Origin of the sequence: Taibaiella koreensis (genome assembly GCF_003545715.1) — a bacterium.
Classification (GTDB): Bacteria; Bacteroidota; Bacteroidia; order Chitinophagales; family Chitinophagaceae; genus Taibaiella; species Taibaiella koreensis.
Map to the genome: position 1 here is coordinate 461,373 of NZ_QVNU01000004.1, position 57,671 is coordinate 519,043.

General features: G+C 50.6%; 52 protein-coding genes (2 of these 52 cut by a window edge). 25 read left to right on the top strand and 27 right to left on the bottom strand.

Features of this window, described 5'->3' with window-relative positions:
- The 3 genes from zwf to DZK30_RS15715 form a co-directional block, all read left to right on the top strand.
- A protein-coding gene (gene zwf / locus DZK30_RS15705; protein ID WP_118975083.1) for a glucose-6-phosphate dehydrogenase crosses the window boundary here: on the top strand, positions 1-1,350 show its 3' portion. It extends 168 nt beyond the left edge of the window; only the last 1,350 of its 1,518 coding nucleotides appear in the window; its start codon lies beyond the left edge, outside the window; the stop codon is at positions 1,348-1,350.
- Between the two features lie 31 nt (positions 1,351-1,381).
- Entirely contained in the window at positions 1,382-2,098 is a 717-nt protein-coding gene (pgl, locus tag DZK30_RS15710; protein ID WP_118975084.1) for a 6-phosphogluconolactonase, read from the top strand.
- 70 nt (positions 2,099-2,168) lie between these two features.
- A complete protein-coding gene (locus tag DZK30_RS15715; protein WP_118975085.1) occupies positions 2,169-3,146 on the top strand; it encodes an ABC transporter ATP-binding protein in 978 nt (325 codons plus the stop codon).
- Here the strand turns inward: DZK30_RS15715 and DZK30_RS15720 are convergent, their stop codons facing one another.
- Complete coding sequence (locus DZK30_RS15720; RefSeq protein ID WP_118975086.1) at positions 3,147-4,355, bottom strand: DUF763 domain-containing protein; 1,209 nt, start codon at positions 4,353-4,355, stop codon at positions 3,147-3,149.
- A gap of 35 nt (positions 4,356-4,390) precedes the next feature.
- On the opposite strand from DZK30_RS15720, the gene DZK30_RS15725 reads away from it, so the two are divergent.
- The 3 genes from DZK30_RS15725 (at position 4,391) to DZK30_RS15740 (ending at position 8,295) form a co-directional block, all read left to right on the top strand.
- Positions 4,391-6,298: an AAA domain-containing protein gene (locus tag DZK30_RS15725; RefSeq protein ID WP_118975087.1), complete on the top strand. Its 1,908-nt coding sequence runs from the start codon at positions 4,391-4,393 to the stop codon at positions 6,296-6,298.
- A gap of 295 nt (positions 6,299-6,593) precedes the next feature.
- Entirely contained in the window at positions 6,594-7,034 is a 441-nt protein-coding gene (locus DZK30_RS15735) for a hypothetical protein (RefSeq protein WP_162903137.1), read from the top strand.
- Positions 7,035-7,335: 301 nt separating this feature from the next.
- Complete coding sequence (locus DZK30_RS15740) at positions 7,336-8,295, top strand: hypothetical protein (RefSeq protein ID WP_118975090.1); 960 nt, start codon at positions 7,336-7,338, stop codon at positions 8,293-8,295.
- A 531-nt stretch (positions 8,296-8,826) separates the two neighbouring features.
- Here the strand turns inward: DZK30_RS15740 and DZK30_RS15745 are convergent.
- The 5 genes from DZK30_RS15745 to DZK30_RS15765 form a co-directional block, all read right to left on the bottom strand.
- Positions 8,827-9,870 (bottom strand): PorP/SprF family type IX secretion system membrane protein, encoded by a 1,044-nt coding sequence (locus tag DZK30_RS15745; RefSeq protein ID WP_118975091.1) that lies wholly within the window; start codon positions 9,868-9,870, stop codon positions 8,827-8,829.
- Between the two features lie 553 nt (positions 9,871-10,423).
- Positions 10,424-10,669 (bottom strand): hypothetical protein, encoded by a 246-nt coding sequence (locus DZK30_RS15750; protein WP_118975092.1) that lies wholly within the window; start codon positions 10,667-10,669, stop codon positions 10,424-10,426.
- A 114-nt stretch (positions 10,670-10,783) separates the two neighbouring features.
- Positions 10,784-11,137 carry a response regulator transcription factor gene (locus tag DZK30_RS15755; protein WP_118975093.1) on the bottom strand — a complete coding sequence of 118 codons (354 nt, stop codon included), beginning with the start codon at positions 11,135-11,137 and terminating at the stop codon, positions 10,784-10,786.
- Positions 11,138-11,292: 155 nt separating this feature from the next.
- The gene (locus tag DZK30_RS15760; RefSeq protein ID WP_118975094.1) at positions 11,293-11,592 is read right to left on the bottom strand and encodes a YtxH domain-containing protein; all 300 of its coding nucleotides are present in this window, start codon (positions 11,590-11,592) and stop codon (positions 11,293-11,295) included.
- Positions 11,593-11,692: 100 nt separating this feature from the next.
- A complete protein-coding gene (locus tag DZK30_RS15765) occupies positions 11,693-12,340 on the bottom strand; it encodes an SRPBCC family protein (protein ID WP_162903138.1) in 648 nt (215 codons plus the stop codon).
- A gap of 144 nt (positions 12,341-12,484) precedes the next feature.
- Between DZK30_RS15765 and DZK30_RS15770 the strand changes: the two genes are divergently transcribed.
- The gene (locus DZK30_RS15770; protein ID WP_118975096.1) at positions 12,485-12,688 is read left to right on the top strand and encodes a YwbE family protein; all 204 of its coding nucleotides are present in this window, start codon (positions 12,485-12,487) and stop codon (positions 12,686-12,688) included.
- 34 nt (positions 12,689-12,722) lie between these two features.
- A complete protein-coding gene (locus tag DZK30_RS15775; RefSeq protein ID WP_118975097.1) occupies positions 12,723-13,148 on the top strand; it encodes an SET domain-containing protein in 426 nt (141 codons plus the stop codon).
- A gap of 10 nt (positions 13,149-13,158) precedes the next feature.
- Here DZK30_RS15775 and DZK30_RS15780 read toward each other — a convergent pair whose 3' ends face one another.
- The 6 genes from DZK30_RS15780 to DZK30_RS15805 all read right to left on the bottom strand — a co-directional run bounded on the left by DZK30_RS15780 (position 13,159) and on the right by DZK30_RS15805 (position 20,671).
- On the bottom strand, positions 13,159-15,957 hold the full coding sequence (locus DZK30_RS15780) for a hypothetical protein (protein WP_118975098.1): 2,799 nt from the start codon (positions 15,955-15,957) through the stop codon (positions 13,159-13,161).
- Positions 15,958-15,978: 21 nt separating this feature from the next.
- Positions 15,979-17,082: a hypothetical protein gene (locus DZK30_RS15785; protein ID WP_118975099.1), complete on the bottom strand. Its 1,104-nt coding sequence runs from the start codon at positions 17,080-17,082 to the stop codon at positions 15,979-15,981.
- Between the two features lie 11 nt (positions 17,083-17,093).
- Positions 17,094-17,900: a fimbrial biogenesis chaperone gene (locus tag DZK30_RS15790; protein ID WP_118975100.1), complete on the bottom strand. Its 807-nt coding sequence runs from the start codon at positions 17,898-17,900 to the stop codon at positions 17,094-17,096.
- A gap of 90 nt (positions 17,901-17,990) precedes the next feature.
- Positions 17,991-18,527 carry a hypothetical protein gene (locus DZK30_RS15795; RefSeq protein ID WP_162903139.1) on the bottom strand — a complete coding sequence of 179 codons (537 nt, stop codon included), beginning with the start codon at positions 18,525-18,527 and terminating at the stop codon, positions 17,991-17,993.
- Positions 18,528-18,824: 297 nt separating this feature from the next.
- Entirely contained in the window at positions 18,825-19,430 is a 606-nt protein-coding gene (locus tag DZK30_RS15800) for a hypothetical protein (RefSeq protein ID WP_118975102.1), read from the bottom strand.
- A gap of 338 nt (positions 19,431-19,768) precedes the next feature.
- Positions 19,769-20,671, bottom strand: coding sequence for an AraC family transcriptional regulator (locus DZK30_RS15805; RefSeq protein ID WP_118975103.1), 903 nt, complete (start codon positions 20,669-20,671; stop codon positions 19,769-19,771).
- Positions 20,672-20,900: 229 nt separating this feature from the next.
- On the opposite strand from DZK30_RS15805, the gene pgi reads away from it, so the two are divergent.
- Both pgi and DZK30_RS25895 read left to right on the top strand, forming a co-directional pair.
- Entirely contained in the window at positions 20,901-22,550 is a 1,650-nt protein-coding gene (gene pgi, locus DZK30_RS15810) for a glucose-6-phosphate isomerase (RefSeq protein WP_205529465.1), read from the top strand.
- 107 nt (positions 22,551-22,657) lie between these two features.
- Entirely contained in the window at positions 22,658-23,017 is a 360-nt protein-coding gene (locus DZK30_RS25895; RefSeq protein WP_162903140.1) for a hypothetical protein, read from the top strand.
- On the opposite strand, the gene DZK30_RS15815 is transcribed toward DZK30_RS25895, so the two are convergent.
- A complete protein-coding gene (locus DZK30_RS15815) occupies positions 23,014-23,286 on the bottom strand; it encodes a hypothetical protein (RefSeq protein ID WP_162903141.1) in 273 nt (90 codons plus the stop codon). The genes DZK30_RS25895 and DZK30_RS15815 overlap by 4 nt on opposite strands.
- Before the next feature lie 102 nt (positions 23,287-23,388).
- Between DZK30_RS15815 and DZK30_RS15820 the strand changes: the two genes are divergently transcribed.
- A complete protein-coding gene (locus tag DZK30_RS15820) occupies positions 23,389-23,769 on the top strand; it encodes a DUF5655 domain-containing protein (RefSeq protein WP_118975264.1) in 381 nt (126 codons plus the stop codon).
- Positions 23,770-23,793: 24 nt separating this feature from the next.
- Here DZK30_RS15820 and DZK30_RS15825 read toward each other — a convergent pair whose 3' ends face one another.
- Positions 23,794-24,693 carry a histone deacetylase family protein gene (locus DZK30_RS15825; RefSeq protein WP_118975105.1) on the bottom strand — a complete coding sequence of 300 codons (900 nt, stop codon included), beginning with the start codon at positions 24,691-24,693 and terminating at the stop codon, positions 23,794-23,796.
- Positions 24,694-24,814: 121 nt separating this feature from the next.
- Here DZK30_RS15825 and DZK30_RS15830 point away from each other — a divergent pair, with 121 nt between their 5' ends.
- Both DZK30_RS15830 and DZK30_RS15835 read left to right on the top strand, forming a co-directional pair.
- On the top strand, positions 24,815-25,972 hold the full coding sequence (locus DZK30_RS15830) for a THUMP domain-containing class I SAM-dependent RNA methyltransferase (RefSeq protein ID WP_118975106.1): 1,158 nt from the start codon (positions 24,815-24,817) through the stop codon (positions 25,970-25,972).
- A gap of 14 nt (positions 25,973-25,986) precedes the next feature.
- Positions 25,987-27,363: a DEAD/DEAH box helicase gene (locus DZK30_RS15835; RefSeq protein WP_240432939.1), complete on the top strand. Its 1,377-nt coding sequence runs from the start codon at positions 25,987-25,989 to the stop codon at positions 27,361-27,363.
- 6 nt (positions 27,364-27,369) lie between these two features.
- Here DZK30_RS15835 and DZK30_RS15840 read toward each other — a convergent pair whose 3' ends face one another.
- A complete protein-coding gene (locus DZK30_RS15840) occupies positions 27,370-27,981 on the bottom strand; it encodes a pseudouridine synthase (RefSeq protein ID WP_118975108.1) in 612 nt (203 codons plus the stop codon).
- 96 nt (positions 27,982-28,077) lie between these two features.
- On the opposite strand from DZK30_RS15840, the gene DZK30_RS15845 reads away from it, so the two are divergent.
- Positions 28,078-28,620, top strand: a complete 543-nt coding sequence (locus tag DZK30_RS15845; protein ID WP_118975109.1) for a DUF1579 family protein — start codon at positions 28,078-28,080, stop codon at positions 28,618-28,620.
- Between the two features lie 136 nt (positions 28,621-28,756).
- On the opposite strand, the gene DZK30_RS15850 is transcribed toward DZK30_RS15845, so the two are convergent.
- From DZK30_RS15850 to DZK30_RS15860, 3 genes are all read right to left on the bottom strand, one after another.
- A complete protein-coding gene (locus DZK30_RS15850) occupies positions 28,757-30,616 on the bottom strand; it encodes a S9 family peptidase (RefSeq protein ID WP_118975110.1) in 1,860 nt (619 codons plus the stop codon).
- Positions 30,617-30,779: 163 nt separating this feature from the next.
- A complete protein-coding gene (locus tag DZK30_RS15855; RefSeq protein WP_118975111.1) occupies positions 30,780-31,031 on the bottom strand; it encodes a hypothetical protein in 252 nt (83 codons plus the stop codon).
- Between the two features lie 25 nt (positions 31,032-31,056).
- Positions 31,057-31,398, bottom strand: coding sequence for a hypothetical protein (locus tag DZK30_RS15860; protein ID WP_118975112.1), 342 nt, complete (start codon positions 31,396-31,398; stop codon positions 31,057-31,059).
- Positions 31,399-31,712: 314 nt separating this feature from the next.
- Here DZK30_RS15860 and DZK30_RS15865 point away from each other — a divergent pair, with 314 nt between their 5' ends.
- The 3 genes from DZK30_RS15865 to DZK30_RS15875 are packed head-to-tail and all read left to right on the top strand — an operon-like array spanning position 31,713 to position 34,740.
- Positions 31,713-32,894, top strand: coding sequence for a sensor histidine kinase (locus DZK30_RS15865; protein WP_118975113.1), 1,182 nt, complete (start codon positions 31,713-31,715; stop codon positions 32,892-32,894).
- 2 nt (positions 32,895-32,896) lie between these two features.
- Positions 32,897-33,994 carry a histidine kinase gene (locus DZK30_RS15870; protein WP_118975114.1) on the top strand — a complete coding sequence of 366 codons (1,098 nt, stop codon included), beginning with the start codon at positions 32,897-32,899 and terminating at the stop codon, positions 33,992-33,994.
- The gene (locus DZK30_RS15875; RefSeq protein WP_118975265.1) at positions 33,955-34,740 is read left to right on the top strand and encodes a LytR/AlgR family response regulator transcription factor; all 786 of its coding nucleotides are present in this window, start codon (positions 33,955-33,957) and stop codon (positions 34,738-34,740) included. Before DZK30_RS15870 ends, DZK30_RS15875 begins: the two co-directional genes overlap by 40 nt.
- Before the next feature lie 581 nt (positions 34,741-35,321).
- Here the strand turns inward: DZK30_RS15875 and DZK30_RS15885 are convergent.
- Positions 35,322-36,989 (bottom strand): L,D-transpeptidase family protein, encoded by a 1,668-nt coding sequence (locus tag DZK30_RS15885; protein WP_118975116.1) that lies wholly within the window; start codon positions 36,987-36,989, stop codon positions 35,322-35,324.
- 235 nt (positions 36,990-37,224) lie between these two features.
- On the opposite strand from DZK30_RS15885, the gene DZK30_RS15890 reads away from it, so the two are divergent.
- Positions 37,225-37,464 (top strand): hypothetical protein, encoded by a 240-nt coding sequence (locus DZK30_RS15890; RefSeq protein ID WP_162903142.1) that lies wholly within the window; start codon positions 37,225-37,227, stop codon positions 37,462-37,464.
- 14 nt (positions 37,465-37,478) lie between these two features.
- On the opposite strand, the gene DZK30_RS15895 is transcribed toward DZK30_RS15890, so the two are convergent.
- Together DZK30_RS15895 and DZK30_RS15900 are read right to left on the bottom strand one after the other, a co-directional pair.
- Positions 37,479-37,724 carry a hypothetical protein gene (locus DZK30_RS15895; RefSeq protein ID WP_162903143.1) on the bottom strand — a complete coding sequence of 82 codons (246 nt, stop codon included), beginning with the start codon at positions 37,722-37,724 and terminating at the stop codon, positions 37,479-37,481.
- A gap of 380 nt (positions 37,725-38,104) precedes the next feature.
- Positions 38,105-40,459 carry a TonB-dependent receptor gene (locus DZK30_RS15900; RefSeq protein ID WP_118975119.1) on the bottom strand — a complete coding sequence of 785 codons (2,355 nt, stop codon included), beginning with the start codon at positions 40,457-40,459 and terminating at the stop codon, positions 38,105-38,107.
- 176 nt (positions 40,460-40,635) lie between these two features.
- Between DZK30_RS15900 and DZK30_RS15905 the strand changes: the two genes are divergently transcribed.
- The 5 genes from DZK30_RS15905 (at position 40,636) to DZK30_RS15925 (ending at position 48,862) form a co-directional block, all read left to right on the top strand.
- Positions 40,636-43,008: a penicillin acylase family protein gene (locus tag DZK30_RS15905; RefSeq protein ID WP_118975120.1), complete on the top strand. Its 2,373-nt coding sequence runs from the start codon at positions 40,636-40,638 to the stop codon at positions 43,006-43,008.
- Between the two features lie 99 nt (positions 43,009-43,107).
- Entirely contained in the window at positions 43,108-44,073 is a 966-nt protein-coding gene (locus tag DZK30_RS15910; protein WP_118975121.1) for a stage II sporulation protein M, read from the top strand.
- A gap of 72 nt (positions 44,074-44,145) precedes the next feature.
- On the top strand, positions 44,146-45,009 hold the full coding sequence (locus tag DZK30_RS15915) for an alpha/beta fold hydrolase (protein ID WP_118975122.1): 864 nt from the start codon (positions 44,146-44,148) through the stop codon (positions 45,007-45,009).
- A 15-nt stretch (positions 45,010-45,024) separates the two neighbouring features.
- Entirely contained in the window at positions 45,025-46,797 is a 1,773-nt protein-coding gene (locus tag DZK30_RS15920; RefSeq protein WP_205529466.1) for a DUF885 domain-containing protein, read from the top strand.
- 391 nt (positions 46,798-47,188) lie between these two features.
- Positions 47,189-48,862, top strand: a complete 1,674-nt coding sequence (locus tag DZK30_RS15925) for a T9SS type A sorting domain-containing protein (protein ID WP_118975123.1) — start codon at positions 47,189-47,191, stop codon at positions 48,860-48,862.
- A 105-nt stretch (positions 48,863-48,967) separates the two neighbouring features.
- Here the strand turns inward: DZK30_RS15925 and guaB are convergent, their stop codons facing one another.
- Together guaB and DZK30_RS15935 are read right to left on the bottom strand one after the other, a co-directional pair.
- Positions 48,968-50,443, bottom strand: coding sequence for an IMP dehydrogenase (guaB, locus tag DZK30_RS15930; protein WP_118975124.1), 1,476 nt, complete (start codon positions 50,441-50,443; stop codon positions 48,968-48,970).
- Positions 50,444-50,564: 121 nt separating this feature from the next.
- Complete coding sequence (locus DZK30_RS15935) at positions 50,565-51,059, bottom strand: DUF1579 domain-containing protein (RefSeq protein ID WP_118975267.1); 495 nt, start codon at positions 51,057-51,059, stop codon at positions 50,565-50,567.
- Between the two features lie 144 nt (positions 51,060-51,203).
- Between DZK30_RS15935 and DZK30_RS15940 the strand changes: the two genes are divergently transcribed.
- Positions 51,204-51,980 (top strand): 3'-5' exonuclease, encoded by a 777-nt coding sequence (locus DZK30_RS15940; protein ID WP_118975125.1) that lies wholly within the window; start codon positions 51,204-51,206, stop codon positions 51,978-51,980.
- A 45-nt stretch (positions 51,981-52,025) separates the two neighbouring features.
- Entirely contained in the window at positions 52,026-52,748 is a 723-nt protein-coding gene (locus DZK30_RS15945) for a polyprenol monophosphomannose synthase (RefSeq protein ID WP_118975126.1), read from the top strand.
- Positions 52,749-52,818: 70 nt separating this feature from the next.
- Here DZK30_RS15945 and DZK30_RS15950 read toward each other — a convergent pair whose 3' ends face one another.
- The 4 genes from DZK30_RS15950 to DZK30_RS15965 all read right to left on the bottom strand — a co-directional run.
- Positions 52,819-53,757 carry a T9SS type A sorting domain-containing protein gene (locus DZK30_RS15950; protein WP_162903144.1) on the bottom strand — a complete coding sequence of 313 codons (939 nt, stop codon included), beginning with the start codon at positions 53,755-53,757 and terminating at the stop codon, positions 52,819-52,821.
- Between the two features lie 98 nt (positions 53,758-53,855).
- Positions 53,856-56,240, bottom strand: coding sequence for an outer membrane beta-barrel protein (locus tag DZK30_RS15955; RefSeq protein WP_118975128.1), 2,385 nt, complete (start codon positions 56,238-56,240; stop codon positions 53,856-53,858).
- A 178-nt stretch (positions 56,241-56,418) separates the two neighbouring features.
- Positions 56,419-57,459, bottom strand: a complete 1,041-nt coding sequence (locus tag DZK30_RS15960) for an NAD(P)-dependent alcohol dehydrogenase (RefSeq protein ID WP_118975129.1) — start codon at positions 57,457-57,459, stop codon at positions 56,419-56,421.
- Between the two features lie 128 nt (positions 57,460-57,587).
- Positions 57,588-57,671 carry the final stretch of a DUF427 domain-containing protein gene (locus DZK30_RS15965; RefSeq protein WP_118975130.1) on the bottom strand. The gene runs 198 nt beyond the window's last position, so only the last 84 of its 282 coding nucleotides appear in the window; its start codon lies beyond the right edge, outside the window; the stop codon is at positions 57,588-57,590.

The following is a 57,671-nucleotide window of genomic DNA, read 5'->3' on the forward strand; positions in this document are numbered from 1 at the left end:
GACTTTGCCGCCACACTACAGGGAAGTGTCGACCAGTTCTCCCGTAGCGGCAAAACGAAGAAGGCCCAATGGGATGCTTTTCGCAAGCACATTTTTTTCCAGGTAGCCGATGCAAAAGATGCAGTAGCTTATAAGCAGTTTGACGATCGTATCGAGCAGCTCAATAACGAATGGCAGGTGAAGGCCAACGTGATCTATTACCTGGCCGTATCCCCTTCTTTTTTCGAAGTAATCGCCACTAATATCCATAAGGCTGGCCTGGCGGCAGAAAAAGACAAAGTGCGTATTGTGCTCGAAAAGCCCTTCGGGCACGATCTGGAGACGGCGCAATCCCTCAACCAGTTGCTGCGGGGTATGTTCAGCGAGCGGCAGATTTATCGCATCGATCATTACCTGGGCAAAGAAACGGTGCAGAACATTATGGCCTTCCGGTTTGCCAACAGCATCCTGGAGCCCATATGGAACCGTAATTATATCGATCATGTGCAGATCTCGGTAACCGAGCAGCTGGGCGTGGAAGAGCGCGGGGATTATTACGACCACTCCGGCGCATTGCGCGATATGATCCAGAACCACCTGTTGCAATTGCTATGCCTGATAGCGATGGAGCCACCTATTAATTTCAATGCCGACGAAGTGCGCGACCGGAAAGTAGGCGTATTGCGTGCCATGCGCACCTTTACACCCGAGGAGGTACGTATGAATACGGTCAGGGGCCAATATTCCGGCGGATGGATGCAAGGCAAAGAAGTGGCCGGCTATCGCGAGGAACCGAAAGTAGATCCCGATTCGAATACAGAGACCTTTGCCGCTATCAAATTTTTCATCGACAACTGGCGCTGGCAGGATGTGCCTTTTTACGTCCGCTCTGGAAAAAGATTGCATCAGTCCGCATCGGTGATCTCGATACAATTCAAAGATGTGCCGCATAAGGTATTTCCTTCAGAGACTATTGAAAGCTGGCAGCAAAACCGGCTGGTGATCAACATTCAGCCGGAAATGAGCATCCGGCTCCAGTTGCAGGCCAAACGTCCCGGCCTCGATATGCTGCTCAATACGGTGGATATGGTATTTGATTACAATGGCACTTATACCACACCTTCTCCCGAAGCTTACGAAACCCTGCTGCTGGATACCATGTTGGGCGATCAGACCTTATTCATGCGCGGCGACCAGGTGGAGGCCGCCTGGGAACTGATCATGCCTATTCTTAGCAACTGGCAGGGCCGCAAGAGTATCAATTTTCCCAACTATGCCGCCGACTCCTGGGGACCCGAGGCCGCAGAGGCACTTATCGCGCGGGACGGATTTCATTGGTTTTCCCTGCCTTCGAAAGCAAAGCAGAAATGAGTATCTTTAGAGCGTAAATCAAACCTAAACCATGACGCTCAATATTTTCGATACCCGACAGGAGGCGCTCGACATGCTTGCCCGGTACTTTGTACAGCTAGCCAACGATGCCATCGAAGAGCGCAACCGCTTTACGGTAGCTTTAGCCGGCGGGCATACCCCGGAAGCTTTGTACGGGCTGCTTGCGGGCGTTTACCGGCAAAAAGTAAGCGACTGGCAGAAGGTTTATTTTTTCTTCGGCGACGAACGCTATGTGCCACATACTGCTCCCGAAAGCAATTACCGTATGGCCCAGGTATCGTTATTGGAACCGCTCTCTATTCCGGGCAACCATGCGTTTCCCGTTAATACGGCTTTGGCGCCGGAAGCCGCCGCCCGGGCCTATCAGCAACAAATGGACGATTTTTTTCTCAGCCATGAGATCCGCTTCGACCTGATATTGCTGGGTCTGGGCGACAATGCCCATACCGCTTCCCTTTTTCCGTATACAGAAGTCCTGAAAGATACACAAGCCGGCGTAAAGGCGGTATGGACCGGCGATGCAAGCGGCTGGCGCATTACCCTCAATGCACCACTCATCAACCAGGCCCGTAATATTGCCTTCCTTGTATTCGGCGCAGAGAAAGCAGCAGCGATGCAGCATACTTTCAACCCGGTTCCCGATAGCGATCAATACCCTGCCCAACTGATCCGGAAAGAACGGATCGCATGGTTTACCGATAAGGATGCCGCCGCCCTGATTCCTTAAGGCCAGGCCCGGCTTTGCTTTTGGACAGCTTCCCGGCTTTTGCTATCTTGCCTTCTTTTCTTATACCCATATGAGACCCCTCTTGCAGGTAGATGGCATTGGCAAGACCATAGCCGGCACCTTCAGTTTACATGATATCCGTTTTACCCAACAACCCAGACAAGTTATTGGTATTGCCGGCGCTACAGGCTCGGGCAAAAGCACCTTGCTGCAGATCATCGGCGGCCTGGAAGAGCCGGACGAGGGCATTGCTTTCTTTGAAGGCGTAAAAATAAAAGGTCCGCTGTACCGGCTGATACCCGGCCAGCCGGGCATTGCCTATCTTTCCCAGCATTACGAGCTGCGCAACCATTACCGTATGGAAGAGCTGCTGGCTTATGCCGATAACCTGCCACCCGGCGAAGCGGAGCACCTGCTGGACCTTTGCCGGGTAAGCCACCTGCTCAAGAGAAAGACCAGCGAGCTATCGGGCGGCGAACAGCAGCGCATTGCCCTGGCCAGGCTGCTGCTTACAGGCCCACGATTGCTGCTGCTGGATGAGCCGTTTTCCAATCTTGACCTCATCCATAAAGGGATACTCAAAGAAGTGCTGCAGGAACTCGGCCGGGAAAAGGGGCTAAGCTATATTGTCGCCTCGCACGATCCCGCCGATCTCTTGCCCTGGGCCGATGAATTGATCATCATGAAAGAGGGAAGGATCGTACAGCAGGGAACGCCGGAGGTGGTATACAGCAAGCCGGAAGAAAGATACACGGCCGCCCTGCTTGGCTCTTATAACCTACTGCAAGAAGCATTAGCGGGGGCTTTATCCGTGGCGCCGGTACCAAAGGGCAAACTACTTTTTCTACGGCCCGAACAGTTGCAACTGTCCGGAGGCAAGGCCAAAGGAGTGCCGGCTACGGTAGTGCAATCGCGGTTCAAAGGCAGCTGGTATGAGATCACGGTGGAAGCAATGGGCCAACAGGTACAGGTATTTTCGGGGAAGCCTGCGACACCGGGTGAGAAAGGCATGCTACAACTACGCGGATCGGTGCATTGGTATCTCTGATCAGAACAGTTCCAGCTGCTGCGCCCTGCTATCAGGCGACTTGGCCCTGCCTTGCACAGTGCGGCCACCATATAGCCAGCTTTGCCGGCGTTCCTCCGCAACCCAATCGTCAAAACGGTCGTTAGGCTCGAATTGCTGTTCCAGCGCGGCGGCTGTCTTACTCAGGCTTTTCAGCGCTTCCTGCCGTTCCGGCTCACCGATTTTCGCCTTGCGAATGCCGGTCTCCAGCAAGGTGATCGTCTCGTCGTATACCTTTTCGGGAACAGGAAAGGGATGGCCATCCTTACCACCGTGGGCAAAGGAGAACCGCGCCGGATCGCGAAAACGGACGGGCGCACCATGGATCACTTCACTTACCAGGGCCAGCGATTGCAGTGTGCGCGGGCCGACACCTTGAAGCAGCAGCAGCGATTCAAAATCCTGCACACCTTGCTCATGAGCCAATGCTAATACGGTACCCAGCCGCTTCATGTCCACGTCTTTCCCACGGACATCATGATGTGCCGGCATGACCAGGCGCCTGATCTCTTCGACCACCTTATCCGGTGTTTCCTGCGTTAGCCCTACGATCGCCGTCTTTGCCTGTGTGGCTTCAATATCTGTAAGATTAAGAATTGTGCCTTGATTGATACCATAGATGCCCTGATGCGGCGCTTCCGTAAAAGATTGCACTGAAGGTGAATGCCAGTGATAACGCCTGGCCAGGCGGTTGCCGGTATTCATACCTTGCTGTACCACGGCCCATTCGCCATCGCCCGTAAGGATAAAGGAATGCAAGTAGAGCTGAAAACCATCCTGGATGGCCGTATTGTCGACTTTGGCCGAGAGCTTGCTGGCCTGTACCAGCTTGTGGGCATCGAGGCCGGTACGCTCTCCGATGGCCGCCAGTTCGGTAGGCGTTTGCAGAGAGTATTTGCCCCGTCCGCCGCAAATATAAATGCCCAGCTCGGCAGAACGCTTATTGAGCGCACCTTTCAGCGCGCCCATTACTGAAGTGGTGATGCCCGAAGAATGCCAATCCATACCCAGCACACAACCCAGCGACTGGAACCAGAAGGGATCGCTTAATCGGCTCAACAAGGCACTTCGCCCATACTCCATCACGATCGCCTCCGATATCGCACCGCCCAAACGGCTCATCCTCACGGCCAGCCATTGCGGCACCTTCCCGTAATGCAGCGGCATATCTGCATAACCACTTTTCGACATACTGCAAGTTACAGAATTGCCGGTTACCTTTGCGTATGGATTATTTCAAAAGGCTTCGCGCCTTGCTGCAGCTGGAACAGGATGAAGACCGGCAGGCTTACCTGAAGCTCACGGCCACCGCTTCTGCTGCTGAGCGGCGTAATAACGGCATTACCTGGTACCCGATAGCCATACGCGATACCGAGCTGGGTCGCGGCGATTACCTTACCGTAGAAGTAGAACGGACCACCCATACCGATATCAGCCACCAGCTGCGCAGCGGTATGCCCGTAGTATTGTTTTCCAACCATGACCCGCAACGGGACCGGGAAGAGGGCACCATCACCTTTCTCAATGGCAACCGCCTCAAAATAGCCTTGCGTACCGACGAGCTCCCCGATTGGAGCCGTAACGGCAAACTGGGTATTGATCTGCTCTTCGACGACAACAGCTACGAGGAGATGGAGCAGGCGCTAAAGCAGGCGGAAGCCCTGGCCGGCAACCCCAAAGAAGGTAAACTGGTACAGGTGCTCACGGGCCAGAAAGCGCCGGCCTGGTCAGAAGACCTGGCCGTAGCACCTAATCAGCGCCTGAATCCGTCTCAGCAGGAAGCCTTGCAGAAAATCCTATCGGCGCAGGACCTGGCCATCGTTCACGGCCCCCCAGGTACGGGCAAGACTACCACACTCGTACAGGCGATCAAAGCGCTGCATGCCCGGGATCAAAAGCAGATCCTGGTCGTGGCGCCCAGCAATGCTGCCGTAGACCTGCTGAGCGAAAAGCTGGCCGATGAAGGGCTGAAAGTGCTGCGTGCCGGTAATCCCGCCCGCATTTCGCCTCGCCTGCTCAGCCTTACGCTCGATAGCCAGGCCGCCGAAGACAGCCGCATGAAAGACATTAAAAAGCTAAAGAAGCAAGCCAATGCCTTTCGCGATATGGCGCATAAATACAAGCGGCAATTCGGAAAGGCCGAGCGGGAGCAGCGGAAAGCCTTATTCGATGAGGCCCGCAAGATCATGAAAGAAGTGGAGCAGACCGAGCAATACATCTACGATAGTCTTATTGCCCGGGCACAGGTGATCACCGCCACGCTGGTAGGCGCCAATCACTATTCGATCCGCAACCTGCGCTATCATACCGTCGTGATCGACGAAGCAGGACAGGCATTGGAGCCTGCCTGCTGGATACCCATACTCAAGGCGGAAAAACTGGTGATGGCCGGTGATCATTTCCAGCTGCCGCCTACCATCAAATCGATAGAAGCCGGAAAGCAGGGACTCAACGAAACCCTGATGGAGCGCTGCGTGCAGCACTATCCCGAAGCGGTGACGATGCTGGAAGAACAGTACCGTATGCACGCCAGCATTATGGGCTATTCGGCCCAGGTGTTTTATGGCGACCGTCTGAAAGCACATGCGTCGGTGGCCGGGCATCTGCTCGAAGGCGATGCTTTGCCCCTGGCCTTTGTCGACACCGCCGGCTGCGGCTTTGAAGAAAAAGCCGAAGGCACGAGCCTGTCCAATCCGGAAGAGGCGGCCTTTACCCTCAAGCACCTGTCGCAGCTCGTGGAGCAATTGCATGCTTACTACCCGGCAGATCAATTTCCATCTATCGCGGTGATCGCCCCTTACCGGCAACAGATTGAGCAATTGCGGGAGCTGCAGCAGCATTATCCTGCGCTGGTATCGCTGGGCGAAAGGCTTTCCGTCAATACGGTGGACAGCTTCCAGGGACAGGAACGCGATATTGTGTATATCAGTATGACCCGCAGCAATACGGACAATGCGATCGGCTTCCTTGCCGACACAAGACGTATGAATGTGGCCATGACCCGGGCCCGCAAAAAGCTGGTAATGATTGGCGACAGCGCTACCCTATCGATCCTGCCGTTCTATGCCGACCTGATTTCCTATGCCGAACAGATCGATGCTTACCAAAGCGCCTGGGCATTTTCAGATCTTTAGCGTTCACACAACGGTGTTTAAAGCGAACTGTTTTTTCCCGCAACGGGGCAGCGTAGCGGAGTACATCAGGAAGATAGAACGAAGTATTTTGTATTGTCCGAAGCGCGTTTATTTTTCTCGCAGCGAGGCGGCGGAGCGGTGCATTGAGACGATAAAGCATTTTGTATTATCCAAAGCGTATACTTTTATTGCCACAAAGAGGCGCAAAGTAAGAACGAATAAGTGGATAAAGATGGCGGATTAATATACGATCCCATGCTATAATGAGCAGCAGTACCAATTAAAATACGATCACATGAATCAACTTATCCCGGATCATCTCTTCTCTTTGATCAAGGAGAAAAACGAAACGGCAGCAACAAGGATAAAAAGCTTTATCAATAAATATTCGCATGGCACCACTACAATAGGTGTAGGCGCTTCCATTGCCAATTATGATCATTCTTTATCTTATATACTTGAGGCTTATCCACCTGATCACGAGGGCGAGGAGTATGGCATTTCCCTGGGCATCGACCTCCAGGAAAAGGATGGTATAATTGAAGGGGATTGCTATATTGCAAAGGAAACAGGACCTTTTATCCTTTCGCCCAAAACATTTATAGTAACGGAAGACACCGATATCGAGTTGCTTCTGATCACGCTGGATGAATGCTACCATGTATTTGAGCTGATTTTAAAAAACTATCTATTCGACGCAGACGATTACAGGTTTCAATATAAGAACAGGTGGTAGCACCGTACAGAGCGAAATATTTCCTGTCTCCAAAATGCATAACACATGAACCTTTCTGAGCATAGCCGCTAATGATAACTATTTAGAACTCGATAATTTTCGTGGAAATTTTTGACGGGCTTCGGCGCCGTTCATCCGGCAAAAATTTTGATCGCAAGTCTGAGTAGTGAGACGTAACCAAGTACTTATATCGATAGTCGCCTTGAGCGTAGTCGAAGGGTGAAAGTCCGGTCTGCCATCGGTTTATCAGCACGTCATTTTTTGATGATTGCAAGAAATGTATAAGACCTCATTATGATTCATGACAGCGGTAAAGGAAAGTGTACTTATTTCTGCTTATATTGCTGAAATGATCACCATACCTGAAGACCTTACCGATTTTTTGTATTGGGTCAAAGAAAGAACAGAAGCATTTTGGAACCCGCCAATAGGCGACCCTGGAATGCATCAATGCGCCGACTGGATCAGAGGCGCAAGGTGGAAGGGCTTGAGCAATGGTGAGATCGATGCGATCGAAATCAAATTTGACATTAAATTCACGCCGGAGCACCGATTGTTTTTAAGCATCCTGCATGCAATCGACAGAAAAGAAAAGATCGAGTATACCGAAACCTTCGATGATGACGCTCCGGTACTCATCGAAGAAAGACCCTTTTTCTACCATTGGCAGGCAGATGACGCGGCGATAAGGGAAGCGCTGGATTGGCCTTCCCGCACCATATGGGAGGACATAATAGGCCCAAATAAGGTGTGGCTCCGGTCCTGGGGCGCCAGACCAGCCGACGAACCAGCGCAAAAAGAAATATTTGACGCATGGTACCGTAGCGCACCGTTATTAATCCCCATTAAAGGACATCGGTTTATCGTAAGCGACATGCGCCTGCAAACAAGGCCCGTATTATCTATCTGGGGCTCTGATACTATTGTTTATGGCTGGGACCTGAGAGGCTACCTGCTCAAAGAGCTGGAAGAACATCTCGACATCAATGTTCCCGTATTTGATGAGGAAGATCAGACCTGGTACACCGAAACCATTACAGAAGTAAAGGCAATCCTGGAAGAAGACTATAGGCGCGGCGCCAAAGAAGATATACCCTATTGGAAAGAAATGATCCTGATCTGGTCATCCGGTTGGTCCAGCTTTTGCATGAACCCTTATGAACAAAGCGGCATACAGCCAATAGTAAAGACCTATGCTCCGGAAGACGATAGTAACGAACAGAAAATATTCAATAGCTACAAAGACAATGGATCTGAATGAAATGGCAAAGCTTCATCCAGCCGGAGCGACCGTGCGGCACAGCGCTATCTTCGATCATCTGCCCCGTCATCAAAATAAAGAGCCATTGTCCGTCGACTTTGTAAAAAAATGGGCTGTACCCTTTTACATGGAAATAGGCTCCGTGGCAGATGATCAATAAAGCGACTGAGATGCTTCGGTTGCTGCGCAAACCTCAGCATGGTATGTTTATGCTTTGGGCCAACGTAACAGTAAAACGCCAGCATACAAAGAAACACGGCACCACTGTACCGCTGCAAGACAAGAAGCCGTATCCGGCAGCACTCATGCTATCATCCTGATCGCAGCTTACGCAGCCCACAAAGAGAATTATTCCGGGCGCTCTATTATTATAGCTCACGAAGCACAAAGACACCATGCCTTGTATTTCTTTGGGCCGTTGTGTCTTTGTGGCAAAAAAAGGGCGCTGCATCGCTGCCGGGAGCTGTTATCCAATAAAAAAAATCCCGCTGTGCTATAGCAACACAGCGGGATAAAGCGGAATAAAAAGCGTTAGAATTTCGGGCAGGCGAAATTGTATTTCTTACGGGTAATTTTATTGATGATACCATTATAGATCACGGAGATCTCGTAAGCGCCCTGACCGCTGGTCATATTCTGCGCGCTGGAGAGCGTTACGTCGTAGCTGAAGCCGATCTTCATCCGGGACCATTCGAAGCCGATATAAGGCGCGACGGCATCGCCATAGCGATACCAGCCACCCAGGTAAAAGATAGTGTTGCGTATATACTCGCTATGACCGGGATTCATTATAAAGCCAACGGCGCCGCCTACCAGGAGCTCCGACGCCGGCCCTTGCTTCTGGTACATGGCGCTCAGGTACATCACGGTATTCTCGTTCATATCAAAAGAGCCGCCAAGGTGTGCCGAATACCGGGAATTGATCTTGAGCGAGGTGCCGCTGTTCAAAAACCGCTCTTCGGGGCGGGTAAAATGATAGTAGGCAAAACCGCCATATAAGGTTGCCTTTTCTGCTACACGGCCTGAGTACATGATACCGGCGTTAAAATCGGGATAAGTAAGGTCGGCATTACCAAAATTCTCAGCTGATACCGCTGCCAGCGGTGCACCCGGCATACTAGGGTTGATCTGGTCGCCGAACACAAGCTTATCAAATTGAATGCTCTTCTGCACCAGGTAACCCTGAACACCGAAAGAAAGCGTATGTTGCTTATCCATGCCGAAGGCCTTGTGATAGGCTACAGACAAGCCCACTGTAGTATTTTGATAGCCGCCCGTGCCCGATCTGTCGTACAGGCCCAGCACGCCGATACCCAAGGCATCTCCCTCAGGCAGCTTTCCCCTCAGTGTAGGAATATCGAAGGCAATGGTGCCACTCACATAAGGCTTATCGGAAACGGTATACCATTGTGTACGAAAATTGGCCGAAGCGCGCCAGTCATTTTGTGTCAATCCCGTTTGTGCCGGGTTCAGTGTCAATGGCGAGGTAAAATACTGGGTGAAATGCACGTCCTGCGCCTGGGCGCCTAAAGCCATGCCGGCAATTACCGCCACATTGAGTAAAAGTTTCTTCATGGTGTTTCAATTTAGATTTAAGATTACCCTCTTTTCAACTACGCAAAAAAGTCTTATATATTTAAATAGACAGCCAAGGAAAGGTATATGTTGGGGTGAATGGAGAACAATTTTAATGGGGGCGCCGAGATGTTTCTGCTGCGGGAGAAAAACGACAAGCCAAATGGCGGATGAACAGCCAAAACTAATGTGAACTCAAGCGATACCGAAGCAGGCCCTGCGCAACGCCACCTTTGAGGAAGATTTCATGGAGCGATGCGGTAATACTTGTCCACCAAGTAGCCAAAAAAAATTCTAAGTAAGTGCTGAAGATATGCCGCTTAAGAAAATTGAACCATATTTTCCGATTGTTTTCGCAGCGCCTCGGCGACGCCGTGAGCCGTTAAACAATACAGTGAAGACATATTTTTTTGCTGTTTGCATAACGGACTGAAGGAAGGAAGGACATCCTATAGTTCGCTGCCCGGCGAAAAACGCGAAGCTTTGCCTTTCATAAAGGATGCCCAGGTTATATGCTGGTAGCTTCGGCATTTGCACGATAGCGTAAGAAAAACTAACCGTTCAGCTGATCCGGTGTGAAGTAGACCGTCTGGCTACGGTTAAGATTAAGCCGCTCCAGGAGCTCCTTATCGTTATTGGGGCTAAATTGAATGTAGTACTTGTACACGACACCATAGCTATCGGTGAGATCGCGCAGGCCGCTATGGCTAAGACGGGAAAATTCTTCTTCGGATAAGCCCAGCAGCGAAGCCATTCTGCGTTCGGTAAACCTGGGACGGTAGGTGGAATTGGCATGCATGGTCGGTTAAATTTTGGTTGGGTCTGTAAAAATACGATCCCCTTGCAGTAATTCATAACGCCTACCCGATTTTGTCACAATTTTAGACCTTTCTTAAGTAAGCACACACTTCCTTCAGGCGGCAAGCTCCCTGATCTCACTGATCAGCGAACGGATATCAAAAGGTTTGGCCAGGAAAAAGTCGGGAGCAAGCTCTGTTGCGATCAGGGACCGGTCCAGTGCCGACATCATCATTACGGGTATATTGCAGGTACAGGGATTCTCCTTAATCTCCCGGCAAATGGAAAGGCCATTCTCACGGCCCAGCAGCACATCCAGCAATACAAGATCAGGCTGCTCCCTGATAACGGTGTCCAGCACTACTTTCCCGGCAGATAGCAATTGTACCGAAAAGCCGTTTAGCTCCAGCAGCTCCTTCAGCATATCGAGAATAGCTTCATTATCGTCCACAACCAATATCTTTTTCATAACAACAGGGTATTAATACCTTTATACTACATATGAGGCTACGCTTCGATCCATAAACTTCTGTTATAAAATGAGATGGCATAGCCCCAAATAAAACAACTGCCCGTGGCCATCCGGGCAGTTGTAACATCAGTTGTATTAAAGAACGTCTGTGATCAGGATTGTGCGCCGTTCTTCACCGAATTGTATTTATCTTTCACGTGATCGCTTATATCTTCTGCGTGTTGCTGCATTTTATCTTTAGCGGTACGGAACCGATCCTTTACCCCATCGGCCAGTCCTTTGGTTTTATCGGCTATAAGGTGACGTGTTTCTTCGCCGGATTGAGGGGCAAATAGCAGGCTGATGATCGCGCCTACGGCGATACCGCCTACCAAAGCCAGCGCCACTGCGGCTGTTGAAGAATGTGAGGTTTTACCTCCTAATCTGCTTGAAATGGCTTTTCTGTAGTTCATGTTGCGTTGTTTTGTGAGTAAACAAGACTGGAGGGCTTTTGGTTGGTCGCTTAATGTTAAAATGGGGTCATTAACCCCTCTTTATACCCTCTCATACTACTCAAAGATTCTCAAAGTGTTGCTTGAAGTTCAGGATATCTCTCTCAATCGCCTGCTCCACCTTGCGGTTGAACAGTTGCATTACCACGTTGCCGGCCATACCCATTGGTGCAATATAAGAGATCACGACCTGCACTTCGGTAGCCTTTTTACCGGCATCATTGAAGGTAACCTTTCCGGCGTTCTGTATGCTGCTGTCGGCCAGGGATTCCCAGGCGATCAGGCTTCCCGGCTCTTCCTTTACAATACGGGCATCCCATTCCAGGCTTACCAGATTGCCGGGCACCTTAACCTTCCATCGCGAATTCCATTCATCATTGGCGACCACCTTTTCCAGATGGGTCATAAAGGCCGGCAGGTTTTCCAGGTTGCGCCAGTAAGCGTACACTTCTTTACGCGGCCTGTTGATAAGCATACTGGCCCTTATGTTCAGGTTCTTTACAGGATTATCGACGCGTGGCTTCTCCAGTGAGCTATAAACGGGACAATGCCCTGTATAGCCACGATACAACAGGTAGCCTGCACCCATGGCGCTCAGGATGCCTACTCTTTTACCCGGGCGGAAAGCCTTGCTGAGCAACAAGCCTCCGGAAAACAGGGACAACAGGCGCTCGGCGAGGGGTACATTCAGTTCTGTATTTCTTTTCAAACGATTGACCGGCATATTCTTAATTCAGGTTTTAGCTTTTGATAGGATAAACAGAAAAAGCGCGGGATTGTTGTTTAAAATAAACCCGATCGCTTTGGAAGATAACGGCCGGGCATTATCTTTGTCGCCGCAGCAAAACCAATAATGGAAGGACAATACAGGAAAGACATCTACCCGGGACTGGAAGTGGGTATCATCCTTAAGAAGGATCAACGGAACGGAAAGATCACCTACGGCACGGTAAAGGATATTCTGACCTCCTCTGCTTTCCATTCGAGGGGCATTAAAGTAAGGCTCACTGACGGCCAGATCGGCCGCGTAGCCGAAATACCGGAAGAAGCGCATTAATCATTTCAAATACGGCCGTTCAGGCTGATTTTCCATGGCATTTTTCGCAAAACATTTGTACATAGCGCCGTCTACGATTTCCGGCGCCGGGCAGGGATTGTTCACCAATACTTTTATTCCCAAAGGCGCCCGCATTATCGAATACACCGGCAAGGTAACCGACTGGGAGCATGCCGATCACCAGGAGGGGCTCAACGCCTATATTTACTTCGTTAATGATGATCATGTGATCGATGCCGCCAAACGCAAAAAATCGCTGGCGCGCTACGCCAACGACGCCCGGGGTATGAAAAAGATCAAAGGGGTCAATAACAATTCGGAATATATCGAAGAAGGCAACCGGGTGTATGTGGATGCGATGAAGAATATAGAGCCAGGATCGGAAATACTGGTAGGCTACGGAAAAGAATACTGGGACGTGCTGAAGAAGAACTACGCCGATGCTGCCGCCGGCCGTTAGGTTAAAGGGGTTATTGCTGTCCAAACTTCTTCACCTCGATCTTTCGTTGGCGCACCTTAAGCCTGAAGTCAACATCACCGGTGATCTGACCCGGATTTACTTCCAGGGCGCCGGCGGCAATGCCCAGGGGTAATACTTCGATCTGCGCCGGCAGATTGCCAATCGTAAGCGTATAAGTTCCTGTGGGTACATACAGCATATAATGGCCCGCATCGTCGGTACGCGTTTCGAAGGTCTTTCCTTCGTTGTTGGTCGCGATAACGGTTTGACCCGCCAGCTCCCTCAAAATGGCATAACTCAGCACCTCATCAAACTCAAAAGTAATATTGCCCGAAAGCGTTCCGGTCTGCCGTAGCGGAATATCCAGGTGCGCCGCTTCCTTATCCTTAAGTGCGATCAGCTGGTCTACGCCATACCAACCCTTCTGCGTAGGAAAATATACTTTATAAGTGCCGGGGGGCAGCTTGTTATATTGGATCCGGCCGGCTCCGGAGGTTGCCAGAAGCGTTTTATCAAAGGCCGCCAGGTAGCCCGTCGCAATGGAATCGCCGGCATCATAAAGGCCATTAGCGTTGTTGTCGTGGAAGACAAACAGCTCGATCGATCCTTTGCGATTGACCGTTTCGCGCCCCGATTGCGGGAGCAATTGAGTAAGTCCGAACTGTACGTTTCGATAGGACGAAGAGGAGGCAAAAGTATTGTATTGCAGCAGGGCAAATAAACGCGTTGTGCTTAGCCCGAAGTCAATGCCTGCAGAATAGAGCACACTGCTGACGTAGAAATCTTTATAATAAGTCAGCCCCGCGTCCACCCTTAGCTTCCGGTCAAAAAAAGTATAGCTGAGCGCAGGGGCCAGGTTCAGCCGCAGGTCGTTATGCCCGCCGTTCTGTTCCTGGAAGGCTTCGGCCAGGTAAAAGCTTCCTTTTTGAATATTGCCGGTGAACCGGAAAAAACGATAGTTATAAGAGAGGTTGCCACGGAACTGCCAGCGTTGCCCCGGCATAAAATTGAGCTGGTATTGCCCCGCATCGAAGCGGAACATGAGGTACTGGCGCGACCGGATGCCGGCATAGCTCCCGCCCAGGCTGAGCCTGCCTGCCTTCATTTCTCCTTCGATGGGATTGGGCCCCAGGTACCAGTTGCCTTGCTCCTGGTAATACTGTGCCGCCAGCGATAGGTTGAGATTGCCGAAGGCGCGGGCAATGTTGAATTCGCCCGTAGTTCCGTTATTGCTGTTCCGGTAGCCGATACCGCTGTTTTGAAAATAGAGCGGATTCAGCTCATTGTACATAAACCCGCCACCCAGGGTGATGCTGCCAAGACGCAGGCTCAACCTTTCGTTGAACGAAAGAGTGCCCCTGCGGGTACCGGGATAGTAACCCGAGGCATACAGGTTGTCGCTGCTGACCGAAAGATTCTTGGTCAGGTTACCATTCATACTGGCGCCTATCGATAAAGACTGCCTGCTTTCGCTATTTTCGCCCGAAGTGGCGCTGTTGGCGATGCCAATCTTGGCTGCCGCAAACAGGAGATCGTTCAGCCGCCAGCTCGCATCATTTACCAGCAGCATACTTTTGGCACTGGTGTACTTGTCTTCATCGTAAGTGATCATGGTATTGTTGCGCATCCGGCCGTATTCCCGTTGATAGCCAGCCCAGGCCGCTCTTCCGAAGCTCGATGCCCCATTGTTACTGACCAGGTTGAACGATTTGTCCAGGTAGCCGGCATAGAGCTTATTGCGACGCAGCGAATCGGTAAAATAGTAGGCTTCGACGCCACGCCCGTTATAGCTCATTTCCCCGTTCTGGATTATGTTTCCCACCGCAATGCCCAGCCGCTGGTATTCAAATCCCAGCCAGGTATCGTTGAGCAGGAACGGCATGGCCGGGTTTTTCCATTTATACAGGTTAAGGCTGAAGGCCACATTTCCCTTACTAAGCGCATAATCGCCGCGGCTCTGCAGGAAATACGATTCATTCTCTGTAAAAGTGTTCTGAGTGCCCACCGTTACATAATTGGCGCCGCGGTCGCTATAACCGTTCAACCGTTTGCTGCCATAGACTTTCCGGCTCTTCACACTTTGCACCGAGGCTGAAGATATGCTGAAATAATCACCGCCGGGATAAACGCCATAGAGGGAAATATCCATGTATTCCAGGCTCACCATACTCCGGCTTACTTTACGCGAAAAATACAAGGTCGTATCGTGAAATGGCGGTACGATTACTTTAATCGACTTATTGGTCTCGTCGTGCAGCTCGGGTGGATAGGCCAGCACAACATTGACTTCCTGTGCGCTGTTGCCGCGGTTGCTCAGCAGCACCGGTACCTGCAGGATTTGTCCGGCAGTCGGCAACTGCAGCTCGGTTTGCGCAAGCGAAGCCCGCATGAGCCGGCTTCCCGTGAGGCGCAGACGCGCTGTTGCTTCCCCCAGTTTGGTACGGCGCTCGTCGAACAACTGTGCGCTATAGGGAATGTCACCTGCCAATGTCGTTGCGCCAATGTATACTTTAGCCGCTACGAACAGGCTCTTCCCCGCTTCTACAATTATGGGCACATCCTGCCGTGTAGCGATACGCGCGCCCTTGCCGCAATAAAGATGCAATATCCCTTTAAAAGGCTGTGTGCTCCTATTGTCGATGGCGATGGTAACATCCTTCAACTCTTCGTTCCGTACTTCCGGTACGCTGTCGGCCAGGCGCAGCACGACACCATTTCCCTTTTGTCCATAAGCCGGCAAGGCCGCCATACTGCCGAGCAGAAGCAGTACGGGCAGCAGCAACAGCTGGTAAGTACGGGATACAAACATGGACTAGAGGAATGCAGGCAGTTAAAGCGGGTTCATGATAAAGGTGATCTGTGTCTCGTAGCTACCGGCCTCCACATTGAGAAAAGCGTCCTGGTTGGCATTGGCCTTGGTGCTGTAATTGAGGTTATAATTGTTGACCACTCCGGCCGATCCCGATCCATTGTTAAGGATGAGGGTACGGGCGGTAGTTGACAGGCTTACCGGCGTATAGCTGCTGACCACAGCGCTGCTGTAGGGAGAAGCAGTCAGCCGTATCTTGGATACAGGGATACCCGATGCCGTACCCGAGCGGGTAAAATAATTGGATAGCGTTTGTACGGTTACCTGGTATTTGCCGTCGCTTGATGATACCTGCAGACTGTTGTTCAGATTACTTTCAACGCCGGCGGCATAGCTCTGTGCATCCTGGCCGAAGCTAAGTGTAACATTGCTGCCGCCATTCTGGAGCAGGATGCCATTGGTGATCTGTGGCATACCCGATTGCGGCAGATGCATCCAACCCGGCCATAGGCCGATCTGGTGGTTATAATCCATCTGGCTTACGAGGTTGCCCGAAGCATTATAAAGCCGGAAGCGCATGACCACGATATAATCGTCGCGATGCAGCGTCAGCAACTGGCGGCTGCCATTCAGGATAAGATCGTAAGACAGCGCAAAATAGTCGCTGGCAACCATTTTATAATTCGACTTTTCCACCAGGGTGATCTCCGAAGCCGAAAGGGGGATAGTAGAAGATACCGCACCGATCTCGTTTATGGAATTGGCATTGCTCCAGGAGTTTTGAGAGGCGCCGGGATTCAACTTGATGGAGAAATATTGTATCGGCCAGTTGGGACCGGGACCGAACTGTGCTACATCGCCGGCGCTGGTCTGCTGCGCTGCAAAGTAAGCTGTAAGCGGCTGCACGGTAAGCTTCCAGTTGGGCGTTACAGCATTGCCGCCGTTAAACTGCACCCGCATATTGTTGGCAAAGGATATGCCGCGTACTAGCAATGCCGTATCGCTGATCGTAAGATAGCTTTGCCCGCCACCTTGTATGGTTTGCGCCTGGATACTTAAAGCAAATCCGGTCGCAAGCAGCAGGCAGCACAGCAGCCGTGTTGGAAAAGAAAGGAAGGCATTCATGAAAGAAAAGATCAATAGTTAAAGTCAAGCTCCGCCAGCTTCAGCTCCTCGTTGGCCCCAAAATTGACAATAGCCGTTGCCGTGTATCTACCTTTATCTATTTCCTGCGGCAGCGCATTTTCAAATAGTCTCTTGTCGCCAGGGAGAGAATAGAACTCCTGGGCCGGTATCTGGTATTTTTTACCGGTCTCTTTATTCAGCAGATCATAATGGATGGTACCATTCAGCCAGGCAGTACCCGTGTTGTCGACATAAAGCTTAAGGGCTTCGATCTTGTCACCATTCTTACGTGTGGTAAAATTGGTAATTTCCATATCAGCCTTTGCGTCGGCCAGTTCGGTATAATAGATCTTGATACCCATGCGTACCGTTACTTTAATAGCAGCACCGTTCTGAGCCGTGCCATCGCCGGGATTGAGCTGCGTAAGGTATAGCATAGCCGTACGCACCGGGATGCTTTTACCGGCGACGATCCCGCCTACCGAGATGCTCAGCTCTTTGCTTTCACCGGGAGCCAGGGTGAAGTAAGAGCCCGGTAGCACCTTTACGTTACCGGCACAGGAAATAGACAAGGTGCCGGCATCATAAGACATATTGTTGCCGAGCGAATCATAGTTCCAGTCGTTGAGCGACACACCTATCTCAAGCGCTTTGTCTTTGTTGGGGTTGGTCACCATGACCTTTTGTTCCTGCCTGGAGCCGGGTTTAAAGTAAAGTCTGGTGGGAGAAGCAGTAATGCCCGCCTGGGCATACGTATCAACGGCAGCGAACCATAGCAGCAGCACCGCAGGGATTATTTTGAATAAAAGATTACGCATAGTCTGGTACGGTAGTAAGGAACAGTCCTTGCCACGTTGTATTTGATGGATGGATGAATGGTAGTGTCAGTGTTGGGCAGGCGCACCAGGTTATTCCGCCTCTATCGTATAGACCACAGTGGCGCTGTAAGTACCGTTATCCAGCAAGGCATAGCCTTCGCCCGAAGCATGGTACAGCACATCAAAGGAGGTTGCTATGGTGCCATGGGTAGGCGATTTGATGATCGGACGCGCCACTTGCGGAGAAAGGCTTACCCTGTTTTCAGTGATCATGCCCGGTACCCCGGTCACACCGCCGGTCGCAATGGGGGTAACCGCTATGGTTGAGGCAGGTATTGGCCGGCCGCCAGGTCGTACCAGATCGCTTTGAGCGCTCACCTTCACTACAAAACGGCCTGAGCTGAATACGTTGAGATGGTTCTGTTCATTGATATTGACCCCGTTCCTGAAATCCTCTTTGCTTGAAAAATGGAGATCTACCTGGCTTTGCGCCTCATTGACGGTAAGGCTTTGTACTTGCGACAGGATCACATTCAATCGTACGGAGCCATTCTGAACCTGAGCAAACATCAAATGGGGCAGTGCAAAGAATACAAAGCTTACCATAAATAGTAAACATCTTTTCATCTTTTAAGCAGGAATTGGTTCGTTTGGTACTGTTGGAGCCTTTTCAGACCCTAACCTACCTTAAAACTAACCATTAAAACGCAAAAAAAGATGTGAATGACCGATTATTTTTCTGTTTAATCCGTTGTATCCGCGTGAATAAAAACCAGGGATAGTATCGAGGGCTCACGCTCATTTACAAACAAATGAAGATAAAGCATACTATTGGAAAGGGGTGATTCTTACAGGATAATAGCCCCCTGTAAGAATCCGGATTCCTATGTTGCGTCATCAGGAATTATGAGCCCGCATGATTTATTAAAGATCGGTAATGGTATACACTACAGTGGCAGTGAAAGTACCGGTGGCCAGGCTGGCTACATCGGCAAAGTTGGCCAGGGAGTAGGTTACGTCGTATTTGGTGCCGGAAGTACCTGCGTTACCATTGGAAGCAGTAGCCGGGGTAGCGATCAGGGTATTGGCAGTGTTGATCAGATTTTGCCCTGCAGAGCTGAAACCAGCATTGGGAGCAGTAGAACCAGCGGTAATCTGACGGGGGTTGGATACAGCCAGGTAAATATTACCTACAGGAATAGAAGTGATACCGGTAGCATTGTTGTTGGTGTTCCTCAGGGAAACAGCATTGCCGGCCAGGGATACTTTTACTTTATAGGCGCCACTGGAGATCACGTCGATAGTGCTTTTTACGTCGCCGGCTACACCGGTAGTACCTGCAGCGGCAGTAAATTTCTGAGCGTCGTCGAGATTGATATTAACAGTAGAACCGGCGGAAACAGAGATTGATTTTACATTGCTTACCAGTACATTCAAAGTAGCGTTGGCAGAAGAAGAGGGTCCTTGAGCGAAAGTAGTAGCAGTAGTTCCTAAAACGATAACAGTAGTAGCCAGGATGATTTTTTTCATTTTTTTTTAATTTTTAATAGTTTGATTTAAATTGGTTTGGTAGAATATTTTGTTTTTCTGTTGTTGTTTGATAATGCAAAGATGCATCCGTTTTCTACCCTTGCTGTAATCATTTTACCTTCAAAAAAGGTAAAAAAAAGGAAAGTTTATCACCAAATTGGCTAGTTACCCGTTTTATTGATATTTAGGGTTTTCAGGTGACATAAAAAAGTTAAAAAGCGCCACAGTCTGTTATCATTTTAATAAAAGAAAGAAATCAAAATGTCAATTCCGGAAACAAAAAGCAGGGCCACCCCGGGAAGGGGCGGCCCTGCTGACAGCAATATATAAGTTTGAAATCAAGCCACGCTATCCTGGCGGTTCAATCCACCGATGCAATTTTCGATCCGGAAATTTTTGGGAGAGATGCCCGTATGCTGCTGAAAAAACTTGACAAAATTAGTAGGCTCCGTAAACCCAAGCGCAAAGCTGATCTCCTTTACCGATATCGGCTCAAAAAGGAGCGCGCGCTTCGCTTCACGCAGCAGCTTTTCCTGCATGATCGCTTTGGGCGACCAACCTACGCCTTTTTTACAGATCAGTCCCAGCTGATCCTGCGTAATGTTCAATTTATCGGCATAGAACTGCAATGAGCTTTCTTCTCTGAAATGCTGGTTCAGCAACTGTATGAATTGTACAACCTGGTTCTTGGCCAGTGGCTCTTTGATATCCAGTGTCGCGTTTTCCTGTTCCAGCTGCAGCTTGTGCATATACAGGATCACACCCAGCAGTATGTTGTGCAGGAAATCGAACTTGAGCAGGGGATCGGCGCCCAATCGGTATTCCCATCCGAACATCGACAGCTGCGACTGGATATAATTACCGCCGATCTCGTTGCCGGCCAATTGGAAGCAGGTCCTGCGGTTGGGACCAAAGATCGTTTTGTACAACAGCTGCTCATAAAGATGAGTACGGCAAAGGAATTCTTCGGTAAAATGGATCACCACGCCCTGCACATAGACCGTATTTTCAAGGTGCAGATAAGCAAAAGGATTAATCAGCAATAAAGTCCCTGCCTGCAACGATACAAATTCATTGTCGACGAAGCAATGTCCTTTACCTTGCTTAATACTGATAAGCGTATAAATCCAACGGGACTCGGTAAGCCTTCGGGCATCGCTCCCAAACGATGAAGCATACCGTTCTAGAGTCTGGAACCGGACGAGCTGATCTGGTTCCAGCACCGGTGCTGGTTTTTGCATAGTGGTATTTTGGAATATGGTTATTACAGAATTGGTTCATTAAGCGCCAGAGCCCCACCCTGGCGCAGCATTCAAAATTATAGATAAATGCGATACCAAGGTCAGGCGTCGTTTTTTTTCTTCATGAAATTTAAGTTATTATCAGCCATTTGGCAATCAGTTGTTAACTTACAACTTTTTTTGCGTCATGCCTGTTCTTTATGTCCAGGAGCAATATTTTGACAGCAACATGATACTTCTTAAAGTTAATTTTACCCATACCAAGGCGTACGCCCGGTTACAAGAACATTTTTCACAGGTCAACCACTTGGAGATGAAGCATCTTTTTGCAGAAGATCCTGGTCGTGCTAAACAATTCAGCCTGCAGCTCGGCGAGCTATATTTTGATTATTCCAAAAATAGGATCACCACCGAAACGCTGCAACTATTGCTGGAGCTGGCTGAGGAATGTGGCCTGGAAAGGGCCAGGGAAGCGATGTTTGCAGCCGAGCATATTAATGAAACGGAGGACAGGGCTGTCCTGCACTTTGCCTTGCGCCAGCCGGCCGGGGACACGGTGCTGCTGGACGGCCACGATGTGATGCCGGAAGTAGAAACGGTACGGCAGCAAATGAAACGTTTCAGCGAAGCGATCATCAGCGGCCGTCATAAAGGATATACAGGCAAGGCCATCACCGATGTGGTCAATATAGGTATCGGAGGCTCCGACCTGGGCCCGGTAATGGTTACAGAAGCGTTACGGTATTATCGCAATCACCTCAATCTTCATTTCGTATCCAATGTCGACAGTACTCATATCGTAGAGACACTGAAACCGCTGGACCCGGAAACGACCTTATTCCTGGTTGCCTCCAAGACTTTTACCACGCAGGAGACCATGACCAATGCCCATAGCGCAAGAGATTGGTTCCTGGCCGCAGGCGCAGCAGAAAAGGATATCGCGCTTCATTTCGTAGCGCTTTCGACCAATGAAGAAGGTGTACGGGACTTTGGCATCGATACCAATAATATGTTCGTCTTCTGGGACTGGGTAGGTGGCCGGTATTCTTTATGGAGCGCTATAGGACTTTCTATTTGCCTGGCCATCGGCTTTGAACGCTACGAGCAGCTGCTGGCCGGCGCCCATGCGGCAGACCAGCATTTCCGGCATACACCGCTCAAAGAAAATATTCCCGTGATACAGGCCTTGCTGGGTATATGGTACTGCAATTTCTTCGGTGCGCAAACCCATGCCTTGCTACCTTACGACCAATATATGCACCGCTTCCCGGCCTATTTTCAGCAGGCCGATATGGAAAGCAACGGCAAATACATTTCCCGCCTGGGAGAGCGGGTAAGCTATACTACCGGTCCCGTGCTTTGGGGAGAACCCGGTACCAACGGCCAGCATGCCTTCTACCAGCTGATCCACCAGGGCACCCGCCTTATTCCCTGCGACTTTATCGCATCGGCGCGTACGCACAACCCATTGGGCAAGCATCATGAAATGCTGCTATCCAACTTTTTTGCGCAAACGGAAGCGTTGATGAAAGGCAAGACAGCGGAGGAGGCCCGTAGAGAGCTGGAACACGCCGGTATGACGGAGCCCGCTTTATCCCGGTTGTTGCCGCATAAAGTGTTTGAAGGCAACCGGCCCACCAATTCGTTCCTTCTTAAAGAAATCGATCCCTTTAACCTAGGCTTGCTTGTGGCCTGCTACGAACACAAGATCTTTGTGCAGGGCGTGATCTGGAATATTTTCAGCTTCGACCAGTGGGGTGTTGAGCTGGGCAAGCAAATGGCCAATTCTATTTTACCAGAGCTTGAAGGCGATGCGCATACGGAGGCGCATGACAGCTCTACCAACACGCTGATCCGCAAATACAAGGAGTGGAAATAGCCGGCATCGGTGAAAGCTGAGGCATTTCCCACGGTCACAGGATATTTTTCTCGCCACGACTCTGTGGCGCTGCGAGAAAAAGTAATCTCAGTGCTTTCACGTCTTTTGTGAGAAATAGTCTCGCTGCGACGCTGCGCCGCCGCGAGAAAAAACATATCTGCCGATCGTACAGACCGGCTATTGCCGACCAGCGACACGGCACAACCATCCGTTCGGAACGTGATAGCGTTCTGAACGGTAAAGGTGGCATAACTCATAGGGATAAAGGCCTCGCGCTGCGCCGCCGCGAGAAAAACAATCTTAGTGCCTTTGCGCTTTTTGTGAGAAATAATCTCGCTGCAACACTGCGCCGCCGCGAGAAAAAACATATCTGCCGATCGTACAGACCGGCTATTGCCGACCAGCGACACGGCACAACCATCCGGTCGGAACGCGATAGCGGTCTGAACGGTAAAGGTGGCTTTTAACCCTCGTTATCTTGCCTGGGTATTGCCCGGGCAAGCATACCTTTAGGCGCCTGCCGGCTATAATGATAATGTTCCGTATCAAAGCTATCGCGCCCATGTCCCATCGCCTGGTAGCCATTGAGGATCTCCAGCATCAGGTCCAGACGGGCATATTCATAAGTCCCGGCAGCGCCGCCCGGATCTGCATAACGGTCTTCATCTGAAAGCGGGATGATATAAAACTCCTTTTCGGGAGCAGCAGTTGGTGTAATAACGCTATAGTCAAACATATGCAGGCGGTTTTTGATCACGCTTTATCCCAATGGATACCATTTGATTTGCATCTACATAACCCTAAATATCCTAAATTGTTGACGGAATTCATTTATGCTATGACATCACAGCTACTACCCCACCGGGATCCGGAAGTTCAGGCATTCCTGGCCGGCAAACCGGCATACAGCCTGGCATTGCTGGATCATTTTCTGGAAGCCTTTCCGGGCCTGGGACCGGTTACGCTACATGCCACGAAGACAATGATCGGCATCAGCAACGGAATACACCCTATCGCTTGGATCACCCAGCTGGGAAAGCAATTCCTGCATGTCGTGCTTCCTTTTCCAGAACCACACACCGATAACCTTTGCTTTCAGAAGATCGCCCAGGTTCCCGGCCAACAACAATACAATCACCATCTGCGGCTGCTGCACCCGGATGACATCAATGAAGAAGTCATTCGCTTTTTGCGGCTGGCCTATGAATCCAGGGGCTAGCCGGGATTTTTCGTGGGTTACAACTCAATAAATATCCCGCGCTACGCGATAGGTCTGTACGTGCGCCTCCACGATGGTCCGTATGTCGGGCGAATAGCCCCCGCCCATGCTGCATTGCAGTGGAATGCCATGCTTATGCGCGGCCGACAGCACCAGCTCATCCCTGTGGCGACAACCGTCTTTGGTGCAGGCCATTCTCCCCATTTTATCGCTGGCCAGGATGTCGACACCTGCCTGGTAAAAGATAAAGCCCGGATTAACCCGGCGGATTAACGCCGGCAATGCCTCCTCCAGCAAAGACAAGTAAGGTACATCGCCCGTGCCATCGTCCAGACCGATATCCAGGTCGCTCTTTTCTTTATGAAAAGGATAATTGTGCTGCCCGTGCATAGAAAAAGTGAACACCCTGGATTCTTCCCTGAAAATATGGGCGGTACCATTGCCCTGATGCACATCAAGGTCTATGATCAATACCTGTGCCACATAGCCCTTATCGATCAGGAACTGTGCGGCTACGGCCTGGTCGTTGAGCATACAAAAGCCTTCACCAAAGTCGTATCCGGCATGATGAGTACCGCCGGCAATGTTGAAGGCAATACCGCTGTCCAGCGCACGCAATGCACCTTCCAACGTACCCTGTACCAGGCGCAGCTCCCGTTCTACCAGCAAGGGCGATTGTTCAAATCCGATGCGTCGGGCTTCCCCGGGGTCAAGAAGGCCATTCACAAAACGGTCGACATATTCTTTTTGATGGGCAGCATATATGGTTTCCAGCGCTGCCGGCTCCGGTGCGAATATATCGTCCGGGGTGATGATCCCCTCCCACAACAGCTGCTGCGGCAGCAATTCGTATTTCTCCATCGGGAAACGATGTCCCGGCGGCACGGGATGCACATATACGGGATGGCAAGCTACGGGGAACATGGAAAGCAGATGGATCTTTTGAGGGCACAATATTAGCAATAAATGGTGAAGCCGTTTGCACTGCATGCTATAAAGCGCTTGTGTCCGGGAAAGCCTTACAAAAGCCGTACTTTTGCCGCCTATGTCATTATTCAACATAACGGCTCCGGTTACCGTTACCTGCCACAAGCGGCTCGCCGTATACCTTGAGCAGGAGATCACCGCGCTCGGCTTCTCCATCGAAGAGCGCTTTGTGACCGGTGTACGGCTGCAAGGCACCTTGAACGACTGTATCCGGCTCAACCTGAACCTCCGCTGCGCGAGCCAGGTCCTGTTCCGTTTAGACCAGTTCGAAGCCCGGCATCCCGACGACATTTATGAAAATGTACTGGAGATCGGATGGGAAGACCTGCTACCTGATGGTGGCTATTTTTCCGTTACCAGCAATGTATTGCACGATACGATCAACAATAACTTATACGCCAACCTGCGCGTGAAGGACGCGATCGTCGACCGCCTGCGGTCGATAAGGGGCGTACGGCCCGAGACCGGCGCCGAGCTTAGGGGCGCCGTGATCCACCTGTTCTGGAAAGAAGATGAGGCGGAAGTTTTTCTCGATACCTCGGGCGATTCCCTGGGCCGTCACGGCTACCGGAAGATACCGGGCAGAGCACCCATGCTGGAGGCCCTGGCAGCGGCTACGGTAATGGCTACAGCCTGGGATGGTGTGGGCCCTTTTGTCAATCCTATGTGTGGCTCCGGAACATTGGCCATTGAAGCGGCGCTCATCGCAACAGATGCCCGGCCAGGGCTATTCCGGCAAAACTACGCTTTCATGCATCTTTCGGGCTATGACGAGAATCGCTACCTGGACGAACGCGGTACGCTGGAAAAGCAGATCAAAGAGGTGCCCGGCTTGCGCATCGTAGCCACCGACTATAGCGAAGCAGCCATTGGCAATGCACGGAAAAATGCCCGCGCCGCCGGTGTAGAAGACCTGATCACCTTTGCAATATGTGATTTTGCGGACACGGAAATACCCGAAGGCAGAGGCGCGATGATGATGAACCCGGAATACGGGGAGCGACTGGGTACACAGCAGGAGCTGGAAATGACCTATGCCCGTATCGGCGACTTCATGAAACAACGTTGCAAGGGCTATCACGGCTATGTCTTTACCGGGAATATGGAGCTCGCTAAGAAAATAGGTCTGAAAGCCAAAAGAAGAATAGAATTCTACAATGCCACTATCGATTGCCGCCTGCTGGAATATGAATTGTATGCCGGCAGCCGCGACTAAGCCGCCTGCGCCGGATGAATATGGTATCTTTGCACCGCTATATAAGGAATTGCCTCATGACTTTTGCCGATCTGAACCTGACTGCCCCTTTGCTGAAAGCGCTCGATGAAATGGGCCTTACAACGCCAACAACCATACAGGAGCGCGCCTTTCCCGTCGTTATGTCGGGCAGGGATGTTTGCGGTATTGCCCAAACCGGTACGGGTAAGACCCTTGCCTACCTGCTACCCTGCCTGCGTATACTACAGTTTTCCAAAGACCGCTTTCCACAAATGCTGGTGCTGGTCCCTACCCGTGAGCTGGTGGTACAGGTTGTCGAAGTGGCACGCAAGCTGAGTGCCTACCGCAGCCTCGTGGTCGCCGGCGTATATGGCGGTGTGAACATGAAGCCGCAGGCCGAAGCCATTATGAACGGCCTCGATATATTGGTGGCCACTCCCGGCCGGCTCTACGACCTTATACTCAACGGCGCGCTGAATACGAAAAGCATTAAAAAGCTGGTGATCGATGAAGTGGATGAAATGCTTAACCTGGGCTTCAGGCCACAGCTGCGCAATATTATGGAAACCCTGCCGGAACGAAGGCAAAACCTGATGTTCTCTGCTACGCTTACAGAAGACGTAGAACAGTTGCTGGATACCTACTTTAACCAACCTGAACGCATCGAAGCCGCTCCAGCCGGTACACCGCTGGCCAACATTGAGCAATCGGCCTATGAAGTGCCTAACTTCTATACCAAGGTAAACCTGCTCGATCTGCTGCTGCAGGAGCAGGAAAGCATGTCGAAAGTATTGGTATTTACAGCAACTAAAAAGATGGCAGACCAGTTATACGAAGCGCTGGCGGCCAAATACGAAGGCGGGATCGGTGTGATCCACTCCAACAAAGAGCAGAACTACCGCTTCAATACTGTTAATGCATTTAAAGAAGGCGTATTCCGGTTGATCATTGCTACCGATATCGTTGCCCGCGGTATTGATATTGCTGAGGTGAGTCATGTGATCAATTTTGATCTTCCCGAAACGCCCGAAAACTATATCCATCGCATCGGGCGTACAGGACGCGCCGACCGTAAGGGCATCGCCATCTCTTTTATTACGGAAAAGGAAAAACCTTACCGGGAAAGCATTGAACAGCTGATGCGGTATACCATACCGGAACATCCGTTACCACCTCAGCTTACGATCTCCACCGAGCTCACAGAAGATGAGCAGCCGCAGGTCTTCCACAAAGAGATACAGATCAAGATCCCCAAAAAGGAAGATGTAGGCCCCGCTTTCCACGAAAAGTCTGCGAAGAACCAAAAGAGCAATAAGAAAGTAAGCCACAAAGACAAAATGATGGCCAAGTATGGCAAGCCCAAGACCCGTGGCGCCAAAAAGAAGCGTTGACAACGCTTACCCTTCCGGCGGCAGAACAAGCTTTAGTTTCCCGAAAAATGTTGCCTGATCCAGCTCACGCACCTGCCCCGGCAGCAGCTCGCCCAGCTCCAGGTCCTCTATCGATACACGGATCAGTCTTTTGCAGGGATGACCGATCGCGGCGACCATCTTCCGCACCTGGTGGAACTTTCCTTCTGTAAGCGTGAGTAACAACCAGGAATGCGGCACCTCGCGGTAATGCGGCTGCAATTCCGGCAAATATTCAGGCTTGGCGGCGAGGGTAACCGCTTTTGGCTTTGCCGTATAATAATCCGCTTCGCCAATACGTATGGACACACCGTTACGGAGCTGTTCCAGCTTTTCGGGGGTCACTACCCTGCGCACCTGTACCAGGTAGCTGCGCCGGTGTGGCTGCTCGCTTTCAAATAACAGCCTGGTGATCCGCTTATCGGTGGTCAGCAGCAACAAGCCCTCGGAATGACCGTCCAGCCGGCCTATCGCATGCGTCCCTTCGGGAAAATCAAAATCCAGCGCCCCCAGCAGCCGCACCTTATCGGGACTCACAAATTGGGAAACCATGTTATAAGGCTTATGGATCATAAAATAGCGCAAACCGGTATCAGGCATAGCAGAATAATAAAGCCTGCAATTTCCGTCAATTTGGATTAAGATGCGATCACTTCAGCTATATTTGTAACATAACATTCCGCTCAACCTTATCCTATGAGACAACTACTGACCGGCATCATACTCCTGCTCGTTCCGCTCCTTGACCTGCAGGCCCAGGATAATACGCTCAAGGCGGCGGCTTCTATAGTACCGGAGAGTACTCATCACTTCCTGTCAAAGTATGAGGGCACCTGGACTGTGGAAGTAAACGAATGGAGCGCCCCGGACGCAGAACCGGAAAAATATACCCTTACGGCAGTCTTCAATATGACGCTGAGCAACCACTTCCTGCAATGGTCCCAAACCGGCGTGGCGCCCGGAGGACCTCTCGAAGAATGGGCCAGCCTGGGATACGACGATAGAAGCGGGCAATTCGCTCTGGTCTGGCTCAGCTCTGCCGGGCCGCAAACAGAGACCGTAGAGGGTCCCTGGATCGAAGCCGGAAGATCGATCCTGCTAACGCCGGCCTGTAGTCAGGCCACCGGCCATCAGCGTGCGCTCACCTTTACCGATAAGGACAACCTTTTGCTGGAGCAATACACCCAGGGAAAGGAAGGTCCTTATAAGAGCAGGGAATATCACTATAGCCGGCAATAAAAAATGCCGGCTGGGAGCCCGGCATTTTTTTGTTGACTATTTGCGTATCAGGATACAGACGCTATGTTAAGCATAGACGGAAGATATGCGGCTTCCGTTTGCTGCGGATATGCTAATTTTTCAAAAGATCGATAGATCATTGCTCCATGCGACCGCCGAGATGACGTGCAAGAAATGTCTCCATGGTACGATAGAAATCGAAGCGGTTCTCTTCATTATTGAAACCATGTCCTTCGTTGTCTTTTACCATGTAGTCCACGGCGATGCCCCTGCCTTTTAATGCAGCTACCATCTGGTCGCTTTCATCTTTGTTGACACGCGGGTCGTTGGCGCCCTGTGCAATAAAGAGCGGGCATTTGATGTTGGCGGCATGGAATACCGGGCTGTTATCGTGCAGCATCACTTTGTCGGCAGCATCATCGGGGTCGCCCACCATCTCATACATCATTTTCTTATACGGCTCCCAATAAGGCGGGATCGTATTCATAAATGTAAAGAGGTTGGATACGCCCACATAGTCGATGGCACAGGCATAGAGGTCAGGTGTTTTGGTAATACCGGCCAGCGTGGCATAACCGCCGTAAGAACCGCCGTAGATCGCTACCCGTGCGGGATCTGCGATACCTTCCTTGATTAGCCACTGCACGCCGTCGGTAATATCATCCTGCATGGCTTGTCCCCATTGCTTGAATGCCTTTTCCATAAAGGCGCGGCCATAGCCGGTGGAACCGCGAAAGTTCATTTGCAGCACGGCATAGCCACGGTTAGCGAGGAACTGCACTTCGGGACTAAATCCCCACTCGTCGCGGGCCCAGGGACCGCCATGCGGGTTGACGACTACAGGCAGGCCCTTGGGCGCCTCGCCTTTTGGTAGCGTGAGATAGCCATAAATGGTCACGCCATCACGGGCGGTATAGCGTACCGGCTTCATATCGGCCATAGCTGTACGATCAAGCCAGGGACTGATGTCCGCAATTTTGCTCAGTTTTTGAGCACTCCGGTCGTAATAGTAATATGAGCCATTCGTCTTATCATCATAAGTAACCACCAGGAACTTGTCTTCATCCTTGTTCATGGAAACGATACCGAATTCCAGGTCGGGATCGATCAACCGGCGCAGCTCCGCCCGCCGCGTTTCGGCCTCTTTATCCAGGAAATGATATTCTGTTTTGTCACCGGTATAAAATATGGAAGTGGCTACTTTGCGTTTGCGGGAATAACCGATACCATCCACATCCACCTCAGGATGCTCAAACAGCACTTCAATTTCCTTTTTATTGACGATATCGTAACGTACAGCGGCCAACCGGTCCCTCCCCAGGTTGCTGGTTGCGTAAACGATATTATGATCTTGAGCATCGAAAAACTGCGGCGATAAGGTTTCCTTGAAATTGGTAGTCAGCACTTCCTGGAATGCCTCATTTTCATCAGGCCGGTACAGTAAAGTAGTATTAACACCATCGGAAGTCGATGCGATCAGCAGTTTACCATCGTGATCCGTTTCCCAGTCGGTAATATTACCCGGGTTTTCGTACAACAACTCCAGCGCCCCGGTATTGATATCGAGCCGGTAGGGATCGCTCACTTCCGGATTGCGCTTATTAAGGCCGATGATCAGATAGTCATCTTGTTCGGGCAGATCGTCGATCAGGTCGGCCCTTACCTCGTCGAAGGGCGTGAGCGCTTTATGATTGCTGCCGTCGATACCAACGGCGAAGAGCTGGTAGTTCTCGTCTCCATCGTTGTCTTTTACATAGACGATACGGCTATCGTTGGCCCAGATATAACCGGCGATATCGCGCTCTTCCTGGCTGGTAATCCTGTGCGCAATAGCGTCGGGCTTACCCATTTCCTGGACGAAGATATTCATACGGCTTTTGTAAGGCGCCATAAAGGCGATATGCCTGCCATCGGGCGAGAGTTGGTAACTTCTTTTTTCCGGGTTGCGGAAGAAGTCTTTCATGGGGATCAGTGGTGCGTCCTGGTTCTGATGCATAGGTATTTCTGGTTTCTGCTGCGCAAAGCTGCTAAAGCGATTATTTCGTTGAACGGCATTAAAGTTAGCAGATTATGGGAAAAACCACATGACCCGGTAAATATTAGCATCGCTGCTATACCCCAACCGGCCAGGTATCAGCAAGAACAGGGCTTTTCAACACTCAGGATAACAATAGCGCTTTCCCATTCCGGAAGATATCAAACCCGATCCGCAAGGGCCATTTGTATTCAATCAGGATGCGGTAGCATGCCTCAGCCTCATTTTCAACTACCATAAACTCGTGCATACTGCCAAATAAGCTGCTATGCCTGGAAACCAGCTGTCCATCATAATAGATCTTCTCTTCACCCAGCCAGGAATTGGTAATATCCAGCCGGTGTCTGTCTTCTGTAAAATAGGTCAGGTACCGCATACATTTCGATTTAGATAGGCCCGGGCTAACGGATCACAAATTCCTGCAAAATATGATTCCCGATCTGTAACCGGTATTGACCGTTCCCCAACCTGCCTGTCGGGATCCGGAACATTTTTCCCGATCGTATGGTGCCGGTAAGGACAGTCCGCCCATTGCCGTCGATAATACTATAGCTGCTGCCAACCACACCCTGGTCGGCAGTAACGCCGATGGTAGGATTGAGCGAACGCTCGTATACCAGTATGGGTGCTGTAGCCGTTGCCGGCTTAACCGACGAGGCTGCATGAGCCTTGCTGCAATTGGTCATAACAAAGGCGGTCAGCAGCAGGAAAGCGAAAAAGAATGTGTTGCGAAAGTTTTTCATTGTCTTTTGTACTTATGGGTTAATTGTGGTGATAGAGGGTTATAGGGGCGTTGGCGGTACAGGTAGGGTAAATGGGGCTGTGTTGTATCGTTTTGATGATGCAAACATACCCCCGGTATTTCGCTCTCTTTGCCACTATTAGACGTGCGCCGTCAAATATTCGACAAAGCGGGCTTACAAAAGGAATTCTGCTTTTGTCGAAAGAAAGACGATGTTTGTCGAAAATTAACCCGTAAGGAGCGAATATCCGGGGTAAAAACCCGCCCGCATATTAGCTTTGACATTGATATTCGTTCTGAATTTATTTTTTCAATTTGGCATCATTTAAGATCAATAAAGCATTAAAGACAGAACTGACCCTGCAGCGGAAAACCATTTTCGGCAACAGGCGGTACCTGTTTCATATCGCAGCCTGGCTTGTTTCGCTCTGGTACCTCTGCTTTAACGTGTTTGAAGATTTCAGCTTGGGATTCCGGGCCGGTCAATCGATGGCCCATCCAAAAGTTACCATCAATAACGCCGCTGTGGAACCGCCCGGTCTGCTCATCTCTCTGATCGGTTCGGTGCTGGGCTCGATCATGGTTTATTTCTTTCTGCTGTATGTTATTCCCTATGCGCGGCATAAGAAGAAAAGGCGATACCTGTGGTTGGGGCTTATACTCAATATGTCCCTGTGGGTCTTCATCCTGGGCATTGCCGGTGTCTACGCCGGTTTTACTTATGGCATATCGCCCAACGGCAAGAGCAGACAGATAGAGGAAAGTAGTACAGTCATGACCGTGATCGGTTTTGCCAGCATTTGTGGCGTGACGGCGATGTTCTTTTTTTCTCTCTATTACTTTATGGACCTTTACGACCAGCAACGCGGTCTTAACAGGTATCGTGAAGTGCTGTCCGATAAGCTGAGAGCAGAAACCGATTTCCTGAAAACGCAAATCAACCCGCATTTCCTGTTCAATACGCTCAACAATATCTACTCGCTTACGATGAGCCACTCGGAGGACGCCGTGCTCATTACCCGGCAGCTGAAGGAGTTGATGATCTATATGCTGGAAGAGTGCAAAAAAGATACCGTACCCCTGAGCGGCGAGATCGCTTTCCTGAAGAACTATATCAACCTCGAAAAAGTACGTAACAAGCAAGAGCAGGTCGATATACAGTTTCAAGTGACCGGGGACCCGGGCGATAAAGAGATCGCACCGCTGCTGCTGGTCAACTTTGTCGAAAACGCGTTCAAGCACGGCGTCAAAGCCGGCATCAGCCATGCCTTTGTCCGTATCAACCTATTGCTTATGGACAATACCCTGTCGCTGGATATGATCAACAGTAAGCCCCCGGCCGGTCAGCAAGACCAAAGCCGCGCCATAAAGGAAAATAGCGGCATTGGCATCCGGAACGTACAGCGCCGGCTCGCCATCCTGTATCCCGGCCGCCACAAGCTGCGCCTGAGCGAATCGCCTAAAGATTATAGTGTTTACCTAACCCTAGTCCTGTAAATATGAGCATTCACAATTATATCGAGCAGGAGCTGATCCGTAAGAACAGGGGCATTTACTTCCGCAGGGGCAGATGGCTGATGCACGTGCTCTTTATCCTTATTTTCTGCTTTGCCAGTGTCGTTGAGATCGCGGAGTCGGTAAAGCATTTGCATCTTTTAAGCGCAACCCTTACCATAGGTGTGGGACTCGCCGCCCCTTTTCTTGTTTTTATTTATTTCTACTGCCTCTATCTTATTCCCTACTGCTTTAAACTGAACCGTTACCGTCGCTTTTGGACCATACTGCTGCTGATGATGGCCTTGTTTCCCCTTATCGATATAGGACTCAAGACATGGGCCAAACCTTACCTGCCCGGCATGGAGGCCGTACTGGATAAGGGGCATCCCTTCCAGTCGGTGGTCCGTCATTACTTTACGTTTATTTCAGGCTTCATCGGCTTTGCCTGCCTGCTTTACTTCATGGAGCTGCTGGAAGGTATTTCTACAGATAAGGAAACCGCGGAAAACCAGAGCCTGAAGCTGGCAACCGAGCTACACCTGCTCAAAACGAGGATGAACCCCGCTTTTATGGTACGTTCGCTCGATGGTATTATTGCGCTGGAAGAACAACAGGGAGAACATGCCCCCGACTCGGTGGTCGGCTTTTCAGATGTGTTGCGCTACCGGCTGTACCGGAGCAAAGAACGGCTGGTGCCGCTAGGCGAGGAGCTGGCCCAGCTGGGTAACCTGATGCGGCTGCACAATGTGCTACCCGGGCAGGAAGACACCTGCAGCCTGGAAACGGAAGGCGATATCGAAAATACCCGGATTGTGCCGTTGTCGCTTATCAATATTGCGGAACCCTTGCTGGCCACCTTCAAACCCGGAGGCACCTGGTCGCTGCTGATGTACTTGCTCATGGAAGAAAAGGAAATACAGGTGGCCGTAGAGCTCAGTGCCGAAGGAGAAGAGGCCATTACTGCTGAAACCCAAAGAATTCACCAGGATTTGCAGCGTTTGTTGTATTCAGGACTTAACTTTACGGTGGAAAAAGAACAAAATACCTTTAGTCTCCGTACATGCATACCGATCTTCCGAAACTTAACTGTCTCATCGTAGATGACGAACCGCTGGCACAGGAAGTGCTCGCCGCACATATAGCCAGGATCCCGTCGCTCAACCTGGTGCAGCAGAGCAGCAATGCCATGGAGGCATTCGAAGCGTTGCACAAAAATACGATCGACCTTATTTTTCTAGACATCAATATGCCCGTGGTGAGCGGACTCAGCTTCCTGCGTTCGCTCAAGGATCCGCCGGCAGTGATCCTTACCACCGCTTATACCGAATATGCCATGGAAGGCTATGAGCTCGATGTAGTAGATTACCTGCTAAAGCCCATTCCCTTCGACCGTTTCCTGAAAGCCGTGAAGAAAGCGGCTACACAGCTGAGCCATAGCGGTAAGAATATCCCACTTCTGCCGGAAGATACCAGCCTGCCCATGGCCCCCGCCCATAGCCCGGGCCCTGTCCAGGTGAACACACAGGAGAAAAACTACTTCTTCATCAAGGCCGATGGTAAGCTGATCAAGGTCAACTATGCCGATATTCGCTATATCGAAGGCATGAAAGACTACCTGAAGATCCATACGATCAACCAGACCATCGTAACGCACCATACCATGAAAGCCATGGAAGAGCAGTTACCTGCCAACCGGTTCATGCGCGTGCATAAGTCGTATATCATCGCGTTGAATGCTATCAGAGCAATCGAGGGTAATATCATACACCTGGATATGGACAAGGCCGAGATACCACTGGGCAATAGCTTCCGCGATGCCCTGCTGGCAGTAGTGTCGACGACCTAAACTTTTCTGATCTCCTTTTTACTGTGTGATTATAATTCTACTGATGTCAATGGAATTAAGATAATATAGTTTGCCGGCATTGAAAATAATGCTCATTCGCTTTATTGCAAATGAGCATTATTTGTTCAAAGCTATTGTATCTTTTATGAATTGACTTTGCTGTTTTTTAGTCAGCCTGTTTTTAAGCAAACCGAAATAATCTTAATTGACTATCCGGATAAAGGAAACGAATTTTTGCACGTCTATAAGTACCAGCTGGGACGCTTTGCTTTACCCGTCTTTTTGTTTGGTGTTACTATCTTTTCTTTTTTGCTCCGCCAAAAAAGAACCAAAAAAGGCGGCAAAAAAACAATGCTCCGCTGTTTTTTGTGGCCGGCGCACCCGGGCTTAAAAGCAGATAGCAACTTTAATACAGCATCGCCGGGCATAGGATCATAGATCAACATTTTAATCATTAACCCAAAGGATCATTTCTTTATTGCTCCTATTTTTAGCTGGTTTCCTATATCCGGATAGTCAGATAATCATATTGCTTCCGGAGCTACCTTTTATAAACAGGTCTGACTTGCTTGGATACAGGATCAGTATCCATACACTTTCTTCATACGGGCATCCCTGCCATAAACGTCGTCGAGGTAACGCAACTGGTTGCCGGTACTGTCGGAGGCAACGGTCATGTACACGATATAGACCGGCAGGTTACGCTTTAATTGCTCGAAGCGGGTACGCCTGGTTTGGATAATCGAATCGATCTTTCCGGAAGTAAACTGCCGGTCTTCTAGAATGGCTTCGGCCAATTGCTTGGGGTTTTGCACCCGCACACAGCCGGAGCTCAGCGCACGCATCCTGCTACTGAAATTTTCCCGGTGTGGGGTATCGTGCAGGTAGATATCCCATTTATTAGGCAGGTTGAATTTGACTTCACCCAGGGAGTTGTGCGCTCCCGGGGGCTGCCGGTAAGAATAGCGACGGTAGTTGGCACCGTTGACAGATGCGGTTACGTCGCGCCCCTGCGCATCGTAGGCCCGCAGACCTTTTCGCGCCAGGTAAGCCGAACCCGAGCGGCCGACGCCCGGACCTACGTCGTTGCGCAGGATGGTCGGGGGTACGCCCCATGGCGGATTAAACACCACATTGGCCATAGGCGCCCAGAGCGTAGGCGTTTGCCTTGCCCGCTTTCCTACGACTACCCTGCTGTGAAATTTCACGGCGTTGTCCCGGTAGTAATTTACTTCCATAAGGGGTATATTGACCCATACATGCTCGGCGCCCACTTGCCGTGGTAAGGAACGCAGGCGGTCCATATTAAGCTGCAGGTTATGGATATAATCGTCGGGGCTGCGTTTCAGGCTCGTAAGGGTAGCGCTGTCAAGCTTGCCCGTAATGCGCAGCTGACGATAATACTGGTATGCCGCCAGGCGACGACCTGTTTCATCGAGACTATCGCTGCTCCCTGTCGTTATGCCTTCCAGCTCTTTTCCCAGCACCAGGGCCAGATTGCTGTCGGCTGTACCCATGGCCAGGCTGCGCTTAGCCGACAGGTAAAGGCTGTCTTCCTTTAGCTTTTCCCATTGTACAAGGGCTTTTTTCATTTGCCCGTATTCCGCCATATCGGGACGGAAACTGTCGAAGGCCGGGAAATCGTCGCTGCTTTTCAGCGCTTTCGCCAGGTAGGCCGCACCGTTGAAAGCTGTATCGTTTCGCGCGTACCAGAGGGAATCGCCCTTGCGAATTGCTTTACTGCCCAGCAACAGGTCTCTGGCTGCCTGTAGCCAGGCAGCCGTAAACGCTTTGTCCCAGGCGACAATGCTATCCGTAGGAAAAGAACCTTCTTTTTTATTTTTCAGCAGGCTAAGCACCTGCTGGATATAGCCTACCTTATACGTTCCGGGCTCGAGCCCTTCGTCCCACAGTTGGTTCAGCTGTTCCGGCAGGGCTTCGGCGGCTTTCTTAACGCCCTTATCGTTGAACCACAGCGGCTCCTTGTCGCCCAGCTGGTAAGCATAGCTGACATTGAGCTCATTTTCATTCAGCAGTCGCGCATGGAAGGCCGAGTCTTCTGCCGGCAAAGGCATCAGGCTATTGCCCAGCTGTGCAGCAAAGGCTTTCTTGTCGACAAAATCGGAAGAAAACAGGTCGCTGATGCCACTGTGATCGCCGTTTTTGGAAGAAGTACAAGAAAACAAAAGGACAGAAAGGGATGCCAGGGGGAGTATCCGGCGCAGGGGTTTACAACTTCGAACTTTCATAGGAGTGGCGGCAATACAATTAATCCGGAGACAAATATCCAGCCAATTTCGAACATTAGATACATTTGTATAAAAAAGGGGGAATTTTCCCGGGAACTGACCGGTTTTCCCCTAAATACGATCTGTTGCGCTTAGCTTTACTATCTCTCTTCATGCTGATCTGTACCGGGATCAAATTTAACCGGCAGGCCAGCCACGGAGGGTATTCCGTTTACCTCAAACTACCGCAATAATAATGCCAAAATTTATAGCACCCCACCCGATGATCTTTAATGGAAAGCTGAGAGATGTGATCAACCTGGAAAAGCTGAGCTCTTTTACCTATATGAAGGCTGCAGGCAACAATTACGGCTATATCCGTTTTTGCTTCGACAAGGGTAACGATCACTTGTGGGCATACGCCGATGACGCCGCTCTGATGGCTGATGTCAGCGAGATCTATGGGATGCTTGGATTGGAAGCCGGGCCCGAATAAAAAGACGGGGAATATTATTCGGAAGGCGCCCTCGCACCTTCGTCCGGATGAAGCCGGCCTTTATGGCCTGCTTCGCCCGCGTTTTCCTGCCGGCGGCTATTGACAACATGCAGCAACTCGTTCAGCTTGTCGATGAGCATTTTTTTCTTCCGCAGCAGCTCCGTGATCTGCTTATTATAGATTTCCTCCTCCATGATGTGCATTTCAATGCATAGGGTATACGTAAGCAGAACAATTCCGGATTTACAGAGTTGTAGCATTTCCGTACTATTTTTACTACTAACGAAATGTTAGCAATACTACCGGCCAGCGGGAAAATACCACTAGGCTGTAAGATTACGCAATCCAAAACCGGCAGGCAAGCCCCATTTTACAGGAGGTACGTTTGTGGTTATAGCATAATAAATTAACCATCACCTTATTGGGATACGTTACTTCATCTTCTTCTTTTTTTGAATATACCCAAAAAAGTATATCCGGAAGCAATTTTCCGTCCTTACTAAGGGCTATATTATAGTAATAAAGATCAAACGAAAGGGCGAGGGAGTACAGCGGAAAATATTCCCGGGTCCTGCATATTAAACCTGAGCCCGTTGCAAAATCCGGCTACCGGTCCGCCGGGAGTAGCGGGAAGCTGGTATCAGAAGCTGAAATTGTAGGTGATGCTGAGGATGATCGGAAATATGGAGACCTGCTTCACTTTGACACTGGCGCCATTGATAAGGTTACCATCGGTCGATACGTAGAGGATATAAGGATTAAAGCGGTTGTAGACGTTGTAAACCGAAAAGGCCCAGCTACCCTTCCAACGCTTTGCAGGCTTGTCGCCCCGGGGCGTATAGATTACCGACAGATCGAGCCGGTGATAGGGAAAAATACGGTATTGGTTGATCTTGCTGTAATCCTGGATCAGCGATTGGCCAATAAAATAGTAGCCGGTAGGCAGGGTAATCGCATTGCCGCTTCCAAAGACGAAGACGCCCGATAAAGTCCATCGTTTATTAAACGTATAGCTGCCAACCAGCGACAGGTCGTGCCGGCGATCATATTTCGCAGGAAACCGTTCACCATCGTTCAGATCAGGAAAAAGGCGGTTCGTCCAGGATAAAGTGTAACCGATCCAGCCGGTAAACTTACCCTTAGTCTTGTTGATAAAAAACTCGGCGCCATAGGCCCTGCCTGAGCCAAATACAAAATCGAGCTCGGGATCGCGGAAAGAGGTAGGTGTGTACCCCGAGCGGTATTCGATCTGGTTGTGCATGTCCTTGTAGTATACCTCCACTGAGGTTTCCAGTGCATTGTCGAAAAAGTTGCGGAAGAAGCCCAGCGAATATTGCCATGATTTCTGGGGCTGTACAATAGCCGTGCTGGGCACCCAGATATCGGTAGGTAAGGTGGTACCATTATTCGATACCAGGTGAATATACTGGAAGCTGCGGCTCACACTGGCCTTGATCGAGGTGGCAGGACCAAGGGCAAAGCGCAGGTTGAGCCGGGGTTCCCATCCGCCATATCCCTTTACCAGCTTACCGGTGGCAAACCTAGTGCTGTCAAGGTGGTTGCCGTTGCCATCGAAGGTATATGCTGTATAAGGGCCCACCTGTCCGAAATAGGAATAGCGTATACCTGCGTTTACCTTAAGCCAGGGTGCCGGGTCAAATTCGTCGAGCAGGTAAATGCCGGCTTCGTGCGCATATTTTTTAAGGGCATTATCGGGTGAAAATTCGGTTTCGCCGCTGCGGCCCGATACCTGGTTCGGTGTGAACATATGATAGGTATAGTTCAATCCAAACTTGATGTGGTGGTTAAAAGCGGTATAGTAGTCAAAATCGATCTTACTGTTCCAGTCGCGGATACCGGAGTGGAAGCGTACATCAAAGTCGTTCTGGGAGCCGTTGAATTCAAACTGGTAATCGTTGTACACCAAAGTGGTATTGACAAACAGCTTATCGTTGAACTGGTGGTTCCAGCGTAAGGTGCCGGTGGCATTGCCCCAGGGAATATGGGCCTTAAAAGTTCCCTCGCTGCTATTGAAGCGGAATACGTCGCGCCCGAAATAACCGCTCAGGTAAAGGCGGTCGCGGGCGCCGAGGATATAGTTGGCTTTAAGGTTCAGATCGTAGAAGTAATAACCCGAACCTTTGGTATCGCCTTTCAGAAAGGGTTGCGCAATAAGGTCTACATAGGTACGGCGGCCCGAAAGCATAAAAGATCCTTTATCCTTGACGATGGGTCCTTCCAGCGTAAGCCTGGATGCGATCAGCCCTATCCCGCCTTCGGCATGGTATTCTTTCATATTGCCATCCTTCATCGATATATCCAGCACCGATGAGAGGCGGCCGCCGTAATTGGCCGGCATGCCCCCTTTGATCAAAGTTGTATTCTTAATGGCATCGGAATTGAATATCGAAAAAAAGCCAAAGAGGTGGCCGGTATTGTAGACCACCGCATCGTCAAGCAGCACCAGGTTCTGATCGGGTCCGCCCCCCCTGACATAAAAACCCGAATTGCCCTCCCCTGCTGATTGTACGCCGGGCAGTAGCTGGATCGCTTTCAGGATATCGGATTCGCCAAAAATGACGGGCAGCTTTTTGATCTGTTCCGTGCTGAGGCTGATAGTCCCCATCTCCGTGCTCCGTACATTCTCGTCCTTCCGTTCATCGCTCACCACCACTTCTTCCATTTCTTTTCCTTCAGGTTCCAGGTCTATGTTCAGGCTTTTGCTCTCGATCAGGTTCACCGTTTGTGTGAGCGTATTGTAACCCAGGTAGGTTACCGAAATGCTATAGCTGTCGGCAGGCAGGCTAATGGAATAAAAGCCATAAGCGTTGGAGGTAATGCCGGTCTGGGACTCTTTAACGTAAATGGCAGCACCGATCAGGTTCTCCCCCGACGAAGCGTCTTTGATATACCCGCTCAACGATACCTTTTTCTGTGCCGAAGCCCATACAATGCCTGTGAAGAGAAAAAGCGATGTGATCAATAGTGCGCGCATGCCGGTCGATATGGTTACAAATGTAGGGTGAAGCCATGATACCCGCCTTTTTTTAACAAGCTATCCTATCGATGAGGAAGACCGGGCATGATGGGCTTCTGCTGCACAAAGAACACATGATTATCGTAGGGAGGGGACCACCAGATATTTAACTTTATGATTAACTTTACTGCAATATGCGTTTGTTCACCTTTTTACTCGCGCTGGCCTGCTGCCTGGCCTGGATTATTTTGCTGGACCGGCCGGCCGGTTCCGTTCCGGCTGTCGGCAAGCTGATGGACCCGGTCAAAGGTTTTTGGGCCAATGCCGATCCGGTCGAACAGACGGGCCCTCCTTCCCTGCCCTGGAAGTCGTCGGGCTTGTTAAGCGTAAGCCTCGACGAACGACTGGTGCCGCATATCCGGGCGGCCAACGATGAAGATCTGTATAAGGCCCAAGGCTATCTGCATGCTTGCTATCGCTTGTGGCAGATGGACATGCAGACCCGCGCCGCTGCCGGCAGGATAAGCGAGGTGGCCGGGGAAAAAGCTTTTGCATTCGACCGCAAACAGCGGCGTAAGGGCATGGTATGGGCGGCAGAAAATTCGCTGAAAGCCATGGAAGCCGATCCTACTACAAAAAAAGTGCTGGATGCTTATACAAAGGGTGTAAACTTGTACATCAGCCGGCTGCGCTACCGCGACTACCCGCTGGAATACAAGTTGATGGGATTTGCACCGGAACCCTGGACCAACCTGAAATGTGCACTGCTGCTGAAATACATGGCCGACGACCTTACGGGCAGCGTAGACGATATTGCCATGAGCTATCTTCATGACGCACTGCCGGCCGCTGAGCTCGACGACCTTTTTCCCGAAAAGATAAAAGACAACCAACCGGTCATTCCGGCCGGCACTGCGTTTGCAGCTGCATCCTTGCCGGTACCGGCGGTACCACCGGGCAACCTTTTCAGTCATTTCGACACCAGCCGCAACCAGGCCGATACCGGTCGAAAAACGGCCGCAGCCTTCCGGAGCGCATCCGGTATCGGCTCCAACAACTGGGCGCTGAGCGGCAAGCGCACTTCCGACAGCGCGGCGATCCTCTGCAACGATCCGCATCTGGGGCTTAACCTGCCTTCCATATGGTACGAGCTGCAGCTCACGGGCCCCGATATCAGTTGCTATGGCGTTTCCATCCCCGGCGCACCCGGCATTATTATCGGCTTCAACGACAGCATCAGCTGGGGCGTTACCAATAACTACCGCGACGTTAAAGATTATTACGAGATCATCAGCAAGGATTCCCGCCTGTATCTATTCGATGGCAAGGAGGTTCCTTTCAATGAACGCCGTGAGGCGATCTATATCAAAGGGAAAGACCAACCTTTTATCGATACCATACGCTTTACCATCCATGGCCCGGTGCTCTACGACGAGCGCTTTCCCGAGCCCTCAGGCAGCGGCAAGATGCTGGCGGTGACCTGGATGGCGCACAGGGCTACCAACGAGCTGCTCTCCGTCTATCGTTACAACCGTGCGCGTAATTACGGTGAGTTTGTGAATGGCATCCGCTACTTTGAATGCCCGGCCCAGAATTTTATTTATGCCGACCGGGCCGGTAATATTGCCCTATGGGGGCAAGGCCGCTTTATCAACAAATGGAAAGACCAGGGCAAATACGTTATGCGCGGGGATATATCTGCTACCCTGTGGGGCGATACCATTCCCACGGCAGAAAATCCGCATGTGCTCAATCCACCACAAGGATACCTGGCCAGCGCCAACCAGGCCGTAACAGACAATAGCTATCCCTACTGGTACAACGGCGACTTTTCTGAATTCAGAAGCTGGGAGATTAACCATTTTCTGGGTAACGACAGCCTCAGGCAGGATGTATCGCAAATGATGGCATTGCAAAATAACAACTGGAGCTATTTGTCCTACAAGCTTTCGGAGCTGATGAAGCCGCCTGCCAGCCTGAGGGAGACCGGTCCCTCGCCCGGCTACCACAACGAGCTGAGCCCCGGAAGTGTCGAAGCCACCTTCTTCCAGGTATGGTACGCCTTGCTCTACCAGGACATATGGCAGGACGAATTCCGCAACTTTCCCGACAAACTGTATCCCTCATCGGAAAGGACCATGCAATTGCTGGTGAACGATTCCGTTTCGAAATATTACGACGATATTACCACACCTCAGAAGGAAGGCCTGAAGGACATGCTGCTGCTTAGCTATAAGCAAACAATGGATAGCATCAGGAAGCTGGAAAGCAGCGGCGGCGCAGCCTGGTACCTGGTCAAAAACACCTCCGTGACCCATCTTGCCAAGCTGGCGGCGTTCAGCTATGAGGCGCTTCAGACCGGCGGCTGGGGCAATACGATCAATGCGATGAAGCACGATCATGGCCCGAGCTGGCGCATGATCGTTAAGATGAAGCCCGGCAAGCTGGAGGCTTATGGGGTATATCCGGGCGGACAGTCGGGCAATCCGGGAAGCAAGTACTATGCCAGCTTTCTCGACTACTGGGTAGCGGGGAAGTATTACCCGATCACCTTTAAAGCAAGGTAATGTCGTTTTGGTCCCGGCAGATGACCGGCTGTGAGACTAAAAAATTTGATCCTGTACACCGGCCGGCGTAATTTGCCGGCAAAATTGCCGAACTATTTCATGCGCGAAGGACAATTTATCAAGCAAAATAAGGAACGCTGGGATAGCTACCAGCAGGAAACCGAAGACCCGGACGAACTGGCGAAACGCTTTACCTACCTGGTCGACGATCTTGGATATGCCAAAACGCATTATCCGTTCAGCAAAACCGTTAAATACATCAATAGCATCGCGGCTGGTATTTATCTTTCCATATATAAGAATAAGAAGGAGAAAAGCAACCGGCTGCTGCTTTTCTTCGGCAGGGAGCTTCCGCTTATTCTTTACCACAACCGTAAGGTGCTGCTCTTTGCGTTCCTCTTTTTTATGGCATTTGTAGCCATGGGCGCCTTTTCGTCCTGGCAGGAACCCAGTTTCGTTCGCAGCATACTGGGCGACAGCTACGTCAACATGACCGAGGAAAATATCGCAAAAGGTGATCCCTTCGGCGTATATAAGTCGCAGAACGAATTCATCATGTTCCTTACCATTGCCTGGAACAATATCAAGGTAGTGCTGATGAGCTTTACCCTGGGCATATTCTTTTCCATAGGCACGCTATACATTCTCTTCACCAATGGCCTGATGCTGGGTACCTTCGAGCAGATGTTCTTTGCCCACAACCTCGGCTTCCGGTCGATCCTGGTCATATTCATTCATGGCACCCTCGAGATATCCGCCATTATATTGGGTGGCGGCGCCGGTATGATCATGGGCAATTCCATCCTGTTCCCACGCACCTACTCCCGTATGGTGTCCTTCAAACGCGGTGCGAAAGACGGCATTAAGATATTAATATCCCTGATCCCGATATTATGTGTCGCCGCTTTCTTCGAAGGCTATGTTACCCGCCACACCGGGATGCCACTGATCCTGAGCATCCTTATCCTGCTGAGCTCGCTGGGCTTTATTGTGTGGTATTACATTCTTTATCCCCGGAAAGTGTACCGCCGCAACATGCCCGACGCCGCAACAGAAAAGAAATGAGCAATTCCTGGCACGTTTATTACATTTGCACCCGTTGCCCCTGAGGCATAATTGTTCACTAATTCACGATTCATGTCGGTAACCGTCAGCTACCCTTACCCGGTCCAACGCCAGAAGATACTTCACGATGCCATAGAGGTTGCTTATATAGATGAGGGCGAAGGAGACAGCATTATCCTTTTCGTTCATGGATTGGGTCATTCGCTGCTGGGATGGGTTCGCAATATTGAGTACCTGAAACAGTACCATCGCTGCATTGCCATAGACCTGCCCGGCAACGGCCTCTCTTCCACGGGGTCCTACCCTTACAGCATGCATTTTTTTGCAGAAGCTCTCTTTGATTTTATTCAGAAAAAAAAGCTGAAGCATATTTATCTCGCCGGTCATTCTATGGGCGGACAGATATGCCTCACCTTTGCGCACCTGCATCCGGAAATGATTAAAGGACTGATCCTTTGCGCACCTGCTGGCTTCGAGACCTTCAATGAATGGGAAAAAAGCCTGTATCGCAACACCATGTACTTCGTGGACCTGGTCAGCAACGAGGAAAACAGCCTCCGCAAGGCGATACAAAACAGCTTTTATATTATGCCCGATAATGCCCCGGCATTTACGCAACAGCTGGTGGACCTGATGAAGCTACAGGACCGCGACCATTACCGCTATATGATCGACCGCTGCATTAACGCGATGCTCGACGAGCCGGTATTTGACTATCTGAGTGCAATCGCCCGGCCCGTGCTGATCCTGTTTGGCGAAAGGGATAACCTGATCCCCAACCGGTTCATTCACCCCATCTCGACCAAAAAGCTGGCCGAGACAGCGGCGGAGCGCTTTCAACAGGCCGAGGTACATATTATTTCCCAATGCGGCCATTTCCTGCAATGGGAAAAAGCGCAGCTCGTCAATGGTCACATCCGGAATTTCATTCAATAATCTCATTTGCAGCTTATGATAAAGAAAACACTTTTATACCTTTCCTTTCCCCTGATTGCGCTCATGTCCTGCAACAGCGGTGGTACCGATAGCAAAAACAACAGGTCCGGCAGCGTTGCCGACGATGCGGTCAACACGGGTTTCAAAAACTATAGCGATCAATTTGTAACGGCGTTATGGGTACAGGAACCCGAATGGGCCACGCAAATGGGCTATCATAAATTTGACGCGCAGCTTACGATACCTGACGAAGCAACGAAACAGCGAACGCTGGCATTCGTCTCGGCTCAGCTCGACAGCCTTAAAGCCTTTGACCCGGCCCTGCTCACGCCATCGCATCAGACAGATTACCGCATGATCGAAAATTACCTGAAGTTCCGGCAATGGGGTCTTCAGTCCCTGAAGGAGGGCGAGTGGAACCCCGCTACCTATAACGTGACAGGCCTTATCGCTTTCATGCTTTCGGAGAATTATGCACCGCTGAAAAACCGGGTAACCGATTGTTACAAAAGGATATTGCAGATACCCGCCTATTACGAAGCGGCAAAGCAGCAGCTGAAAAATCCCGTCGAAGAGCTGAAGCAGCTGGGAATAGATCAGAATGAAGGCGGCCTCTACGTACTGGACAAAGACTTTATCGATTCCCTGGCGCACACAGACTTGTCCGCACAGGAGAAAGACAGCATGCGTATAGCTGCCCAGCGCGCGGCTGCAGCGGTAAAAGCCTACGTAGCCCACCTCAGGAGCTGGAAAGGCTATACCCCCCGCGATTTCCGGCTGGGCAAAGCCCTGTACGACGATAAATTCAAATACGAGATACAGTCGTCGCTTACGGCAGAGCAGACCTATACCGCCGCCCTGGCCCGCAAGCAATACCTGCATGGCGAAATGGCCGGCATTAGCCGCCAGCTATGGAAGAAGTACTTTGGCGACGCCGCACAGCCGGCCGATACCCTTGCGCTCATTGGCAAAATGATCGATACATTGTCTGCCAGCCATGTGAAGCCCGATGGGTTCCAGGCGGCTATTGAAAAGCAGCTTCCCGAGCTCATCCGTTTCATCAGGGAAAAGAACCTCCTGTATATCGATTCTACCAAACCCCTGGTGGTACGTAAGGAGCCGGCCTATATGGCGGGAGTAGCCGGCGCTTCCATCAGCGCGCCCGGCCCCTACGACAAAGGCGGCAATACCTATTACAACGTAGGCAGCCTCGCAGGCTGGCCGGCGGCTAAAGCGGAAAGCTACCTGAGAGAGTATAATCACTACATCCTGCAGATCCTGAATATCCACGAAGCAATACCTGGTCATTATACCCAACTGGTATATGCCAACCGTTCGCCCAGTATTATCAAATCGATCTTGGGCAATGGCGCTATGGTTGAGGGCTGGGCCGTATATACCGAACAGATGATGCTCGAAAACGGTTACGGTAACAATGAGCCGGAAATGTGGCTGATGTGGTATAAATGGCACCTGCGTACGGTGTGCAACACCATCCTGGATTATAGCGTGCATGCGGGCCAGATGAGCAAAGACGAGGCCTTACGATTGCTGACCAAAGAAGCTTTCCAGCAACAGGCCGAAGCCGAGGGTAAATGGAAGCGCGTCAGTGTAACCAGTGTACAGCTTACCAGCTACTACAGCGGCTACCAGGCGATCTACGACCTGCGGGAAACGTTGAAAAAACGTATGGGTAAAAAGTTTGACCTGCGCGCTTTCCACGAGCAATTCCTGAGCTATGGCAGCGCTCCTGTAAAATATATCAGCGAGCTGATGCTGCAACAATAGAATACCACATACTTAGTCATGAGATAAGGGACTGCCTGGTTTACGGGCGGTCCCTTATTTTTTGATCGCCTGCAATCTTCTGCCGGTGCACCCAAAAATTACAGGGCTGCGCTTCCCCTGCCCTCCTTTTTCATTACCAAAAAAACTATACTTCCGGCTCATAAACAATATTCTGCTGTTCCTCAAAAACACGTAAGAAAAGTGAAATGCAGCAAGCATCTTTACGAGAAGCTTTGTTATCAACGGGCTTTTATACAACCAAATGTCAAACTACCGCGGAAGGAGGCCGGGCACACCTTACAGCCATCACGAAGAAGCATTGGCTATGCTATCATGATTGCCGGGAGCAAAACAGGTGCTCTTTATTTCTCTTCATTTAAATCCATTTCTGATGCATCAACCTTTAAAAAAATTAATTTTAACGCTATCATTACCTTTCCTGGCCGCCCCCATGGCTACACTCCGGGCCCAGTCGCTCGTTCCATCCTCGGCGCCTGAGTTTGTCTACAACGGAGTCTATCCGTTCGAAACAGCTACCTCTACTACCAACTATTCCTTACCCAATATTCCGACCGGCTTCGGCGATATTGACCTGTACCTGTCAGACGGCGGCAGTCCCATTGCGAGACAGTTCGTTTACCAGTTCAGCCATCCCGGAGATCCTTCCGCTATTGTTTACCAGGGCTCGTTTCTCTACATGGATGTTGTGGACATGCAGGTGGGCGCTGTATGGAATTCGTATACCAACAATATGAATCTCCTGGTGGCCTATGCCTGGGGACATGATCATTATTTAGACATTTACGATCTTACTTCTTCCACCACCAACCCTGTGGTCCTGAAATCTTCGACGCAGCTGTCGCACAATACGGCCGACTACGGGCGCATCCGCATGGATTGCCATAAACAATATGGTGTAGCCATTGTGTGGGAGAACAAGGGAATAGGCCTGCAGACCATGATGGGAAACGGCGGAGCCTGGGGGCCGATCGTTACCTTAACCGGTACGGAATTGGCCACAGGACCAGACGTTGCCTTCAGCCACAGCGGCAACGACCTGAATGTTCATTATGCTTATTACGATCCAAAACTCAGTGCTATAGTTGAATCGGCGGCACATTGGACCTCCCTGATGACGGGACCAGCCAGCGCAACGCTTTCGCTTGAAGATATCAATGTTATCGGCGGAGCGCCAAAGTCAAGGATCATACTGGATTGCCCCGATCATCATCCTCAGGAAAACTGGGCATATACCTATAGCGATGGCAGCAATATATTTGTCCGGCTGAGAGAGTATAATACCTTGCCGGCGCCGGTAACCGTAAGCGTTAATTCCGGTGTACTGGGTAATGCTTCTACCCTTCCCCAGCACCAGGTATTTTCTCCTGCGCTGTATTATGGCGCAGGTACCGTCGATGGCCGTAGCGGACAAATTACGGTGGGCTGGTATGCTACAGACCTGAGCGGCTTTAACGGCTACATCGCCCTGGAAATGACGGAGGACGGAACGACCTTATTGAGTAAGCCCGACTACCTTGCGCTTCCAGATGCGTACACGCCCCAGGTGTATCCTTACTATAGCTATCCTTACCAGGCCGACATCCTGGCGATCAAGCCGGGCATTGCCTTCAGCCGGAACAGTGAGCATGCCAATTTCCTGTACACCACTTATTATGATGCCAATGCCCAAACGGCACAAGGCAGATTCCACCACGCCTTCCACAAATGGAACGATGTTGCATTCAAAGGCCAGGCGCCGGTAACCTTGCATCCCGAGTGCGGCAACCACCTGAAGGCACACAGCAGCGAAACCGGGATCAACACCTATCCCAATCCCTTCCGGGACAAGATCACAACCAATCTTTTCCTCAAGGAAGATGGCCAGCTGCTGCAAAGCCTGACAGACATTACCGGCCGCCAGCTGTGGCAATACCAGACCATTGGCAAAAAAGGCAGCTGCCAGATCAGCACAGACAACCTAGCTCAGCTGGCGCCGGGAACTTATATGCTGACGACTTCCCTAAACGGACAAAGGATCGGCACGCAGAAAGTAACCAAGCAATAGCAGGTGTTAATAACAGTAGCTTTTTTACAAAGAGTTTTTAAAAAGAAACCCCGGTGCACTAACGCGTCCGGGGTTTCTCTTTAAACAAATTTTTTTGTGGCTGTGTCAGGATCTGCGGCTGTAGTTCGGCGCCTCCTTGGTGATCACGATATCGTGCGGATGGCTCTCGGCCATGCTCGCAGCTGTAATACGGATGAACTGTGCATCTTCCTGCAACGACTTGATGTCCTTTGCACCACAGTAACCCATACCGGCACGCAGACCACCGACGAATTGCTGCACTACTTCTTTCAGACTGCCCTTGTACGGCACACGACCTACAATACCTTCGGGTACCAATTTCTTGATGTCGTCTTCCGCGTCCTGGAAGTAGCGGTCCTTCGATCCTTCCTGCATGGCATCGATAGAACCCATGCCGCGGTAAGATTTGAATTTGCGGCCTTCGTAGATAATGGTGTCGCCCGGACTTTCTTCCGTTCCGGCAAAAATGGAACCGGCCATGATCGTGCTGGCGCCGGCGACAAGCGCCTTTACCAGGTCGCCGGTATAGCGGATACCGCCATCGGCGATTACGGGAATACCTTTGGCTTTCAGTGCCTGGCTGGCTTCCATAATAGCGGTAAGCTGTGGTGCGCCGGCCCCTGTTACCACACGGGTCGTGCAAATGGAACCTGGTCCCACACCCACTTTTACGGCATCGGCGCCCGCGGCGGCCAATGCTTTGGCGCCTGCAGCGGTAGCCACATTACCGGCTATAATAGGTAAGGTCTTAAAATTCTTACGGACCAGTTTCACCGTTTCGATCACACCTTTGGAATGACCATGAGCGCTGTCCATGGTAATGACATCGACACCTGATTGCACCAGTGCTTCCACACGGTCCAGTATATCGGCGGTGATGCCCACTGCAGCGCCGGCCAGCAGGCGGCCATAGCCGTCTTTCCCGGCATTGGGATGGCTCTTAAACTGCAGTATATCGCGGAAGGTGATAAGGCCGATCAGCTTGCCGCTGCGGTCGACCACAGGCAGCTTTTCGATCTTGTGCTGCTGCAATATTTTTTCTGCCTTTAAGAGATCAGTACCCTGGGGAGCAGTGATCAGGTTAGCAGAAGTCATTACCTCCGACACTTTACGTTTCAGGTTCTTCTCAAAGCGCAGATCACGGTTGGTAAGGATACCGGCGATCTTATGCCCTTCGGCTACAATGGGAATGCCGCCGATCTTATTGTCCTTCATCAGCTTCAAAGCCTCGCCCACAGTGGCATCCGGCGACAAAGTGATGGGATCCAGGATCAGGCCGCTTTCGGAGCGCTTTACGCGGCGTACCTGCTCGGCCTGCTGCTGTATGGTCATGTTTTTATGCAACATGCCGATACCGCCCTCACGCGCCAGGGCGATGGCAAGCTCCATTTCCGTTACCGTGTCCATAGCGGCGGACAGCAGCGGAATGTTCAGTTTAATGTCTTTAGTTAGTTGGGTTGAAATGTTTACTTCGCGCGGAAGTACTTCGGAGTAAGCAGGGGCAAGAAGCACATCATCAAAAGTGAGTCCTTCGCCGTAGAACTTAGATTTTGCAGCCATGTGCAAAGGTATAGCAACAATTTCAAATTTTCAAAATGCTGAAAAATATTTTTTACACTAGTATCATTTTTAATGATCGGCGCTTCCGAAAAGCAGGCGGGAAGCGCATCTCCTGCCGGTATTACTGTCGCCTGTATACGATCTCCGTCGCCCGGGTCTCCTCGCCTGCCGGTGTAATGTTATAAGCCGTGATCAACAGTGTACGATCGTCTTCGAGCTCCATATCGGTACGCCAGCCCCATTCCTGCTGTTCGCCGGCCATCACCTGGTAAGTGCCGTAGACCGAAAAATGGCCTGCTTCGGTACGCTGTTGTGCATACATAATGCCGGTACCCATATGAAAGCTATCGATCCAGGCGCTCTGGAACCGGCCTGTATTGAGGTCGTAGCCATAAATAACGATGCCCTGCAAGGGCTTGCCCGCAAAGCTGCCTTCGTATTCATGCAGCAGGAAACGCCCGCCCAGAACAGGCCGTATCGTACCTTTCACCGGCGATTCATCGGCAACCACATCCGGTTCAAACCAGGTACGCGCTATACCCTGCCAGGCGCCGGCCATACGGCTCAGCTGATAATGGACCCCGTCTTCCAGCGAAGCTTCGAATTTAACGTTCATAACCGGTCTGTTTATTAAGGAAAGATAGGTATTTGATACCAGTTCTTTTTCGCGCCGGATGAATAATTTATTTTGGTTTCGGGCACGCAAAAGGTTGGCTATTCGGCTTTTTAAATTATTTTTACCCGATTTTTCTGTAACCCAATGGCCCGATTACAATTACAACGACCCATCGCTTTTTTTGATCTGGAAACGACAGGAGTAGACGCAGCAAAGGACCGGATCGTAGAAATAGCGGTGATCAAGCTTCTACCTGATGGCGGCCGTATGACGTGGATGAGGAGACTGAATCCCGAAATGCCGATCCCTCCCGACTCTTCTGCTATACATGGCATCTACGACGCCGACGTGAAGGATGCGCCCACCTTTAAGGAGGTCGCACACGAGTTGAAGCAATTCCTGCACCAATGCGATCTTGGTGGCTATAACTCCAACAAATTCGACATACCTGCTTTGGCAGAAGAGTTTCTTCGTGCCGGTATTCCCGTCGACTTCAAGTCGCGTAAGCTGGTCGATGTGCAGCAGATCTTTTTCAAGAAAGAAGCCCGTACCCTCAGCGCTGCCTATGCCTTCTATTGCAACCGCGAGCTTGCCAACGCGCACAGCGCAGAAGCCGACGTGCTGGCTACTATCGATGTACTTGAAGCGCAGCTGGATAAATACACCGACCTCACCAACGATGTGAATGAGTTGCACAACTTTACCGGGGGCGACGATTTTGTCGATTATGCACGAAGGATGGTGATGAAAAACGGCGTGCCCGTTTTCAATTTCGGTAAGCATAAAGGCATCCCCGTAGAAGACGTCTTCCGCAAAGAACCGCAATATTATGACTGGATGATGCAGGCCGATTTTGCTTTACACACAAAGCAGATGATTTCCGAGATCCTGAACAATATGCTTCTAAAAAAAATGAAATAGTATCTTGCGACCCGTCAGCAATCATCATTATTTAACACCAGACGTTTGGACAAGCTAGTCATCATACCCACATATAACGAAAAGGAAAACATAGAGAACATTTTACGCAAAGTGTTTTCTCTTGAAGGCCGTTTTCATGTGTTGGTAGTTGACGATGGCTCGCCCGACGGCACCGCCACTATTGTCAAGCAATTGCAGCAGGAGTTTGGCGAGCAGCTTCATATCGCCGAACGCGGCGGTAAACAAGGCCTGGGCACTGCTTATATTTTCGGCTTCAAATGGGCGCTGCAGAAAGGTTATCGCTACATTTTCGAAATGGACGCCGACTTTTCGCACAATCCCGACGACCTGCTTCGCCTGTATGATGCCTGCCATACTAAGGCCGATGTAGCCGTCGGTTCCCGTTATGTATCCGGTGGCAAGATAAGGAACTGGCCGTTTGACCGGGTCTTCATCTCTTATGGCGCTTCTGTTTACGTGCGGCTCATCACCTGGATGCCCGTCAAGGATTGCACAGCGGGCTTTGTCTGCTATAAAAGAGAAGTGCTGGAAAAGATTCCGCTCGATAAGGTACGCTTTATCGGCTATGCTTTCCAGATCGAAATGAAGTACAGGGCCTGGAAGCTCGGCTTTAAGATCAAAGAAGTACCCATCACCTTTGTCGACCGTAAGGAAGGCGTGTCCAAAATGTCGAAGGGCATTGTAAAGGAAGCCATCTTTGGTGTATGGAAAATGCGAAGGTTCATTAAGGGGAAAAGCGATTTATAAGTCAAAAATTGCCGGCTCCGGAAAGCGCTGTATCCCCATTTTTTCTTCTGCGACTATACCAGATCCTTCACTAATATAGGGTTATCTTTCTCACCAGCTGTTTATCCTGCGCGCTTATATGGATCAGGTATATTCCCGAAGCCAGATTGTCCACATAAAGTGTTGCCTCTTGCTGCGTCTTTAAAGACCGGCGACAGGGTACTTGCCGCCCGGCCATGTCGGTAAGGTAAACCGATTGGATTGCCTGATTACGATCTTTCATTTTTATATAGAGTAAGTCTCTTGCCGGAACAGGATATATCTCTACTATTGGCGTGCCGTTTTGCAAATAGGTTATACCATTGGTACCCTCGCAAATGCCGCCAGGTTCCCGGATATAATTGATAACATTATCCCTATAGCAACGTATAACAGGCCTCATGATGTTTGTTGTCGTCACACCGTTAGCATGCACTGCCAGACCTTCTTCCGCTCCAAGCAGCTGTGTATAGCTCCCCGAGCGGCTTCCGTAAAAGCCCCAGCCATCCAGTGCCGTGTTAAATACCCTTTTGAGTGGAACACCATTAACGGTTACAGTCCGGATGCTGTCTATCACTATACGGAATAAGGTATCCTGAGGCGCGCCGGGCAATGGTTCCGGAACCTGGTAGACCAGGGTGTCGCCCATAGCAACGTTAAAAATATACAAGGGTAGAAAACGGGAAAAGTACCCATTATAATAAAACACGGTATCGTTACTCATATTCAGATACACGCTTGTCTTACTGCTATCGACAAACAAAGAAGGATTGGAAAGGTCGTACCGGTACAGGGTACGGTTGACTTTCCGGCAAACTTTCCCGGCAATTGTGGTATCACCGGCCACCTTTTGCAGCGTATAACCCGTGTATTCATCGGTACCATAGCTATAATGCCATACGGCGTTTAAAGGCGCAAATACCTGCTGACCGCTAAGCACAGGCATTAAGACGACAAGCAGAAGCAGGAATAGGAAACCGGCCTTTTTCATAAGAATGATTTTTAAATTCAAAATGAAAATAGAACATGCAACACTTGCATATTGCATGCTTTTTATAAAGACACCCTTGCAATGCATTGCGGTTGGTTTTAATTTGTCCTTTCCGGTGCGGTAAACATATCCCGCTCTTCTTCTTTTTTATGAAACCCGAAGTTGTATCGCAGGTTGATGCCGAAACGCCGGGAGTCGGTTTCCCGGTAACCGCTGGCATCCACCGTTCCCTGTTCGATAGTGAAGTTGTTATTGTTGGTGAAGAAAATATCATTGGCGCTCAGCGTCACCGTCAGCTTCTGCTTAAAAAACTTGCGGTTAATGCTGATATTAAGCGCACCGAAAGTGCTGAGCTCATAGAACTGCAGCGGCCCTTTCAGGCGGAGAAAACCATTCATCGTGATCTGCGAGTTCTTATCCAACTTCAGTTGATGATAGGTAAAGAACAACCAGCTGGGCCTGCGGAACGATAAAGGCTTTCCTTCATAGAAACCTTCGTAGATATTGTAATTGTATTGCCCGCCTAGCACGAAGAAATAGATGCCGCCCGGCGGTATGGCGCCGAAGCCCCGCAGGTAAAATTCCCGGTTCCTGCCGATGTTGTCATAAGTGCGGAAAGCCTGTGCTTTGCTGCCATTATCACCCTGGTAATAAACGTTGGTGAACATGTCGCGCGTATCGTTGAAGCCTATCGCAAGAAGCGGATGCTCTGCTGCGCTGATGTTGAACTCGTAATTATTGGTGAACTGGGGCTTTAGCGTCGGGTTACCCGCTTCGGACAGGAACTGATCGACATACTGCGGAAAGGGATTCAACTGCTCATAGGTAGGCCGGCTTATCGTGCGCCGGTATACCAGGTAAGCCCTGATCTCAAAATGCGCGATGCTCATGAGCCGTTTGCTCAGGTAGACATAAGGGAAGAAATCGGTGCGACGAATGGTGAACGACGTATCGCCCGGTACGCGTTGCTGTCCGTCCATATTGGTATTTTCCATGCGAACGCCGGCTTTAAGTATAATATCGCTGAGCGCCTTCGATGCCTGCAGGTATGCTGCATTGATGTTTTCGCGGTAACGATACACGCTTGTACGCGTATTATCGGGTATACGGTCGCCATTATAAGTGAGAAAATAAGCGGCATCATTATCAAAGTTGAGATAGCTGCCTTTCAGACCCGCCTCCAGGCTGATCCGGTACCGAAGCTTATATACCAGGTCACTCTGGAAGGCCAGGAAATGCCGCTTACCGCTTACTGTACCATCGCCGTCATAGGCCAGCGGCGACTGGCTGCCGAATACCTGGTCGATGCTATTGGCCGAATAGAGATAAGACAGGTCATTGGTCCATTGCGATCCGGCGCTGTCTATTTTGTAAGTACTACTAACATCCTGGTTGATAAAAAAAGTGCCGTCATCGTTTTTCAGGTGGGCCACACTTTCTCCCAGCACCTGCGTTTCACGACTAAAAATATTGGTATTCTCTGTCTTGTTGAACGCATCAGTATAGCTCACCGTTCCATCGTAAGCTGTGCTCCATTTATTGTTCCATTCATGGCTGATGCCATATCCCAGGAAGTACACATTTCCCGGCGAGGTTGTACGCGATGCCTGGCCGAGCAGGGAGTCGCCGCCGATATGCCGCTGCGTATTGAGCACGTCGTAGCCATTGCGGCGGGTATAATTCAGGTTCAGATACGTCGAGGTAATGCCATTGCTGTTGGCTATGTTGACGCCGCCAAACTGGTTGCCGTAGGTACCCTGCTGGAAACCGGCATTGATGCTACCGGTGAGTCCTATCTTCACACCCTTTTTCAAAACGACATTCACAATGCCTCCGGCGCCGGAGGCATCATACTTTGCAGAAGGGGTACGTAGTATCTCGATCTTTTCGATGGCATTGGGTGGAAGGCTTTTCAGCATCGTGGCAATATCCGTCCGGCTCATTTTCATTTCCCGCCCGTTGATGTACACGGTAGCCGGGGTAATACTGCCCAGGTAGATATTCCCGTCCTGGTCGATAAAGATGCCCGGCGTTTTTTCCAGCACCTCATAGCCGCTGGTGCTGGCTTCGGCCAGGCTTGAAGGATCGACAATGGTCTTATCATCTTCCTGCCGTATCAATGGTGTCTTTACGGCCTTGATCGTCACCTCTCCGATGGCGCTTCCCGTAGCCTCCAGGAGCAGATTGAAATCCGTAGCCCCGGTCCTGGCATGGATCCCTTTGCTTAGCGATTTATAATTGAGGGCCGTTACCTGTACCAGGTACAAACCCGGCGTATCCAGGTCAAAGAGGGCCACACCACCAGTGTCGGCGATGGCGGAACGGCGGTACTGGGTATCGACTTGCCCAATCACCGTGATCGCAGCGAAGGACACCGGCTGTTTGCCATCGCTTAGCCGTATGGATACCGGCGCCTGTTGCGCGGAGAGCTTATAAGAGCAAAAACAAAGAAGCGAACACAACAGCAGGTAGATCTTGCTCATGAGCCGGGATAAAAAGCATAGCGGGCGATTCTATACAGGTCCGATAGACAGATCGCCACTAAAGAATAAATGATTCAGCGCGCAAATTAACGAAATAAACAAGCTGCATATTGTACCCTATACAAAAGAAGACGCCGGCATCCTGCGCCGGCGTCTTCAGTATTATCATTTGACAGGCTTAAAGCGTTGCCATATCGATCACGAAACGATACCGTACATCGCCTTTCAACATCCGTTCGTACGCGGTATTAATGTCTTTTATATCGATCACCTCTACATCGGACACGATATTGTGTTCGGCGCAGTAATCCAGCATTTCCTGTGTTTCGGGAATACCGCCTATCAGCGAGCCGGCCAGGCTTTTACGGCCACCGATGAGCTTAAAAGCGTGCACCTGGGCAGGTGTGGGCGGCGCACCCACACAGATATGAACACCGTTGGTTTTGAGCAGGGACAGGTACATGCCATAGTCATGCTCGGCCGAAACCGTATCGAGAATAAAATCGAAATAGCCGGTGATCTGTTTCAATTGCTCAGGGTCAGAGGTTACGGCAAATTTATGCGCACCCAGCTGGCGGGCATTCTCCTCTTTGGAAGGAGAAGTGCTTAATACCGTTACCTCGGCGCCTAAAGAAGCGGCAAATTTAACACCCATATGCCCCAGGCCACCCAGACCCAGAACAGCCACCTTATGTCCTTTGCTGATACCCCAATGGCGCAGCGGCGAATAAGTGGTGATACCGGCGCAAAGCAGGGGTGCTACAGCCTCCAGAGGAAGCTTTTCGGAAATATGCAGCACAAAATCTTCATGCGTTACAATCTGATCGGAATAACCGCCGTAGGTAGGCAACCCGTCACGACCATAGCTGTTATAGGTCCCGGTATTACCATTCAGACAATATTGTTCCAGTCCTTCCTTACAATTCTCGCAGGTACGGCAGGAATCCACCAGGCAACCAACACCGGCAAGATCACCCTCCCTGAACCGCGTCACTGCCGAACCCACCTGCCTTACCCTTCCCACGATCTCGTGGCCGGGTACCATGGGGAAAATAGAATTGCCCCATTCGTTGCGCACCTGGTGCAGATCAGAATGGCATACGCCGCAATAGAGGATATCAAATAGCACATCATGCTCGCCTACCTCACGACGCTCAAAATTCCAGGATCCCAGAGGAACCTCCGCTGCTTGGGCAGCATAACCTTTACTTGCTATCATTGTTTGTTGTTTATTATTGAAGATGACATCACAATATTAAATCCAAAACAGCATTCACAGATCAACTCCGCTTTCAGAACTATGATCTAAATCAACAGCTCGACATGGCTTAACACAAGGATAACGTGCTAAGGCACTATTTCGACACCATGCCAGAAGGCTATATAATCCTTGATCTCCGAAGCCGCCGGCTTTGGTTCGGGATAATACCA

Coding starts and splice junctions, on each gene's coding strand:
- pgl (WP_118975084.1), top strand. CDS start 1,382: ATGACGCTCAATATTTTCGATACCCGACAGGAGGCGCTCGACATGCTT.
- DZK30_RS15715 (WP_118975085.1), top strand. CDS start 2,169: ATGAGACCCCTCTTGCAGGTAGATGGCATTGGCAAGACCATAGCCGGC.
- DZK30_RS15720 (WP_118975086.1), bottom strand. CDS start 4,355: ATGTCGAAAAGTGGTTATGCAGATATGCCGCTGCATTACGGGAAGGTG.
- DZK30_RS15725 (WP_118975087.1), top strand. CDS start 4,391: ATGGATTATTTCAAAAGGCTTCGCGCCTTGCTGCAGCTGGAACAGGAT.
- DZK30_RS15735 (WP_162903137.1), top strand. CDS start 6,594: ATGAATCAACTTATCCCGGATCATCTCTTCTCTTTGATCAAGGAGAAA.
- DZK30_RS15740 (WP_118975090.1), top strand. CDS start 7,336: ATGACAGCGGTAAAGGAAAGTGTACTTATTTCTGCTTATATTGCTGAA.
- DZK30_RS15745 (WP_118975091.1), bottom strand. CDS start 9,870: ATGAAGAAACTTTTACTCAATGTGGCGGTAATTGCCGGCATGGCTTTA.
- DZK30_RS15750 (WP_118975092.1), bottom strand. CDS start 10,669: ATGCATGCCAATTCCACCTACCGTCCCAGGTTTACCGAACGCAGAATG.
- DZK30_RS15755 (WP_118975093.1), bottom strand. CDS start 11,137: ATGAAAAAGATATTGGTTGTGGACGATAATGAAGCTATTCTCGATATG.
- DZK30_RS15760 (WP_118975094.1), bottom strand. CDS start 11,592: ATGAACTACAGAAAAGCCATTTCAAGCAGATTAGGAGGTAAAACCTCA.
- DZK30_RS15770 (WP_118975096.1), top strand. CDS start 12,485: ATGGAAGGACAATACAGGAAAGACATCTACCCGGGACTGGAAGTGGGT.
- DZK30_RS15775 (WP_118975097.1), top strand. CDS start 12,723: ATGGCATTTTTCGCAAAACATTTGTACATAGCGCCGTCTACGATTTCC.
- DZK30_RS15780 (WP_118975098.1), bottom strand. CDS start 15,957: ATGTTTGTATCCCGTACTTACCAGCTGTTGCTGCTGCCCGTACTGCTT.
- DZK30_RS15785 (WP_118975099.1), bottom strand. CDS start 17,082: ATGAATGCCTTCCTTTCTTTTCCAACACGGCTGCTGTGCTGCCTGCTG.
- DZK30_RS15790 (WP_118975100.1), bottom strand. CDS start 17,900: ATGCGTAATCTTTTATTCAAAATAATCCCTGCGGTGCTGCTGCTATGG.
- DZK30_RS15795 (WP_162903139.1), bottom strand. CDS start 18,527: ATGAAAAGATGTTTACTATTTATGGTAAGCTTTGTATTCTTTGCACTG.
- DZK30_RS15800 (WP_118975102.1), bottom strand. CDS start 19,430: ATGAAAAAAATCATCCTGGCTACTACTGTTATCGTTTTAGGAACTACT.
- DZK30_RS15805 (WP_118975103.1), bottom strand. CDS start 20,671: ATGCAAAAACCAGCACCGGTGCTGGAACCAGATCAGCTCGTCCGGTTC.
- pgi (WP_205529465.1), top strand. CDS start 20,901: ATGATACTTCTTAAAGTTAATTTTACCCATACCAAGGCGTACGCCCGG.
- DZK30_RS15815 (WP_162903141.1), bottom strand. CDS start 23,286: ATGTTTGACTATAGCGTTATTACACCAACTGCTGCTCCCGAAAAGGAG.
- DZK30_RS15820 (WP_118975264.1), top strand. CDS start 23,389: ATGACATCACAGCTACTACCCCACCGGGATCCGGAAGTTCAGGCATTC.
- DZK30_RS15825 (WP_118975105.1), bottom strand. CDS start 24,693: ATGTTCCCCGTAGCTTGCCATCCCGTATATGTGCATCCCGTGCCGCCG.
- DZK30_RS15830 (WP_118975106.1), top strand. CDS start 24,815: ATGTCATTATTCAACATAACGGCTCCGGTTACCGTTACCTGCCACAAG.
- DZK30_RS15835 (WP_240432939.1), top strand. CDS start 25,987: ATGAATATGGTATCTTTGCACCGCTATATAAGGAATTGCCTCATGACT.
- DZK30_RS15840 (WP_118975108.1), bottom strand. CDS start 27,981: ATGCCTGATACCGGTTTGCGCTATTTTATGATCCATAAGCCTTATAAC.
- DZK30_RS15845 (WP_118975109.1), top strand. CDS start 28,078: ATGAGACAACTACTGACCGGCATCATACTCCTGCTCGTTCCGCTCCTT.
- DZK30_RS15850 (WP_118975110.1), bottom strand. CDS start 30,616: ATGCATCAGAACCAGGACGCACCACTGATCCCCATGAAAGACTTCTTC.
- DZK30_RS15855 (WP_118975111.1), bottom strand. CDS start 31,031: ATGCGGTACCTGACCTATTTTACAGAAGACAGACACCGGCTGGATATT.
- DZK30_RS15860 (WP_118975112.1), bottom strand. CDS start 31,398: ATGAAAAACTTTCGCAACACATTCTTTTTCGCTTTCCTGCTGCTGACC.
- DZK30_RS15870 (WP_118975114.1), top strand. CDS start 32,897: ATGAGCATTCACAATTATATCGAGCAGGAGCTGATCCGTAAGAACAGG.
- DZK30_RS15875 (WP_118975265.1), top strand. CDS start 33,955: ATGCATACCGATCTTCCGAAACTTAACTGTCTCATCGTAGATGACGAA.
- DZK30_RS15885 (WP_118975116.1), bottom strand. CDS start 36,989: ATGAAAGTTCGAAGTTGTAAACCCCTGCGCCGGATACTCCCCCTGGCA.
- DZK30_RS15890 (WP_162903142.1), top strand. CDS start 37,225: ATGCCAAAATTTATAGCACCCCACCCGATGATCTTTAATGGAAAGCTG.
- DZK30_RS15895 (WP_162903143.1), bottom strand. CDS start 37,724: ATGCTACAACTCTGTAAATCCGGAATTGTTCTGCTTACGTATACCCTA.
- DZK30_RS15900 (WP_118975119.1), bottom strand. CDS start 40,459: ATGCGCGCACTATTGATCACATCGCTTTTTCTCTTCACAGGCATTGTA.
- DZK30_RS15905 (WP_118975120.1), top strand. CDS start 40,636: ATGCGTTTGTTCACCTTTTTACTCGCGCTGGCCTGCTGCCTGGCCTGG.
- DZK30_RS15910 (WP_118975121.1), top strand. CDS start 43,108: ATGCGCGAAGGACAATTTATCAAGCAAAATAAGGAACGCTGGGATAGC.
- DZK30_RS15915 (WP_118975122.1), top strand. CDS start 44,146: ATGTCGGTAACCGTCAGCTACCCTTACCCGGTCCAACGCCAGAAGATA.
- DZK30_RS15920 (WP_205529466.1), top strand. CDS start 45,025: ATGATAAAGAAAACACTTTTATACCTTTCCTTTCCCCTGATTGCGCTC.
- DZK30_RS15925 (WP_118975123.1), top strand. CDS start 47,189: ATGCATCAACCTTTAAAAAAATTAATTTTAACGCTATCATTACCTTTC.
- guaB (WP_118975124.1), bottom strand. CDS start 50,443: ATGGCTGCAAAATCTAAGTTCTACGGCGAAGGACTCACTTTTGATGAT.
- DZK30_RS15935 (WP_118975267.1), bottom strand. CDS start 51,059: ATGAACGTTAAATTCGAAGCTTCGCTGGAAGACGGGGTCCATTATCAG.
- DZK30_RS15940 (WP_118975125.1), top strand. CDS start 51,204: ATGGCCCGATTACAATTACAACGACCCATCGCTTTTTTTGATCTGGAA.
- DZK30_RS15950 (WP_162903144.1), bottom strand. CDS start 53,757: ATGAAAAAGGCCGGTTTCCTATTCCTGCTTCTGCTTGTCGTCTTAATG.
- DZK30_RS15955 (WP_118975128.1), bottom strand. CDS start 56,240: ATGAGCAAGATCTACCTGCTGTTGTGTTCGCTTCTTTGTTTTTGCTCT.
- DZK30_RS15960 (WP_118975129.1), bottom strand. CDS start 57,459: ATGATAGCAAGTAAAGGTTATGCTGCCCAAGCAGCGGAGGTTCCTCTG.